This is a genomic window from Micromonospora sp. NBRC 110038 (assembly GCF_020884815.1).
Taxonomy (GTDB): Bacteria; Actinomycetota; Actinomycetes; order Mycobacteriales; family Micromonosporaceae; genus Micromonospora; species Micromonospora haikouensis.
In genome coordinates this window covers 224276-280324 of record NZ_BBOL01000005.1, presented here as the reverse complement: position 1 = coordinate 280324, position 56049 = coordinate 224276, and the positions used below count along the sequence as shown (strand labels likewise).

The window sequence follows — 56049 nt, the reverse complement described above, 5'->3', positions numbered from 1 at the left end:
AGCGAGCCCGAGGTCCCCGAGACCCCCGCCGCCGCAGTCGTGGCGCACGACCGGATCGAGCCGGTCGGGCTCGAGGTGGAGATGCAGCGCTCCTACCTCGACTACGCCATGAGCGTCATCGTCGGGCGGGCACTGCCGGACGTCCGGGACGGGCTCAAGCCGGTCCACCGCAAGATCCTCTACGCCATGTTCGACTCCGGCTACCGGCCGGACCGCGGCTACGTGAAGTGTTCCCGCGTCGTCGGCGACGTGATGGGTCAGTTCCACCCGCACGGCGACTCGGCGATCTACGACGCGCTGGTCCGGATGGCGCAGCCCTGGTCGCTGCGCTACCCGCTGGTCGACGGCAACGGCAACTTCGGCTCGCCCGGAAATGACCCGGCTGCCGCGATGAGATATTGCTTGACCGGCAATGTCCGCATTCGTACCGCCGATGGTGCGGTCCGGATCGGCGACGTCGTTCCCGACGCCGCGCCGAGCAGCGAGACCGACATCGAGCTGAAGGTCCGCGACCGCAACGGTGACCTGGTCCGCGCCAGCAAGTTCTTCCACTCCGGCGAGCACCCGACGCTGCGGCTGCGCACCCGCGAGGGGTACGAGCTGACCGGCACCCACAACCACCCGGTCCTCTGCCTGGTCGACGTGGCCGGCGTGCCGACCCTGCTGTGGAAGCTGCTCGCCGAGATCGGCCCCGGTGACCGGGTGGTCATCCAGCGGACGGTGCCGGAGGAGATCGGCTACCCGATGCTGGAGCACGTCGAGGCGGCCGTCCTCGCCGGCGCGTTCGTCAGCGAGGGCTGGGTGTCCGAGGGCCGGGCCGGCTTCAACAACACCGACCGCGAGTTCTTCGTCCGTGTCCTCGCGGCCTACGACCTCGCCGTCGGCGGCCCGCGCTACGTCAGCCAGCGCACCATCGCCTCCGGGAGCCTGCTGCACGAGATCGACGTCCAGGACCTCTCCGTGCTGCGGGAGAGCCTTCTCGGCGAGCTGGTCGGGGCGCGGAGTGCCGCGAAGTTCGTGCCGGAGTTCGTCTGGCGGGGGCCGGCGGCGATCAAGCGGGCCTTCCTCCAGGCCCTCTTCGAGGGCGACGGCTCGTCGTCGCTGCTGCCCCGCAACACCATCCAGATCTCGTACTCGACCCGCAGCGAGCGGCTGGCCCGTGAGGTGCAGCAGCTCCTGCTGGAGTTCGGCGTCATCAGCAAGCAGTGCCGGTACGACAGCGGCGAGATCAAGGTGGTGGTGACCAACCGCCGCGACGCCCGGATCTTCGCCCAGCAGGTCGGCTTCCTCGGCCGCAAGCAGGTCAAGCTGGAGTCGGAGCTGGCCCAGGTGCCGGCGAGCAGCACCGCCCTCTCCGGCGACCACGTGCCGCTGGTCGGCGACTTCATCCGCGAGCACGGCGCCACCCGGTGGACGGAGCGGGACTGGCTGCGCCGGCACAACGTGGACCGGATCGAGCGCTGGGAGCGGGACCGCGACGAGATCGCCGCCCGGATCACCGAGCGCGAGGTGCTCGACGTGGTCGAGCCGCTGGTCGACGGCCGGTTCTACTACGCCGAGGTGGCCAGCGTCACGGACGCCGGGGTGCAGCCGGTCTACAGCATCCGGGTGGACACGGACGACCATTCGTTCGTCTCCGACGGGTTCGTCAGCCACAACACCGAGTGCAAGCTCGACCCGCTGGCGATGGAGATGCTGCGGGACATCGACGAGGACACCGTCGACCTGCAGGACAACTACGACGGCCGGGCCAAGGAGCCCACCATCCTGCCGTCGCGCATCCCGAACCTGCTGATCAACGGCTCCGAGGGCATCGCGGTCGGCATGGCCACGAAGATCCCACCGCACAACCTGCGCGAGATCGGCGCGGCGGTGCAGTGGTGCCTGGAGAACCCGGACGTCGACGAGGCGACGACCCTCGACGCGCTCATCGAGATCGTCAAGGGTCCTGACTTCCCGACCCACGGTCTGATCGTGGGCACCCAGGCGATCCAGGACGCGTACCGCACGGGTCGTGGGTCGATCCGGATGCGGGCCGTGGTGGAGGTGGAGGAGGACAAGCGGGGCCGCCCGGCGCTGGTGGTCAGCGAGCTGCCGTACCAGGTGAACCCGGACAACCTGGCCGAGCGGATCGCGGAGCTGATCAAGGAGGGCAAGCTCGCCGGCATCGCCGACATCCGGGACGAGTCCTCGGGGCGTACGGGCATGCGGATCGTGCTCGTGCTCAAGCGCGACGCGGTCGCCAAGGTGGTGCTGAACAACCTCTACAAGCACACCCAGCTCCAGGAGACGTTCGGCGCGAACATGCTGGCGCTGGTCGACGGGGTGCCGCGCACGCTGAACCTGGCCCAGTTCATCCGCTACTACGTCGAGCACCAGATCGAGGTGATCCGGCGGCGGACGGCGTTCCGGCTGCGCAAGGCCGAGGAGCGGGCGCACATCCTGCGCGGTCTGAGCAAGGCGCTGGACGCCCTGGACGAGGTGATCGCCCTGATCCGGCGGTCGCCGACGGTGGAGGACGCCCGGCAGGGCCTGATCCGGCTGCTGGAGATCGACGAGATCCAGGCGACGGCGATCCTGGACATGCAGCTGCGCCGGCTGGCGGCCCTGGAGCGGCAGCGGATCCTCGACGATCTGGCGAAGCTGGAGCTGGAGATCGCCGACCTCAAGGACATCCTGGCCAAGCCGGAGCGGCAGCGGCGGATCGTCTCGGAGGAGCTGGGCGAGATCGTCGCGAAGTGGGGCGACGAGCGGCGTACGAAGATCGTGCCGTTCGACGGCGAGGTCTCCATGGAGGACCTGATCGCCCGCGAGGACGTGGTGGTCACGATCACCCGCACCGGGTACGCGAAGCGGACGAAGGTCGACCTGTACCGCTCGCAGCGGCGCGGCGGGAAGGGCGTCAGCGGGGCCACGCTGCGGCAGGACGACATCGTCAGCCACTTCTTCGTGTGCTCGACGCACGACTGGATCCTGTTCTTCACGAACAAGGGCCGGGTGTACCGGGCCAAGGCGTACGAGCTTCCGGAAGCCAGTAGGGTAGCCAAGGGCCAACACGTGGCCAATCTGCTCGCTTTCCAAGCGGACGAGCAGATCGCGCAGATCATCGAAATCCCGAACTACCAGGTGGCCCCCTACCTGGTACTGGCCACGAAGAACGGCCTGGTGAAGAAGACGCGGCTCGAGGAGTTCGACTCCAACCGTTCCGGCGGAGTCATCGCGATCAACCTGCGCGATGAGGACGAGCTGGTCGGTGCTGCCCTCGTCGCCCCGTCCGACGATCTGCTGCTGGTGTCGAAGAACGCGCAGGCGATCCGCTTCAACGCCACGGACGAGGCGCTGCGGCCGATGGGTCGGGCCACGTCGGGTGTGATCGGCATGCGGTTCAGCGACGAGGACGTCCTGCTGGCCATGGAGGTGGTCCGCGAGGGGCTGGACGTCCTGGTGGCCACGAACGGGGGATATGCGAAACGTACCCCGATCGAGGAATACCCGGTGCAGGGCCGGGGAGGTAAGGGCGTGCTGACTGCGAAGATCACCGAGCGCCGCGGTGGTCTGGTCGGCGCTGTGGTGATCCACCCGGACGACGAGCTGTTCGCGATCACCAGCAACGGTGGCGTCATCCGGACTCCGGTGAAGCCTGTACGCCGTACGCGTGACCGGAACACAATGGGGGTCAAGCTGATGGACCTCCCGGACGGCGTGACTATCGTGGCGATTGCTCGCAATGCCGACGAGCCTGACGAACAGGACTAGTTGATGACGGAGACACAGGCGAAGTCGGGGAACAAGGGGACCTCGGCCAACCCGGTCGACGAGGAGGCCGCCGCGAAGGGCGGCGCACCAGCGACCGGCCGCGCGGCCGTGGGCCGGGCAACCGTCCCCGCCGACGCGCCTGCCCCGAAGTTCACCCGGGCGCCCGGGATGGCCCCGCCGCCGGACTCCCCCGGCGACGATTCGGGGGCGAGCGACAAGACCGAGACATCCGGCATCGACGCGCCCACCTCCGCGGCGGCTCCGGCCGTGGCGGCGGGCAGTGCGGCCCGTCCGGCGACGACCCAGCCGATCAGGACCGGCGGCGGGCAGTCGGCGGCCGGCAGCAGCGCCGTCACAGGCACCCTGCCGCGCATCGGGGGTGGCACCGCCACGAAGCCGCAGCCGGACGGAGCCCGTCCGGCCGGTGCCGGCCGTCCCGCCAGTGGCGGCGGGCTGCCGCCGGGGGTGGCCGGTGCGTCGGCCGTGGGTGCCGCCCGCGTGGGTGACGCGGTACGCGCGGCGCGTACTTCGGTCAGTTCGGCCGCGTCGCGCGGGCCTCGCCGGGCCCGGCTGAACCTCAAGCGGATCGACCCCTGGTCCGTGATGAAGTTCGCGTTCGCTGTCTCCGTCGTGCTCTTCATCGTGGTGGTCGTGGCCACGTCGGTGCTCTACCTGGCGCTGGACGCGATGGGCGTGTTCCAGAGCGTCAACGACAGCCTGACCGACCTGGTGGCCGCCGGCGGGCAGAGCAGCAGCACCTTCCAGATCACCGCCAAGGGCGTGATCCTGAGTTCCGCCCTGATCGGCCTGGTCAACGTCGTCCTGTTCACCGCGCTGGCGACTCTCGGCGCGTTCGTCTACAACGTCTGCGCCGACCTGGTCGGCGGGATCGAGCTGACGCTCGCCGAGCGGGACTGACCGCGTCCGACGCCGGGGCGTGCCGCGTAAAGCGGTCGCCCCGGCGTCGTGCGTCCGGGTAGTTTCGGGGGGTACGGCGGGGCGTGCGGCGCTCGGCGGCCCCCGATTTGGGGCGCGGCGGGCGGATGCGTTAACCTTGGCCGTCGCCACGCGGGGCTATAGCTCAGTCGGTTAGAGCGCAGAGCTGATAACTCTGAGGTCGCTGGTTCGATTCCAGCTAGCCCCACCGCACATCGTTCCGACGGCTGTCGAGCGCAAGGGGTCGCCCCATGTTCAAGAAGCTTCTGATTCTGGCCGGCGTCGTCGGTGTGGCTGCCTTGGTCGCTCGTAAGGTCAAGGCCTCCAACGACGAGCGGGCCCTGTGGCACGAGGCGACCACCGCGCCCGACCTGCGCTGACCGTCTCTTCGACTGTCAGCTCCGGGCGGATCCGCCCGCCTTCGGGGCCCTAGCTCAAATGGCAGAGCACTGCCTTTGCAAGGCAGGGGTTAGGGGTTCGAGTCCCCTGGGCTCCACCAGCACTTTCCTTGGTTGATCTCGGTCCGAGCGCAGCCATCCGTACAGCCAAGCTCCTCACGCCGTTCCTTCCTCGCCGAGCACGCGATCGATGGCCGAGGCCACCGTGCACGTCGCAGCGAGCGGTCAACGCGTGGTTTCCCGCTTCTGAAGCGCGGCCTAGCAGGCCGTGTTCTGCTTCGGCAGGTGCCCGTGCACCAGGTACGCGGTGACCATGTCGGTCATGCAGGCGTTGGCCTGGCCGCTGAGCAGGGGCACGTGTGTCTGCTTGTCCACGGTGACCAGTCGGGAGCCGGTGATGGCGCGGGCGGTCGCGATCGAGTTGGCCGGCGGCACCGAGGCGTCGCGCAGCGCGGCGACGACGAGCGCCGCCGGTGCCCGGTTGCTGGCCAGCGGCGGGGTGTTGTCCCGGCTGACCGGCCAGAAGGCGCAGGGGTTGAGGTTGGCCATCGACGGGCCGAAGACGGGATAGCGGGTGCCGAGGCGGGTCAGGTCGCGGCGGTAGGTCGCGAGGTCGCGCGGCCACGCGTTGTCGCCGCAGCGGAATGCCATGTTGACCGCGGTGTGGTTGTCGGCCGGCACACCCGGCGTCCCGGGCAGGGGGGCCGGTCGCGGGTCGAGTGGGATCGGCGGTGGGGTCCGGGCGAGGATGGCGGCCAGGTTGGTCGCGACCACCGGCCACAGCTGCTCGAAGTACGTCGCGATGACCGTCAGGGAGCCGAGTTCACCGACGGTCCAGGCGTGGTCTCCGGCCACGATCGGCTCGATCGCCGCCTCGGCGAAAGCCTCGCTCAAGGTTCCCGCGGCCTCGGCCGGCGTGCTCCCGAGCCCGAACGCCGCGCTGTTGTCGGCGAGGTAGCCGGTGAACGCGGCGTAGTTCTCCTCGAAGGCGGGAATCCGGTTCAGCTCGTAGGGGCGCCAGGCGAGGTCGTAGTTGACCGGGCTGTCCAGCACGAACCGGTCCACCCGGTGCGGGAAGAGTGTGCCGTACGCGACGCCGAGCATCGCCGCGTACGAGCCCCCGAGGAAGGACAGCTTCCGCTCGCCGAGGCTTGCCCGGATGGCGTCCATGTCGCGGGCTGCCTGTGCGGTCGTGGCGAACGGCAGCGCCCAGCCGGCGTGCCGGGCGCAGTCGCGGGCGTACTCGCGGGCCTCGGCGGCGGTGTCCTTCAGGGACTGATAGGTCGCGGTGCGCACCCAGTAGCCGCCCGGCTCCTCTTCCGGCTGGCCGCAGGTGATCGGAGTACTGCGTTCGACGAAGCGCATGTCGAACCCGACGATGTCGTACCGGGCGAGCACTGCGGGGTCGACGACGGCGGCGAGGTTCAGCGGCTCGGGGACGCCGGCACCACCCGGCCCGCCGCCCGTGGTGACCAGCACGCCGCGGCGGAGCGCCGGGTCGGTCGCGGGGAGCCGGGAGATCATGATGTCGATCGTCGGGCCGGCTGGCCGCGCATGGTCGAGCGGCACCTGGACGGTGGCGCAGCGCAGGCGCGTGTCGTCGACACCTGGGCAGGCCCGCCACGCGAGGGTCGCTCCGCTGGCTGCTCCGGCTGAGGCGACGGTCATGGTGAGGAAAGCGACGACGACAGCGGCCAACGCGCGCATCCACACCCCCGAGCATCGACTCATGTATATCTACGTCGCACACGCTAGGGCGCATGTTCCCGCACCGCAACGTTGCTCTTCAGCCGACCGGGGCGGTGACTCCGGCGTCGCGGAGCAGCGCGAGCAGGCCGTGGCCGTCCTCGACTACGGCGTCCGGGGCGAGCGCGGGCAGGGGCTCCTCGCGGTCGGTGCGCGGCGAGTGCATCAGCACCGCCGCCCCGGCTCCGGCGCGGCGGGCGCAGGCGACGTCGCGGTGCCGGCTGTCGCCGACGAACCAGCAGTCGGCGACCGGCACGCCGAGCGCCCGGGTGGCGAGCCGGGCCAGCTCCGGGTTCGGCTTACGCACGCCCGCCTCGTCGCTGTAGAGCTGCGCGGTGAACAGTGTGCCGAGGCCGGCGGCGGCCAGGAAGTCGCGTGGGGCGGCACCGCAGGTGGTGTTGCTGACGACCGCGAGCGGGAGGCCGGCCCGGGTGGCGGCGGCGAGGGCGTCGGGGATGCCGGGGCGCACGGCCCACTGCGGGTGCCAGGTCCACGCGTACGCCAGCGGGGTCGCCTCCCGGTCGACGGCGGCCCGGGCCGGGGCCGGCCAGCCGCCGGTGACGAACCTGGCCCACACCTGCCGGTGGCCCAGCTCGACGGGGTGCTCCCCGGCGCTCTCCTCGTCCCGCCACAGCCCGTACGCCTGGGCGCCGGCCGTCAGGTCGCGGGCGATCTGCTCGGCGGGGACCGCGCCGCCGACGAGCCGGAACAGCCGCTGGACCAGCTCGGGCGGGTTCGGTGGCTGCGGTGGCGCGTCCGCGAGGACCCCGCCGAAGTCGAGCAGGAGCGCACGCGGTGTCCGGAGCATGCCCGCATCCTCTCGTACCGGCGGGGAGAGGAGAAGGGGCGAGCCGGTGCGCCCGGGACGGGCAGGTTAGCGTCGGGGGGTGAGCACCGGATCTCCGCGCGTCCTGCCCGTCGAGAGCGGCATCGCCGAGGCTGCCTCGGTCCTGCGGGCCGGGGGGCTGGTGGCGTTCCCGACCGAGACCGTCTACGGGCTGGGCGCGAACGCCCTCGACGCCCGTGCGGCGGCCCGGATCTTCGAGGCGAAGCAGCGGCCGAGCTTCGACCCGCTGATCACCCACCTCGCCGACGCGGCCGACCTGGCCGGGCTGGTGGGGCCCGTGCCCGAGGCGGTGGCGGCGCTGGCCGAGCGGTTCTGGCCGGGGCCGCTGACGCTGATCGTGGACCGTCCCGCCGCCATCCCGCCGATCGTCACCTCGGGGCTGGAGACGATGGCCGTGCGGGTGCCGGACGAGGCGTCCGCGCGGGCGCTGATCGCGGCGGCGGGGGTGCCGGTGGCCGCGCCGAGCGCCAACCGGTTCGGGCAGCTCAGCCCCACCCGGGCCGAGCACGTGGTGGCGGGGCTGGGCGGCGCGGTCGACGTGGTGCTCGACGGCGGACCGACCCGCTGCGGCATCGAGTCGACCATCGTGGACGCCCGGGGCGGGCGGCCGGTGGTGCTGCGGCTCGGCGCGCTGCCGGTGGAGACCCTGGTCGAGGCGGTGGGCCCGGTGACCGTACGCCCTGGCAGTTCCGGCCAGCCGGTGGCACCCGGGACGCTGGCCGCGCACTACGCCCCGCGTACCCCGTTGCGGGTGGCGGGTGGGGCGGAGCCGGCGGCCGGCGACGGCACCCGGCGGGGTCTCCTGGCCTTCCGGGAGCGACCGGCGGGCGGCGACTGGGCGGCGGTCGAGGTGCTGTCGCCCGGGGGTGACCTGACGGTGGCGGCGGCCCGGCTCTTCGACGCGCTGCACCGACTCGACGCGGCCGGGGTGACGGAGATCGTCGCGGAGCGGGTGCCGGACGTCGGGGTGGGGCGGGCGGTCAACGACCGGTTGGGCCGGGCGGCGGCGACCTGGCGGTCGGACGCCTGACGCGGGGCGGTCGGGCGGCGGTGCCGGGCGCCTGCGGTTCAGGGGTGAGAAGGGGACCCTTCTCTACCGGAGGCGTCAACAAGGGGCCCTTCCTTACCCAGCAGGCGGGTGAGGGTGCCGTTGGCCAGGGTCGCGCCGAGCGCCGAGCCCGCCGCGATGCTCCAGCCGACCGGCCCGAGCGGGGTGCAGCCGAAGAACTGGCTGACCCCCGGCGTCTGCACCACGAGCACCAGCGCCCCGACGGAGGCGGCGGTCGACACGAGCACCGTGGGGCTGGTGCCGCCGGCCAACACGGTCTGCCCGAGCTGGGTGCCGACGAGCGAGGCGAGCGCGACCGTGCCGGCCCGCCGTTGTCGCCCCGTGTAACGGGCGAGCGTCCAGCCCACCGTCGCGCCCAGCGTGGTGGACGCCGCCCGCAGCGCGATCTCCCGGGTCAGCGTCTCGCCGAGCGAGCTGTCCGGGCCCTCCCGTAGCAGGTGGTCGGCGTGGCCGTCGGCGGGTGGCCGGACGGCGATGGCCAGCGCCGGTGCCAGGTCGGTGAGCAGGTTGACCAGGAGCAGCTGCCGCCCGTTGAGCGCCGACCGGCCGGTGCTGGCGGCGCTGAGCACGCTGAACGCGATCTCGCCGAGGTTGCCGCCGACGAGGATGCTCAGCGCGTGCCGGACGGACGACCACATGGCCCGACCCTCGACGAGGGTGGCGATGATGGTCTCCAGCCGGTCGTCGGTGACCACCAGGTCGGCGGCGGCGCGGGCGGCGGGGGTGCCCCGCTGGCCGAGGGCGATGCCGACGTCGGCGAGTCGGATCGCCGGGGCGTCGTTGGCCCCGTCGCCGGTCATCGCCACGGTCCGCCCGTTGCGCTGCAACGCCTGGATGATGCGTACCTTGTGGGCCGGGGTGCAGCGGGCCACCACGTCGGTGCGGGTCAGCCGTTCGGCGAGCGCGTCGTCGTCGAGCCGGTCCAGCTCGGTGGCGGTGGCCACCCGCTGCTCGCCGTGGTCGGGGCTGATGGTGGCGGCGATCGCCTCGGCCGTCGCCGGATGGTCCCCGGTGATCATGATGGTGTGCACGCCGGCCTGCCGGATCCGGCGCACGGCGGGCGCGGCGGACTCGCGTACCCCGTCGGCGATCGCCAGCAGGCCGACGAAGACGAGGCCCGTCACGTCGTCGTCGGTCACGGTCTCGGCGGTGACGGGACGCTCGGCGACGGCCAGGACGCGGTGCCCTGCGCCGGCCCGCTCGGCGAGCATCCGGTGCAGCTCGGCCCGGCCGGCGTCGTCCAGCGGCCGGTCGTGCCCGTCGGCGGTGCGCCGGGCGGCGCAGCGGGGCACCACCGTCTCCGGGGCGCCCTTGACGCTGAGCAGCAGCCCGCCGCCGGCCCGGCCGACGGTGGCGTGGTAGCCCCGCGACGGCTCGAACGGCAGGCCGCCCGCCGCCTGCCAGCCGTCGGCGTCGGTCCGCTCGTCGACCCCGGCCGCCGCCGCGCCCCGGCGTACCGCCCGGTCGGTCTGCTGGGGCAGCTCGTCCGGGTCGCCGGCCGGGGTGGCGCGCAGCGCGGCGGCCAGGGTCCGTCGCAGCGCACCGTCCAGATCCTCCGGCGCGGCGTACCGGGTGCCGCTGCCGTCGCCGACGCCGGCGAGCAGCAGCTTGCCCTCGGTGAGGGTGCCGGTCTTGTCGAAGCACAGCACGTCGACGCGGCCCAGCGCCTCGATGGTGCGCGGGTTGCGGACCAGCGCGCCGTGCTCGGCCAGCCGCCGGGCGGCGGCGAGCTGGGCCGCGCTGACCAGGAACGGCAGGCCCTCCGGCACCGACGCCACCGCCAGGTTCGCGGCGGTCGCCGCCGTCTCCGCCAGGGGTACGCCGCGCAGCAGCCCCGCCCCGGCCACCGCCACCGCCGACCCGGCGGCCAACGGGACGGCCGACCTGGTGAGCTTGCCGAGCCGGGCCTCCACGCCGCTGGCCGGGGGCGACTGCCGGGCCAGCGCCAGGCTGCGTCCCGCCTCGGTGTCCGAGCCGGTGGCGACGACGACGGCGGTGCCGTGGCCGGTGGCGATGGTGGTGCCCTCGTACAGCATGGAGTGGCGGTCGGCGACGGCGGCGGCGACCACCGGGTCGGCGGACTTGCCCACCGGCAGCGACTCGCCGGTCAGCGACGACTCGTCGGCCTCCAACCCGTCGGTGGCGAGCACCCGGCAGTCCGCCGGTACGGCGTCGCCGGGCCCCAGGACGATCACGTCCCCGCTGACCAGTTCCTCGGCGGCGACGGTCCGTTCCGTGCCGCCGCGGCGGACCAGGGCGGTGACCGCCGAACGGGACAGCAGCTCGGCCAGCGACCGTTCGGTGTTGCGCTGGTGGACTGCACCGACCAGCGCGGACCCGCCGACCACCCCGCCGACGAGGGCGGCGTCGACCAGCGAGCCGAAGCTCGCGGAGAGCACCGCCCCGGCGGCGAGTACGGGGGTGAGCGGGTTGGCCAGCTCGTCGACGAACGCGCGGAGCAGTCCCGACGGGCCCGGCGTGTCCCCGGTGCGGCGGCCCAGGCGGCGGTGCGCCTCGGCGTCGTCGAGGCCGTCGGGGCCGGTGCCGAGCTGGCGCAGCACCGCGTCGGTCGGCATCAGGTGCCACGCCGTCGGGGCCGGCGGCGCGCTGTCCGCCCGGTCCGGCAGCCGGCCCGCCCGCCACACCCCGTGCAGGAAGGCCAGGGCGGCGGCCCCGTTCACGGCGGCCAGCGTCCGGCCCGGAAGCTGCCGGGGGTCGGCGGTGAACGCGCCGAGCGCCCCCAGCCCGGTGCCGGCCAGCGACAGCCGGATGTTCTGCGCGGTCATCCGGCGGGCCACCCCCGCCGCCTCGATGATCAGGGCGGCGACCCGTAGGTCGGCACCGACCAGCAGGTGGGCCCCCCACGGCGGCAGGTCGTCGGGCCCGGCCACCCCGAGCCCGCAGTCGGACGCCCCCAGTGCCGTCCGGTCGGCGGAGAGCAGCAGCACCACCGCGCCGTCGCGCTGCAACTGACGCACGGTGTCGACGGTCCGTGGGCCGCCGGGAAGGACGGCGTCGGCGAAGGCGTACCGGCCGTCGTCGTCGCCGGCGACCACCAGCCGCAGGCCGGCCTGCCGGGTGGCGGTGGGCAGCGCGTCCACGCCGGGGGCGGGCTCCGGTTCCACCCGGAGCAGCGCGACGAGGCGGTCCGCCTCGGCGAGGCCGAGCAGCGTGCCGCCGCCGGAGCGCAGCCGCCGGCTGTCGTCGGTGTCGCCCGGGTCGGTCGCGCCGACGGCGTCCAGCGGGCCGAGTCGCCACCCGTCGGCCTGCTGCACCTGGCCGGGGGCGGCCGGGTCGAACAGCGCGAAGGCGCGGGCGGCCACCTGCCCGGTGTCCGCCCCGGACAGCGGGGCGAGATCGGCGAGGACCGCCCGCTGCGAGCCGAGCACCGCGGCGTCCAGCACCACCGTGTCGATCCGGTCGAGTTCCCGCAGCACGCTGCGGTCCATGGCGATCACGCCGCGCCGGGCGAGCATGCGGCCGAGTTGGGCGGCGTACCCCTCACGGCCGCTGCCCGGTGCCTTGGACAGGCTGGAGAGCCCGAGCGCGGCGGCCCGCTTGCCCCCGACCACCGGGACCGCCGCCGCGCCGGCCGCCGCGCCCGCCGTCAGCATCCGGCTGACGAAGCGTTCGGCGGGTCCGTCCGGCTTCGGGTTCGGGCGTTCCGCCGTCGGGACCCGGGCGACGGCCCGGTCCGGGTCGCCGGTGAGCCGGGGCTCCGCCTTCGTCCAGGCGGTGAGTTGGGCGCGGGCCTCGCCCCACTGCACGACGCGCTGCGCGCCGTCCAGCACGATCCCGGCCCAGCCGCCGGTGAGGCCCTGCACGACCGCCTCGGCGAGCGGGAAGAGGATGTCGGCGCGCGGGTCGGCGCGTAACCCCCGGCCGGCGAGGGCGTGCAGCTTCGGGTGCAGGTCGACGGCGGCGAGCAGGCCGGACACCTCGCCCGGGACCGGGGTGAACGGCAGGATCCGGGTGGCCGCCGAGATGGTCAGGCCGAGCGCGTCCGAGGCGAGCGCACCGAGGGTGCGGGGGGTGCGCGGCCCGTCCTCGGGCGGGTGCGGGGGCGGGATCTCCGGGTCGGGCTCGTGGTCGCAGGTGCGTTCGCAGCGGGCGATCGTGGTGATGAGGTCGCGCAGTTTTGGTTCCGGTTCCCCGACGGCCACGACCACGCGGCCGGAGGCCGCGTTCACCCGGGCCCAGGTCACCCCGGGCAGCCGTTCCAGCGTGCGTTCCACCTGGCGGGCGAGCCGGTCGCCGCCGTCCTGGCCGACGCCGTGCACCTCGATGTGGTGCCGACCCGGCCGGGACCAGACCCGGCGACTGGTCAGGCCGGCCGACCGGGCCAGCCGGGTCGCGGCGACGCCGACGCTGCGGGAGGCGTCGCCCACCAGGTGCGGCACCGTCCGGGACACGTCGCCGACCAGGGGCATCGTCACCGACGGCAGGAGGCGGCCGGCGAGCCGGCCCAGCGAGGTCATCGAGCGGTACGGCCGGAGCGCCGCCGGCCGGCTCTCCCGGTGCCGCCGCTGCTCCCGCCGTACGCCATCTCGCCTCCCACGCTCGGTCCCGGCGGGCTGACTTCCCGCCCGCTCGGGCGTCATGCCCCCTTCGTCCGGGAATTTCTCGGCGGTTGCCCGAGAAGTTCCTCCGCCACTGGCATGGACGCGACCGACGGTGGAACGCGGCTCGGGTCATGGCCAGCGCGGACGACACAGGGGAGGCCGGGATGAGCACGATCACGCGACACCTCAGCGGGGCGCACGAGATGGTGCGGACGTACAGCCGCCGGGTGGAGGTGCCGATGCTGGGCGAGGTCGCCGTGCCGCCGCCCGACAAGGTGGCCTACTACGCGGGCCTCGGGGTGCTCGCCGCGCTCCAGGTCATCGAGTGGCCGCTCGCGCTGGTCATCACCGCCGGGCACCTGCTCGCCGACCAGCACCTGTCCGGGCTGGCGAGGGGGGTCGGCGAGGCGCTGGAGTCCGCCTGATCCTTTGCGGCGCGTCGAGCGGGGGTGGGTGAGGCCCGATCGCGCGGGGTGAGAGCCCGGTCACGTCCGGCTTGACCTGAATCCGGGTTGAGGTCGCAGGCTGGGCGCATGCTGATCGAACTGCTGAGGATCGAGGTGAGCCGGGAACGCCCGGCCGGCGGGCGGCGGCGGAAGCCCCCGGTTGCGCCACCGGCGTGGGTCTTCCGCACGGCCGGCCGGCGGTGACCGCCGTCGCGCCCCCGGCCGCCCCGGGGCACCTGTTCGCCCCCGCGCTGCGCGCCATGACGGTGGGCGTGGTGGCACTGGTGTCGCTGCTGGCCTTCGAGGCGCTGGCCGTCGGCACCGCCATGCCCACCGTCGCCCGCAGCCTCGACGGGCTGTCCCTCTACGGGCTCGCGTTCGGCGGGGCCTTCGCCTCCGGCGTGGTGGGGATGGTCGTCTCCGGGGTGTGGTGCGACGCGCGGGGCCCCCGGGCACCCGTGTGGCACGGGGTGGGCTGGTTCGTGGCCGGGCTGCTCGTCGCCGGCTCCGCGTCGACGATGGGCGTGCTCGTGGCGGGCCGGATGGTGCAGGGCTTCGGCTCGGGCCTGCTGTCGGTCGCGCTCTACGTGGTGGTGGGGCGGGCGTACCCGGAGGCGCTGCACCGGCGGATCTTCGCCGCGTTCGCGGCCGCGTGGGTCATCCCGTCGCTGGTCGGCCCGGCGATCGCCGGGCTGGTCGTCGAGTACCTCGGCTGGCGGTGGGTCTTCCTGGCGGTGCCCGCGGTGGCGGTGCCGGCGCTGCTGCTCGTCCAGCCGGGCCTGCGCAGCCTCGCACCGTCCGCCGTCGTCCGGCCGTCGACCGGCGCGGCGGCCCGGGTCGGCTGGGCCTTCGGGGCGGGGGCGAGCGCCGCACTGCTGCACTACGGGGGGCAGCAGCGCGGCGTGCTCGCGGTCGGCCTGGTCGGTGCCGCGCTCGCGGGCCTGTTCTGCTGCGCCCCGCGCCTGCTGCCGGCCGGCTTCCTGCGGGCCGGCCGGGGCCTGCCCACGGTGGTGGGGCTGCGGGGGCTGGCCTCGGCCGCGTTCGCCGGTGCCGAGGTGGTGATCCCGCTGATGCTGTCCCGGGAGCGCGGGCTCACGCCGACCGGCGCGGGTCTGGTCCTGACCGTCGGCGCGCTCTCCTGGTCGGCCGGGTCCTGGTTGCAGGGCCGGCTGCCCGCGCCCGGCTCCGCGGTGCCCGCCCCAGCGTCGGCGGCCCGGCGCGGTCTCCTGGCCGGGCTGCGGGACCGGCTCGCGCCCCGGTCCTCCGCCACGCTGGTCCGCGCCGGGCTCGCCTGCATCACCGGCGGGACCGCCACGGTGGCGCTCGCGGTGTGGCCGGCGGTGCCGCTGCCGGTGTGCGTGCTCGGCTGGGCTGCCGCCGGGCTCGGGATGGGGCTGCTCTACCCGTCGCTGTCGGTGCTCACCCTGGAGCTGTCCGCCCCCGGTGAGCAGGGCCGCAACAGCTCCTCCCTGCAACTGGGCGACTCGCTCTTCGCGGCGACCGTGCTGGCGCTGACCGGCGCGGTGCTCGCGGCGGGCACCACCCCCGGCCGGTCGAGCTACGCGGTGACCCTGGTCCTGGCGGCCGGCCTGGCCGGGTTGGGCGTCCTGCTCGCCGGCCGGGTGATCCCGGCAGGGCCGGCTCCGGGCTCCCGGCAGTGAGATCCCGGCCGGCAGGCGGTCCGCCGGCCTGGCGGCCCGGCCCCCGGTAGCCGGCCCACCTGTCCGGCCCGGTTTCGCGGCGCGGGTCCGGTCACGAGCCGGCGGGCCGGCTCGTCGGGTCGGTGGACGACCCTGCCCGGGGGCGTCGGGAGGGAGATGGACATGAAGGTGCTGGTCACCGGGGCCACCGGCGGTCTCGGGCGGGTCGTGCTGCCCCGGCTGCGTGCCGACGGGTTCGCCGTGCGGGCGACGAGCCGGCGGCCCCGCACCGGAGCGGAGGCCGAGTGGACGGTGGTGGACCTCGCCACGGGAGCGGGCCTCGCCGAGGCGGTGACCGGCGTGGACGCCGTCCTGCACCTGGCCTCGCTGCCCGGGGGCGGGCGGCGTACCCACCAGGTGGACGTGCTCGGCACCCGCCGGCTGGCCGTCGCCGCCGGGCGGGCCGGGGTCGGCCACCTGCTCCACGTCTCCATCGTCGGGGTGGACCGGGTGCCGTTCCCCTACTACCGGCACAAGCTGGCGGCCGAGCGGGTGATCGCCGAGGGGCCGGTGCCCTGGTCGGTGCTGCGGGCCACCCAGTTCCACCCGTTCCTCGACCGCCTGCTCACCATGTCCGGTCGACTCGGCCCCGTGATTGGGGACCGGGCGCTGCTCGTCCAGCCGGTAGACCCCGGCGAGGTGGCGGCCCGGCTCTCCGCGCGGCTTTCCGCCGGGCCGCTGGGCGACATCGAGGAGTACGGCGGCCCGCAGGTGCTCCGCTTCGACGAGGCGGCGTACGCCTGGCGTGCCGCCCGGGGCTCCCGCCGGCCGCTGCTGCCGGTGCGCCTGCCGGGGCGGCTCGGGCGGGCCCTGCGCGCGGGCGGTCTCACCACCGCCGCGACTGTGACGGGCAGCCGAACCTGGGCGGACCACCTCGCCGCCACGTACGGGGGAACCGACCGTAGATGAGAAGTCTCCCCGTTCGACGTCTGCCTACCGTGACGCCATGTTGGTCCTCGTCTCCACCGTGATCCTCTACGTCGCCGGCTTCGTCTTCCTCTACGGGGTGATCCGGCTCGCCGTACGGCACGCCCTCGAAGACCTGGAGGCCCGCCGACCCGGCGTGCTGCGCTCCCAGGAGGTCGCCGCCGCGCAGGACCGGACGTTCGTCCGGGAGAACCCGTTCGTCGCGAACGGCTGACCTGGCACCGGTCCCCACGGGGGACGGATGACTCCCCCGGCGGGGCGGGGGACGCACCTCGGGGCCGGCCCGGGCACGGGGCTGGGCCGGCCCCGAGGTGGTAACACCGGCATCGCCGGTCCGGCCTCGCTTGGGCGTGGGCCCGGCCACCTGCGGTGGGCGTCCCGCGAGCCGGCGGCGTCGGGGGATGCGAGGATCGCAGCCGTGATGGGAACGCTGAAGACCGAGCCCGCCCGGAGCCGATCGGACCTGCTGGCGCCCTCGGTGGCCGCCGCGCTCGGGCAGTGGCCCGCCGACGCGCCGGTGGACGTCGACCAGGTGCTCGTCGCGCCGATCGACGCGAGCCTCGCGGACACCGCCGAGTTCTGCTCCGCGTACGGGGTGGGGCTGGACGTGTCGGCGAACTGCGTGGTGATCGCCGGGAAGCGCGGGAGTGAGATCCGGTACGCCGCCTGCGTCGTCCTCGCCACCACCCGGGCTGACGTCAACGGGGTGGCCCGCAGGGCACTTGACGTACGCAAGGCGAGCTTCGCCCCGATGGCCGAGGCGGTGGAGCTGACGGGCATGGAGTACGGCGGGATCACCCCGATCGGGCTGCCCGGGGACTGGCCGATCCTGGTCGACGCGCGGGTGGTCGCCGCTCCGTACGTGATCGTCGGCTCCGGCGTGCGGCACAGCAAGATCGCCCTGCCGGGGCCGGCGCTCGGCGCGCTCCCCGGCGCCCGGGTGGTGGAGGGGCTGGCCAGGCCCGCCCAGCCCACGGCGTAGATCGATGTCGTTTCACGTGGAACGTGATCGACGCCGATCGTTGGCTGCCCGGATCGTGGCCCTGACGCGTCAGGCTTCGCGCTGCTCGACCTCGCGCAGGGCGGCGAGCAGGGTCTCCGGCTCCTGGGCGCCGGTGACGGCGTACTTCCCGGCCAGCACGAAGGTCGGCACGCTGGAGACACCGAGCTCGCGCGCGGCGGCCAGGTCGGCAGCCACCTCGCGGCGGCCGAGGTTCGACTCCAGGTAGTCCCGGGCCTCGACCTCGTCCAGGCCGACCCCGGTGGCCAGCTTGACCAGGGCGTCCCGCGCGCCGATGTCGACCCCGTCGGCGAAGTGCGCCCGGTAGAGCGCCTCGACCAGCTCGGCGGAGCGGCCCCGCTCGGCGGCGAACCGGATCAGCCGGTGCGCCTCGAAGGTGTTGGCGTGCACCGCGCGGTCGAAGCGCATGTCGAGCCCCACGCCAGCGGCGACCCGGGTCACCTGGGCGAACATGCCCTCCGCCCGCTCCCGGCCGCCGAACTTCGCGGCCAGCGCCTCCACCAGCGGCTTCGGCTCGGAAACCGGCGACGGGTCGAGCTGGAACGGCCGGTACCGGACGGTGACCTCACCGCCGTACGACTCCAGCGCCTGTTCGAGCCGGCGCTTGCCGATCCAGCACCAGGGGCAGACGACGTCGGCGTAGATCTCGATCTCCATGACCAGCGACAACCCGTCGATCAGGAGATCTGTTCCCGGACCTGGCGCTTGAGCCGGGCCAGGATGGCCGTGCCGCCCCGGACCCGCAGCGGGCTGATCGCCTGCGCCAACCCCATCCGCTGGTAGAGGTCGTCCGGCACGGCGAGCACCTCGTCGGTGCTCGCCCCGGACAACCCCTCGGCGAGGATGCCGGCGAAGGCGCGCGTGGTCGGCGCCTCCGGCGGGCAGTCGAACCAGGTGGTCACCGTCCGGTCCGGGTTCACCTCGGCGCGGAGGAAGAACGCGGTCTGGCACTCGGGGACCTGCTCCATACCCTCCCGGCCGGCGAGTTCCCCGGGCAGCGGCGGGATGACGTCGGCGTATTCCAGCAGCATCTCCAGCACCACGTCGCGGGGGGCTGCGGCGAACTCGTCGACGATCTCGGCCAGCTTGGTCGGCATCTCGGGCATCCGTTCAGGCTACCGACGGTCGATCGGTGGCAGCCCGACGGTGGTCAAGAAGGGGCCCCTGCCCTACCGGAGGCGTCGACAGGGGCCCCTCCTTTCAGACGGTCGGGGCCTGCTCGCTGATGTCGCTCAGCGCCGAGTTGGGGTCGAGCTGCATGGCCAGGTCGCCGAGGGAGACGATGCCGACGAGCTTGCGTTCGCCGTCGCACACGAGGATGCGCCGGATGCCGCGTTCCCGCATCAGCGACGCCGCCTCCCCGGCGGTCGCGTGCTGCTCGATCATCACCACCTCGCGGGTGATCACCGAACCGATCGTGGTGGTCGCCGGATCGCTGCGCTCGGCCACCGCCCGGACCACGATGTCGCGGTCGGTCAGCATGCCGGCGAGGCTCGCGCCGTCGGTGACCACCACGTCGCCGATGTCCGCCTCCTTCATCACCCTGGCCGCCTCGTCCAGGGTGGTCTCCGCAGGCAGGTAGACCACCTGCCTCGTCATCACGTCGCTGACCCGGTAACCGGTCATGGGAGCCTCCGAATACACACCTGTGCCGATCGGTAACCGGTACCCAGTGCGCCGCCCGCTACACCAGATCGCCCCGGGCACGCAGCGCCTCGTCGCGTAGCCGGTCCACCAGCCCTGCCAGCGGCAGCTCGGTCCGCTCGCCGGTGGCCCGGTCGCGCAGCTCGACGTACCCGTCGGCGAGACGGCGGCCGACCACGACGGCGCGCGGGACACCGATCAGCTCGGCGTCGGTGAACTTCACCCCGGCGGAGACGTGCGTGCGGTCGTCGACCAGCACCCGCAGGCCGGCGGCGGCGAGACGTCCGCCCAGCTCCAGCGCCGCGTCGAGCTGCGGCCCCTTCCCGGCCGCCACCAGGTGTACGTCGCACGGCGCGACCGCCGCCGGCCACACCAGGCCCCGGTCGTCGTGGTGCTGCTCGGCGATCGCGGCGACCGCCCGGGACACCCCGATGCCGTAGCAGCCCATGGTGGGGCGGACGGGCTTGCCGGCGGGGCCGAGCACGTCGACGGCGAACGCGTCGGTGTAGCGCCGGCCGAGCTGGAAGATGTGCCCGACCTCGATCCCGCGCCGCATCGTCAGCGCGCCGGAGGCGCACGCCGGGCACGGGTCGCCCGGCCGCACCTCGGCCGCCTCGATGGTCCCGTCCGGGGTGAAGTCCCGGCCGCAGACCACGTCGGTGGCGTGCCGGCCCGGCTCGTCGGCCCCGGTCAGCCAGGCCGTCCCGGGGACCACCCGGGGGTCGACGAGGTAGCGGACGCCCAGCCCGGCCAGCCGCTGCGGCCCGATGTACCCGCGTACCAGCTCCGGGTGGGCGGCCCAGTCGTCGAAGACCGCCACGGTGGCCGGGGCGAGCGCCGCCCCGAGCCGCTTCAGGTCCACCTCGCGATCCCCGGGCAGCCCCACCACCAGCAGCTCGGCCTCGGCCACGCCCGGCCGGCGTACGGTCAGCACGACGTTCTTCAGGGTGTCGGCGGCCGTCCAGTCGGCGCGGCCGGCGAGCCGGCGGGTGTTCGCCAGGTCCACCAGCGCGGCGATGGTCGGTGTCTCCGGGGTGTCGTGCACGGCCGACGCCGGCTGCGCGTCGGGGTCGCCGGCCGCCGGGGGCCGGGTGACGACCGCCTCGGTGTTGGCGGCGTAGTCGCAGGCGGTGCAGCCGACGAAGGTGTCCTCGCCGACGTCCGTGGCGGCCAGGAACTCCTCCGACGCCGACCCGCCCATCGCCCCGGACGTCGCGCGGACCACGGTGAAGTCCAGCCCGAGCCGGGTGAAGATGCGTTGGTACGCCTCGCGGTGCCGGTCGTAGGCGGCCTGGAGCCCGGCGTCGTCCAGGTCGAACGAGTACGCGTCCTTCATCAGGAACTCGCGCCCGCGCAGCAGCCCGGCGCGGGGGCGGGCCTCGTCGCGGAACTTCGTCTGCACCTGGAACAGCGTCACCGGGAAGTCCCGGTAGGACGTGAACAGGTCCTTCACCAGCAGCGCGGCCAGCTCCTCGTGGGTCGGGGCGAGCAGGTGCTCGGCGCCCCGGCGGTCGGCGAGGGTGAAGATGTCGTCGCCGTACTCGGCCCACCGGCCGCTGGTGCGGTAGGGCTCGGCCGGCAGCAGCGCCGGGAAGTGCACCTCCTGGTCGCCGATGGCGGTCATCTCGCCCCGGACGATCTCGGTCACCCGGTCCAGCACCAGCTTGCCCAGCGGCAGCCAGGTGTAGCCGCCCGGGGCGGCGCGACGGACGTAGCCGGCGCGCAGCAGGAGCCGGTGGCTCGGCACCTCCGCGTCCGCCGGGTCCTCACGCAGGGTCCGCAGCAGCAGGGTCGACATGCGCAACAACATCAGCGCAGCGTACGGCCGCGGTGACCGGCCGGGCGACGCGGTTTACCGGCGCGGCCGACCGGAGGCGTCTCGCTGTCGATGAACTCCCTCACGTTCCCGGTGCCGGGACGATGCGCGCGGGTGGCCGGTGCCAGACTGTCTGACGTTGAGCAGGGGCCCTTCATAACAGGGCCCTTCCTTGCCGGCAAGGCGGAGGGTTCGGTGGGCTGGCGCAGTTTCGTGGCGGTGGGGGACAGCTTCACCGAGGGCATGGACGACGCGTATCCGGACGGCACCTACCGGGGCTGGGCGGATCTGGTGGCCACCCGGCTCGCCGCCGAGACCGGCCCCGACTTCCAGTACGCGAACCTGGCGATCCGGGGTCGGCTCTTCCCCAACGTGGTGGCCGAGCAGGTGCCGGCCGCGCTGTCGATGAAGCCCGACCTGATCAGCTTCGCGGCCGGCGGCAACGACGTGCTGCGCCGCACCTTCGACCCGGACGCGCTGGTGGCCCGCTTCGACGACGTGGTCCGGCAGCTCCGCTCCGGTGGCGCGGACGTGCTGCTGTTCCGGTTCGCCGACGTGATGGCCCGGCTGCCCGGGCAGCGGCTCGTCGCGCCCCGGGTGCACCTGCTCAACCGGGCCGTCGGGGAGACCGCCGAGCGGCACGGCGCGATCCTGGTCGACCTCTACGCCGACGACACCTTCCTCAACCCGATGCTGTGGAGCACCGACCGGCTGCACCTGTCGGCGGCGGGGCACCGGCGGGTCGCCGGCCAGGTGCTGACCGCCCTCGGCGTCGGCTGCGACGAGGACTGGCTGCTGGTCCCGCCGCACCCCGCGCCGACGCCGTGGCTGGCCGCCCGCGCCGCCGACCTGCGCTGGGCGGGCCGGCACCTCGCCCCGTGGATCAAGCGCCGCCTCACCGGCCGCTCGTCCGGCGACACCGTCACCGCGAAGCGGCCGATGCTCGGCCCGGTCGCCGACTGACGTGCGGACCAATCACGCCGCGACACTGCTGCGGCGCACCCTCGACGACCGGCCGGTCGCCGACACGGCGGTGCTGGTGACGGGGGACCGGATCGAGGCGGTGGCGCCGGCCGGCGAGCTGACGGCCGCGTACCCGGGGGTGCGGGTGCGGCGGTGGGCCGGCATGCTCGGGCCGGCGCTGGTGCACGACGGGCCGCTGCCGCCCGCCCCCACCCCGCGCGAACGGGTGCACGCCCTGTTCGGGCTCGGGGCAGCCGCGGTGCTCGCCGACCGGGTGACCGACCCGGGGCTGCGGGCCGCCGCCGCCCGCAACGGGGTCGCGCTGCTCGCGTCCGCGCGCCCGCCCGAGCTGGTCACCGGCGGCCGGGCCGACCTGGCCGTCTTCGCCGACGACGGGAGCTGCGTCGCCACCGTGGTCGCCGGCCGGCTCGTGCACCGCCGCGCCTGACCGCTCGACCGCCCCGACCGTCGCCCCGGGTTCGGGGAAGCGGCGTAGGTTGGGCTCATGCCTGTGCCGAGTGATCCGAACCCCCGCCTCCAGTCGTACGCCGACCCGCAGCGGCTCGTCACCACCGACTGGCTCGCCGAGCACCTCGGCGACGAGGGCCTCGTCGTGGTCGAGTCCGACGAGGACGTGCTGCTCTACGACACCGGGCACATCCCGGGTGCCGTGAAGGTCGACTGGCACACCGAGCTGAACGACCAGGTGACCCGGGACTACCTGGACGCGGCCAGCTTCGCCGAGCTGTGCGCCGCCAAGGGCATCGGCCGCGACGACACGGTCGTCTTCTACGGCGACAACTTCAACTGGTGGGCGGCGTACGCGCTCTGGGTCTTCTCGCTCTTCGGCCACGCGGACGTGCGGCTGCTCGACGGCGGCCGGCAGAAGTGGGCCGCCGAGGGGCGGGAGCTGACCCGGGAGAAGGTCACCCGGCCGCGCGCCGCGTACCCGGTGCCGGAGCGCAACGACGCGCCGATCCGGGCGTACCGGGAGCAGGTGATGGCGCACGTCGCCGCCGGCCGGCCGCTGGTGGACGTGCGCTCGCCGGGCGAGTACACGGGCGAGATGCTGCATATGCCGGACTACCCGCAGGAGGGCGCGCTGCGCGGCGGGCACATCCCGGGCGCGGTGAGCAAGCCGTGGAAGTCGGCGGCGAACGACGACGGCACGTTCAAGTCGGCCGACGAGCTGCGGGCGATCTACGCCGACCAGCTCGGGCTGAGCCCGTCGGACGACGTGGTGGCGTACTGCCGGATCGGGGAGCGGTCCAGCCACACCTGGTTCGTGCTGCACCACCTGCTCGGCTACCCGCAGGTGCGCAACTACGACGGCTCGTGGACCGAGTGGGGCAACCTGGTGCGGGCCCCCGTCGTGAAGGGCGACCAGCCGGGCGGCCTGGCCGGCTGACCCGCGCCCGGCCACGGGCGGCCAGCCCCGGGGACACGACAACGGCCCGCACCCGTCCTTCTGTGGGCAATGTGCCGGATGCGCCGACACGGAGCCCGCCACCGGTGGAGCCTGCGAGAGGGGCAGGACCCACGACGGTGGCGAGGAGGCCGTGTTGACCCTGGACCGCAGGCTCGTCGCGCTGCTCGTGCTGACCGCCGTGTTCCCGGCGGCCGAGGCCACCGTCCTGGTCGCCATGGACTTCGTGGCGGCCGAGGGGATCGCGCCCCAGGTGAGCGCGGTCTGGCCGTACGACACGTACCACGACCTGCGGTGGCTGTTCGTCTACCACCGGTCGTGGCCGGAGTTCGTCCTCTGGCTGGCCTACGTGGCGCTCACCCGGGGCGCGTTGACCACCGGCCTCGTCGCGCTGGCCTGGCCGGTCGAGGCGCCCCGGCCGCCCGTACGCCAGCTGTTGAAGCGCAACGTCGGTGTCTCCGTGGTGGTCACGGTCCTCGTCGTGCCGTGGGCGGTGATCTCGGTGGCCGCGTCGGTGGTGGCGCTGTCCTGGGTGCTGCTCGCGTCGCTGCTGCCGATGTTCCTGCTCGCGCCGTTCCTGCAACGGGCCGCCGCCGTCGGGCCGTGGTGGCGGGGGTTGCCCTCGCTGCCCCTGGTGGGGTGGACGCTGCTGAACTTCGTGGTGCTCACGGTGGCCGGGGCGGTGGCGTGGAGCGTGCCCGGCTGGTGGACGGTGCCGGTGGCAGCGGCGGCGGGCGTGGTCAACGGCGTGCTGTGGAACCGGACGGTACGGGCGGCCGTGCTCGCGCCCCGGCTGCGGTGGGCCCGGGTGCCGGTGGCCCCGATCGTGGCCCTGCTGGCACTCGTCGTGCCGCTGCTGATTCCGTCGCTGGCCAGCACGGTGCCCGGCAACCAGTTGCGCACCGAGGACGTGCTGCTCACCCGGCCGCTGCCGCCGGAGGTCACCGAGGCGGTGGTGGTGCTGGCCGGCTACGGCTCCGCGTACGGGGGCGAGCAGCCGCACGACCCGAGGGTGGAACGGTTCTCCTACCGGGGGCTGGGCTCCGACGGCCGGCCTCTGCCCTACCGGCCACAGGACACCACCATCTCGGTGGCGGACAGCGTCGGGCTGCTCGCCGACCAGGTGGACCGGCTGCACCGGCGTACCGGCCGGAAGGTGGCCCTGGTCGGGGAGAGCGAGGGGGCGCTCGTGGCCCGCACCTACCTCGCCCGGCGGCCCCATCCGGCGGTCGACGCGCTGGTCATGTTCAGCCCGCTGATCAACGCCGGCCGGGCCTACTACCCGCCGCGCGGGCAGGGCCACGGGTGGGGCGTGGCCACCGGCTGGATGCTCCGTGCCATGTTCGGGCTGGGTCGTCTCGCCGGCGCGCCGGGCAACGGGCCGGACGAGCCGTTCATCCGCTCGCTGCTCGACGACGCACCGTTCTACCGCAACCAGCTCATGTGCCCGGTGCCCGGCGTGCGGATGGTCGCCTTCCTGCCGTACACGACGGCCGCCGAGGCGCCGCCCGGCGACTACAGCGGCATCCCGGTCTTCCAGACCCCGGGCGTGCACGGCGGCCTGCTCAACCGGTCCCTCGTCCAGGACCGGCTGGTGAACTTCCTCGGCGGCGAGCCGGTCCAGCGGACCCCGCGCGAGTACCCCCTGCTCCAGCGGCTCGGGGCCGCCTGGCAGGCGCCCCCGCTGCCGATCTCGGCCAACCCGGCGTGGGAGGAGAGCGAGCAGCCGGACCCTGCGCTGACTGGCAAGGTCTGCCAGCCGCCCCGGGAATCCCGGTAGCGCCGACCGCCGTCGGGGCTCGGGCCCGACCGGCCGATGAGCCGGGGAGGTGGTCAGGCGGTGGGCGAGCGCCGCTGCCGCAGCACCAACCGGGCGGCGGCCAGGGCCAGCCCGAGGACGATCACCACCCGGAGCGGGTGGTAGGTCAGGATCAGCAGGTGCGTCGCGGCGGCGGCGGCGACGGCGAACAGCGCGAGCAGGGCGGACCAGCGCCGACCCAGCGGCACGAGTGCCCCCGCCACCACCAGCAGCACCCCGGCGGTGAGGTTCACCCAGGCCCAGCCGGTGACGTCGTAGTGGTACAACGCGCCGCCCTCGATGGAGACGTACGGGTCGCCGGACAGGTCGCCGACGCCGACCAGCACGTCGAAGACGCCCGCCCCGCCGAGCAGGATCCCCGCCAGCACCAGCGGACGCTCCTTCGTGCCGCCGTCGACCACCGTGCCCCCCGTCCGGCCCGTTCCCGCTTCGGCGCGTCCCGGCCCTCACGCTAGGGGCCGCACGACCGGGTGTCCGGCGATCGGGCCGAACGGGGGCAGCCACGCGTCGGTGATCACCGGTACGGTGAGCGCCGGCATCGGACCGGGGAGCAGCAGCGTTGGACCGCACCTTCCAGGTCGACCTCCGGGGCGTGGTCGACCTGCTCAGTCATCACCTGTACGGCAGCCCACGGGTCTACGTCCGTGAGCTGATGCAGAACGCCGTCGACGCGATCACCGCGCGGCGGGCGGGCGAGCCCGACGCGCCGGCCCTGGTGCGGATCTTCCCGCCCGAGCTGACCGGCGACGGGACGCTGCGGGTGCACGACACCGGCATCGGCCTCACCGAGGCGCAGGTGCACGAGCTGCTGGCCACCATCGGCCGCAGCTCCAAGCGCGACGAGCTGGGCTTCTCCCGGCACGAGTTCCTCGGCCAGTTCGGCATCGGGCTGCTCTCCTGCTTCCTGGTGGCCGACGAGATCCGGGTGGTCACCCGGCACGCCGACGAGCCGACGGTGCTCTGGACGGGCTACGCCGACGGCCGGTACGCCGTCGAGGTCGCCCCGGCCGGTCAGCAGCGCCCGGAGCCCGGGACGACGGTGACGCTGGTGCCGCGCCGCGACGCCGACCAGTGGTTCGCCACGGCGACCGTCACCGAGCTGGCCCGGCTCTACGGGGCGCTGCTGCCGGTCACCGTCCGGGTCGGCGACACGGTCACCACCACCGGCGGGCCGCCCTGGCCGACCGCGCCCGGCGCGGGCGTCGACCGGCCGGCCCTGACCCGCTACGCCCGGCAGCTGCTCGGCGTCGACCCGTTCGACGTGGTGCCGCTGTCGGTGCCCGAGGCCGGCCTGACCGGCGTCGCGTTCATCCTGCCGACCCCGGTGAACCCGGCGGCCCGCGCCGGCCACCGGGTCTACCTCAAGCGGATGCTGCTCACCGAGCACGCCGACGGGCTGCTGCCCGACTGGGCGTTCTTCGCCCACTGCGTGGTCGACGCCGGGGAGCTGCGGCCCACCGCCAGCCGCGAGGCGCTCTACGAGGACGCCCTGCTCACCGCCACCCGGGAGGCCCTGGGCGACCAGGTGCGCGGCTGGCTGGTGCGGCTGGCCCGGCACGACCCGCGGCGGCTCGGCGAGTTCCTCCAGGTGCACCACCTCGGCGTGAAGGCCCTCGCCGTGCACGACGACGAGATGCTGCGGCTGGTCGACCAGTGGTGGCCGATGGAGACCAACGTCGGCACCCTCACCCTGGCCGAGTTCCGGCAGCGCCACGGCCTGGTCCGGTACGCGGCCAGCCTGGACGAGTTCCGCCAGCTCGCCGCCGTCGCCGCCGCGCAGGACCTGGCGGTGGTCAACGCCGGGTTCACGTACGACGCGGAGCTGATCGAGCGGCTGCCGGCCATCGACCGGTCGGTGCTCATCGAGCGGCTGGAGCCGAGCGACCTGACCACCCGCTTCGACGCCCTCGACCCGGCCGTCGAGCTGGCCCTGCGGCCGTTCCTCGCCGGGGCGCAGCGGGCCCTGGAACGGCTCGGCTGCGAGGTGGTGGTGCGGGCGTACGACCCGGTGTCGCTGCCTGCGCTCTACCTGGTCAGCCGGTCGGCGGCGTTCAACGACCAGCTCGCCGCGACCCGGGACGCCGCCGACGAGCTGTGGGGCGGGGTGCTCGACGCGCTCGCCGCGTCCGCCCCGCCGGACCGCCCGCAGCTCGTGCTCAACCACCGCAACCCGCTGGTCCGCCGGGTCACCACCCTCGACGACCCGGAGCTGGTCGGGCTCGCCGTCGAGGCGCTGTACGGGCAGGCCCTGCTGCTCGGGCACCATCCGATCCGCGCGGCCGACGCCGCGCTGCTGAACAGTTCCTTCCTCGGCCTGCTCGGCCGGGCCGTACCGGGACGGGAGTGAGTGGCACCGATGAGTGACGACGAGCTGTGGCGGATGCTGCACGAGAGCAGCGGCATGCCGTACGGCGCGGGGCGCACGGCCGCCCTGGAGCAGCTGCTGCGCCGCGCCGACAGCGGCGACGACCGGCACCTGGCGTTCGCCGTGCGGATGCAGGCCACCACCGCGTACGTCTACGGCGGCGAGCCGGCGAAGTCCTTCGTCACCTTCTCGTGGTGCCTGGCCGAGTTCGACCGGGACCCGCAGCCCTACCACGAGCGCTACGCCCACCAGCTCCTCTGGCACTTCAAGTACATGGTCAACGCCATGCTGAAGTTCCCCGAGCTGCCGCTGGACCGCACGTACGCGGTGCTCGACGACATGCAGCGCCGGTACGCCAACGCGGGGCACAGCCTCCAGGCCGTGCACAAGCACCGCTACCTGGTCGCCGACCACGTGGGCGACGCCGAGGCCGCCGAGCGGTGGTACCAGGAGTGGCTGACCGCCCCGCGCGACGAGCTGTCGGACTGCGCCGGCTGCGATCCCACCACCCAGGTCGCCCACCTCGCCCACGTGGGCCGGCACGACGAGGCGGTGGCGCTGGCCGAGCCGGTCCTCGCCGGCCGGCTGACCTGCACGGAGCAGCCGCAGGCGATCCTGACCGCGCTGCTGGTGCCCTACCTCCGCTCGGGGCGGGGCGACGCGGCGCGGGACGCGCACCGGGAGGCGTACCGGCGGCTGCGCGGCAACCTGTCGGACCTGTGGGACATCGGCGACCACGTCGAGTTCTGCACGCTGACCGGCAACGAGGCGCGGGCCGTGGAGATCGTCGAGCGGCACCTCGACTGGCTGGACCGCGCGCCCACCCCGGCCGCCGCGATGCACTTCGCGGCCACGGCCGCCGCCGCGCTGCGCCGCGCCGCCGGGGCCGGCGACGTCACCCTGCACCGGCGGGCGGCCGGCGACCGGCCGGCGGGCGAGGTGTCCGCCGCCGCGCTCGCCGCCGAGCTGACCGACACGGCGACCGCGCTGGCCGCGCGGTTCGACGCCCGCAACGGCACGACCCACCAGTCGGAGTGGATCGCCCGGAGGCTGGCCGCCGTCCCCGACGGCGAGCACCTGCCGCTGTCGGCCAGCCTCCGCCGTCGCCCGGCCCGCCGGCCCGAACCGCCGGCGGCACCGGCCCCGGCGGCCACCGTGCCGGCCGGGGCCACCGCCGACGAGCTGCTCGACCTGGCCGACGAGCGCTGGCGTACGCACGACCGGGCGGGCTTCGCCGCCGCGCTGGCCGCCTACGACGAGCGGTTCGGGGCGAGCGGGCAGCCGCCCCGGACGGCGGCGCGGCGGCTGGAGCTGCGGGCCGGCGAGCTGACCGACGCCGACGGCCCGCAGGCGGCGCAGGAGGCGAACCGGGCGGCGCTGGCCGCGTACCGGGAACTGCCGGACCCGGTGCGCGAGCAGGTGGTCGCCGGCCGGCTCGGTGCGCTGCTCTGCCTCACCGGCGACGGCGAGGAGGGACTGGCGCTGGCGCGGGACGCCGCCGACTTCCTCGCCGGGCAGGGTGACGCCCGGGAGCGGGCCGCCGCGTACGACCGGCTCGCCCTCGCGTTGGCGCACCTGCAGCGCTGGGAGGAGGCGCTGGCCGCCGCCGACCTGGCCGCCGCCGAGGCCGACGTCGACCCGTGGCTGGCCGCCCGGGTGGCGCTGCACCGCGCGCACGTGCTGGAGGAGCTGGAACGGCCGGAGGAGTTCCGGGCGGCGGCCGAGCTGGCCCGCCGGCTCACCCGCGAGGTGGGCGTGGGCGAGCTGGTCACCGCCGCCACCCTGGCGTACGCGCGGGCGACGGACGACCCGGCCGAGCGGGTGGCCGCCTGCGACGAGGCGCTGGAGACGGCCCCGGCGCAGGCCCGGTTGCCGGTGCGGGTGTTCCGGGCGCGGGCCCTGCTGAGCGCGGACCGGGTGGCCGAGGCGGTGGAGGACTTCGCCGAGGCGGTGACCCTCTGCGTCGAGCAGGGCGCCGACGGGGACGCCTTCCTGCGCTGGGAGCTGGCGAACGCGTACCGGGCGGCCGGGCGGCCGGCGGAGGCGGCCGAGGTGGCGGAGGAGGCGGTGCTCGGGCTGGACCGGCTCGGGGCGCAGGCCGAGGCGGACCGCTGCCGGCACCTGCTGGCCGGGATCTACGTCGACCTCGGTGAGCTGGAGCCGGCGCTGACCCTGCTGGACCAGCTCGCCCGCAACCTCGACGGGCCGGACAACCTGCCCCACCGGGCGCAGGTGCTGGAGGAGGCCGGCGGGCTGCTCTACGACGCCGACCGGGACGCGCTGGCCGCGCAGCGGTTCGCCGAGGCGGCCACCGCCTACCGGCTGGCCGGTGCGCCGGTCGACGAGCTGCGCGCCCGCCGCCGGGAGGCCGACGCCCTGAACTGGTCCGGGGACGTGCCGGCGGCGGTGCGCGCCGTCGAGGTGGTGGACGGGCTCGCCGCCGCGCTTGCCGGTCGGCCGGAGGTGCCGCCGGTGGTGACGTACGAGGCGGCGCTCGCGGCGGAGGTCGGTGCCCGGGTGCTGGCCGCCGACGACCGGCCGGACGAGGGGCTGGACCGGCTGGCCGGGGTGCCGGCCCGGCTGCGGTCGATCGAGGCGTTCGGCGAGGCGGCCCGGGTGGAGCTGCTCGGCGGCGAGCTGCTGGTGCGCGCCGGCCGGCCGGGCGAGGCGGAGCCGCTGCTGCGGAACGTGCTCGGCGGCCTGCCCCCGGGCTCCCGGCCGGCGTCTCAGGCGGCGTGGCTGCTCGCCCGGGTGCTCGACGAGCTGGGCCGCCCGGACGAGGCGGCGGCGGTCCGGGCGGAGCACGGCCTGGGCGACGACGACTGACGGGGGCCGACCGGCGGGTAACCTAGGCGTCCGGGCGGGTCTAGGCTTGCCGGGTGACGGTGGAACAGCGGGCACGGGGAGCGGCGGGCGGCGTGGCGGGCACTGGCAGGCGACGGTCCCGGCGGGACGAGATCCTGGAGATCGCGGTCGGGCTCTTCGCCGCGCGGGGCTACCACGGCGTGTCGATGGACGACATCGGCGCGGCGGCGGGCGTCACCGGCCCGGCCCTCTACCACCACTTCGCCGGCAAGGAAGCGATGCTGGCCGCCGCGCTGATCCCGGTCAGCGAGGGGTTGCTCGACGGCGGGCGGGAACGGGTCACCGGTCATTCCGACGACCCGCGCGCGGCGCTGGAGTCGCTGATCGACTTTCACGTCGAGTTCGCGCTGGCCAACCCGGCCGTGATCGCCCTGCACCTGCACGAGCTGGACCGGCTGCCGGACGAGCCGCGCCGCCGCATCCGCCGGCTCCAGCGGCTCTACGTGGAGCAGTGGGTGACGGTGCTGACCGCCCTGCACCCGGGCCTGCCCGACGGCGAGGCGCGGGTGCTGGCGCACGCCGCGTTCGGCCTGATGAACTCGACGCCGTTCCTCGGCGGCGAGGTGGACCGGCAGCGGCGGGCCGCGCTGCTGCGCGCCGCCACGCTGGCCGCCCTCCTCGCCGAGGCCGACGCCGACGCCTGAGCCCCTGCTCCACCCCGGGCTCGACCGGGAAGATCGCGCTCGGCGCCGGGCTCGACCGGGACAAGATCGCGCTCGATCAGGGAAACAGTGGTGTCGTTCCCCGGCGGATGCCACTCTTTCCAGGATCGAGCACGATCTTCTGCCTGCGTCGCCCGGTATGTCGAGTATGTCGACACCAGTCCTGGCCTCATCGCCCCGGACGGTCAGTGGCGCTCGGTCCGGTGAGGGCGGGTCGGGGAGAGCCAGCCGAGGAAGCGGGCGTGCATCGCCGCCCTGTCGGGCCGGCCGCCGAGCCGGTACATGTCGTCCATGGCGTCCCGCATCGCGGCGGCCAGGTAGAACGCGAGCGCGACGCTGTGGCCGTGGAACTCGACGGGCAGGTCGAGCCGCGCGGCCGGGCAGGGCCACTGGGCGGCGCAGACCCGGCAGAGCCAGGCGGGGCGCATCGGTAGGTGCCGGCGGGGCATCACGGCACGAGCGCGGGGCACCGGGGACCCGAGCGGGACATCAGCGCACCCGGGCTGGGCTCGTGCCCCGGGCGGGCGCTGCCTGCCGCGGGGTCCCGGCGAGTCGGTGCAACCCCTCGCGCAGCACGAACAGCTCGCGCTTGGCGACGGCGTCGCTCTGGGCGTCCAACTCGTACGCCTCGATCCACGTCCAGCCGTGGTAGGTGTGCCGGTCCGGCACCTCGCGGATGACCCGCACGGTGATCGGCTCGACGAACTGCGGGCTCGCGGCGCGAGTCAGGTGCAGCACGTCGCCTGGGACGATCGGCCGGTCGGTCACCGCCGCCTCCCGGCCCCGGCGGTCGCCGGCGCGGTGGGTCCTGCTCGGTTCGGCATCCGCTTCCCCTGTCCGTGGCCGTTGGAGAGGGAGCCGCCCGCGCCTGGTGCGCAAGACCGGCCGGGCGACCCCCTCGACGAACGCGGGCGGGGGCTTCTCCGCCCTCCCGACCCACGCCGTCCCGATGACAGCCTGCCCAGGGTTGCGGCGCAATCACACAGCGTTAGATGATTTCCTTCGGACGTTCCGTAGGTTCCTGAAGGGACTCAGGCATGAATCATGCGTTCGTCACGGCCCTCGCCGAGGCGTCGGAGACCGCCGAGAGTTTGGCAGGTCGCATAGGGCTTCACCCGAAGACCGTCGCCCGCTGGGCGAACCCCGGGCGCATTCCGCAGACCCGGCATCGTGGCGAAGTCGCGAGGATCCTCGGCAAGGATGTGGCAGACCTCTGGCCGGATGCCCTGCGCCGCGAGCCGGTGTGGTTCCGGCCGTGGGTCGACATCGAGCGCGAGGCGGTCGCCATGCGCGCCTTCGAGTTGGCCTGGGTGCCGGGCCTGTTGCAGACCGAAGCGTACGCCCGCGCCACGTTCCACGGGCAGCCCCTGTCGCCGGCCGAGGTCGACGACCTGGTGGTGGCCCGCATCGCCCGGCAGGCGATCCTCACCTGCGATCGGGCACCCATGACCGTCGTCGTCATCGACGAGCAGGTGATCCGCCGGGTGCCGGCCGGCGGGCGGTCGATCATGGCCGCCCAGCTCGCCCGCCTGGTGACCTGCGCGGAGCTGCCGGCCGTCCAACTGCACATCGTCCCCCGTGACGCCCCGACCTATCCGGGGCTCGACGGCCCCTTCACGATCGCCGAGCTTCCCGGCGGGACGCGGGTGGCCCACGTGGACAGTCAGGCCCAGGCGCAGATCATCGATCAGGCCGCCCAACTTGCTACTCTCGAACGACGGTGGGAGCGGATCCGGGGCGAGGCCCTGTCACGGTCGCAGTCCCTGAATCTCCTGAGGGAGGCGGCAGCAGCATGGACATGACCGGCGCGCAGTGGCGCAAGAGCACCCGCAGCGGCGGCAACGGCGGCAACTGCGTCGAGGTCGCCGACAACCTGCCCGGCGTCGTCCTCGTCCGCGACACGAAGGACCGCGACGGCGGCACCCTCTCCTTCTCGCCGGCCTCCTGGCGCGGCTTCCTCACACTGGCGAAGCGCGTCGCCTGACCCGCTCACCCGGCGGCCCTTCGCCCCACAGCCCTCCCGCCTACAGCACCTCCACCCGCAGTCCTTCCACCCGCAACCCCGTCGACCCGCAGGCCCTCCGCATCCGCCGGGGGCCTGTTCTGTGTCCGCAGCAGCTCGACACGGGCTGCTGAACCCGCCCCGCCGCCACGCGCTTGACTCGTGGCCGGCCCGTCACCCATGGTTCCCTGGCATCGTCCCCACCCCTGGACGCTGGAGGAGAACATGATCGAATCGCTGCTGGTGGCCAACCGCGGCGAGATCGCCCGTCGGATCATCCGAACCGCGAACCGGCTCGGCATCCGCGCGATCGCTGTCCACTCGGAGGCCGACGCCGGCCTGCCGTTCGTGACCGAGGCCGACGAGGCCGTCTGTGTGGGTCCGGCGAACCCGGCCCAGAGCTACCGCAACGTCGAGGCCATCCTCGCCGCCGCCAAGTCGACCGGCGCGCAGGCGATCCACCCCGGTTACGGCTTCCTGTCGGAGAACGCCGACTTCGCCCGTACCGTCGAGAGCAGTGGGCTGATCTGGGTCGGGCCCGGCGCGGACGCGATCTCCGCGATGGGCGACAAGATCAACGCCCGGAACCTGATGGCGGCGGCCGGGGTGCCGGTCGCCCCCGGCACCACCGACCCTGCCGCCGACCTGGACGCGGCGGTCGCCGCCGCCGCGGAGATCGGCTACCCGGTGATGGTCAAGGCCGCGGCGGGCGGCGGCGGCATGGGCATGGGCGTGGCCGCCGACGAGGCGGCGCTGCGCAGCGAGTACGACAAGGTGCGCGCGTTCGCCGAGCGGATGTTCGGCGACGGGTCGGTGCTGATCGAGCGGTACTTCCCCCGGGTGCGCCACGTCGAGGTGCAGATCCTCGGCCTGGCCGACGGCCGGGTGGTGGCGCTCGGCGAGCGGGAGTGCTCGGTGCAGCGGCGCAACCAGAAGCTCGTCGAGGAGTCCCCGTCCCCGGCGGTCTCGCCGGAGCTGCGGGCACGTTTCCTGGCCGCCGCCGTGCGGGCCGGCGAGGCGGTGGGCTACCGCAACGCGGGCACGGTGGAGTGCCTGTTCGACCCCGCCACGCAGGAGTTCTTCTTCCTGGAGATGAACACCCGCCTCCAGGTCGAGCACCCCGTCACCGAGCTGGTCTACGGCGTCGACCTGGTGGAGGAGCAGCTCCGGGTCGCCGCCGGCCTCGCGCCGACGTTCGACCCGGACGCGCTCGCCCCGCGCGGCCACGCCATCGAGCTGCGGATCAACGCCGAGGACCCGAAGCGGTTCCTGCCCGGCCCCGGCGTGATCACGACGTGGCGCGAGCCGGCCGGCGAGGGCGTGCGGGTCGACTCCGGCTACGTCGACGGCAACACGGTCACCCCGTTCTACGACAGCCTGCTGGCCAAGCTGATCGTCAACGGCCGGGACCGGGCGGAGGCGATCGAGCGGGCCCGCGCGGCGGTCGCCGCGTTCGAGGTGGCCGGCCCCAAGTGCAACCTGCCGTTCTTCGCCGAGCTGCTGGAGAACGAGGAGTTCCTCTCCGGCGACTACGACACGGGCATCGTCTCCCGCATGCGCTGACCCCCGCCCCGCCCCGCCCCCCGCCCTCGCCGATCGCCTCGGTGATCAAGAGGTTTGCGTCAGGATCCGGCCTGCCGGTGACGCAAACCTCTTGGTCAACTTCGAGGGCGGGCGGGGCGGGCGGGGCGGCCGGGCGGGGCGGGGCGGTCGGGGGCCAGCCAGGGGGCGGGTCGGCCTGGCGGCGGGGCGCGGGGGTCTGGTTGTCTGGAGGGACCACTGGCCGTCCGGCGTCGCCCCGTCGGCCGCCCTCACGAGGGGCGGCGGCGCGTGCGGCATCCCGGCGGCCCGACGTCACAGCGAGGTGACCATGAGCCAGATGCCAGCGGCGGTCTCGATCCGGGAGGTCGGGCCGCGCGACGGGCTCCAGAACGAGGAGCCCATCCCGACCGACGCCAAGGTGCGGTTGATCGACGCGCTCTCCGGCACCGGCGTGCGCCGCATCGAGGCGGTGTCGTTCGTGCACCCCAAGGCGATCCCGCAGATGGCCGACGCGGACGAGGTGTGGCGGCGGGCGGCGAAGGTCGACGGGGTGCGCTACTCGGCGCTGGTCCCGAACACCCGGGGCGCGCAGCGGGCCCTGGCGGCCGGGTTCACCGAGATCGAGGTGGTGGTCTCGGCCAGCGACACGCACAACCGGCGCAACGTCAACCGGTCGACCGCCGAGTCGCTCGACGACATCGCCGAGCTGATCGACCTGTTGCACCGCGCCGGGGCCACCGCCGAGGTGATCGTGGCGACCAGCTTCGGCTGCCCGTACGAGGGGGACGTCGACCCGGCGCGGGTCGCCGGCATCGTCGACCGGGTGGTCCGCGACGGCGCGGACCGGGTCGCGTTCGGCGACACCACGGGCATGGGCACGCCGCGCCGGGTCCGCGAGCTGATCAGCGCGGTACGCGACCGCAACGCGCACGTCCCCGTGCTGCTGCACTTCCACAACACCCGGGGCACGGCGCTGGCCAACCTGTTGACGGCTCTGGAGCTGGGGGTGACCGAGTTCGACGCCAGCGTCGGTGGCCTCGGCGGCTGCCCGTACGCGCCGGGGGCCAGCGGCAACCTGGCCACCGAGGAGGCGGTGCACATGCTGCACGACATGGGCATCGACACGGGCATCGACCTGGCGGCCCTCGTCGAGGTGGCGGAGCTGGCCGAGGAGTTGCTCGGCAAGAAGCTCCCCTCCGGCGTCCTGCGGGCGGGCCCGCGCACCCGGCTGACGCCCCTGCCGGCCTGACAGGGCGAAAGTCGACAGGGCGGGGAGACGCGGCGGAGGGGCCGGCGGTGTGCCGGCCCCTCCGGTGTTCCCGCTCGGTCAGCCCACCGGGGCGAGCGCGGCGGGCCAGCTGTCGCGGAAGACGGTCGCCCCGCTGCTGTCCGAGCCCCGCTCGGTGGCGCTGAGGGTGCCGGCGAACAGGCTGGTCACCCGGTTCGCCTCGGCGGTGCTCGGGTACGGGTTGGTGCAGCCCGTGCCGGCGCTGCCGCCGGACATCAGGAGCGCGCAGTCGCCGTTGTAGTTGTCGGGCAGGCCGAGGATGTGCCCGATCTCGTGGGTCATGATCCGCAGCGGGCTGTACTGCGCGGCCTGCTGGGTGTCGATGTAGACCCGCCCGTTGCCGAGGCTGGTCCGCACCGCGTACGAGCCGCCGCCGGTGATCTGGTAGATCCGGAGGTTGGTGCCGCAGTTCGCCGTGAGCGTCAGGTTCGACGTGGCGTTGTTCCAGATCGTGGCGGCCTGGTTGGCGATGCTGGCGTAGCTCGGCGCCTGGCTGGTGTTGTAGCAGATGGTCATGGCAGCGGACGCGGGCGACGGGTTGGCGAGGGTGACGCCGAGGGTCGCACCGGCCGTCGCGACCATCGCGACCAGGGTCCGGCTGATTCGTGAGGCCATCGCTGACTCCAATCCGGGAGGGGGTGTCGGGAGCCTAACGAGAACCATCTACACATTTCAATATTTGGATCACGATCACTCGATTCGTGGCGCGTCGGGCGTTCGGCCGCCCCGGGGTCGCCGATCGGGCGGCGGGTGGGATACCCTAACGATCGTTCAGGGTGGTCGGCGTGCCCGTGCGGCGGCCGGCACGGTGGCGGCAATGGGGAGTCGGCGTGACGCTCGACGGTGAGGCACTGGAGCAACTGCGCAAGCGCGCCCGGGCCGGCGGTGCGGACAAATACCACGCGGCCAACGCCGCCAAGGGCAAGCTCTTCGCCCGCGAACGGGTGGCGCTCCTGGTCGACGAGGGCTCGTTCGTCGAGGACGGCCTCTACGCCAACGCCCTGGCCGAGGGCCTGCCCGCCGACGGCGTCGTCACCGGCACCGCCGCCATCGACGGCCGGCCGGTCTGCCTGATGGCCAACGACTCCACGGTCAAGGCGGGCAGCTGGGGCGCGCGTACCGTCGAAAAGATCATCCGGATCATCGAGCGCGCCTACTCGACCGGCGTGCCGATGGTCTACCTGGTCGACTCGGCCGGCGCGCGGATCACCGACCAGGTCGACCTGTTCCCCGGCCGGCGCGGCGCCGGGAAGATCTTCTGGAACCAGGTCCGCGCCTCCGGCTCGATCCCGCAGGTGTGCGCCCTGTTTGGGCCGAGCGCGGCCGGCGGGGCCTACATCCCGGCGTTCTGCGACGTGGTGGCGATGGTCGACGGCAACGCCAGCATGTATCTCGGCTCCGACCGGATGGTCGAGATGGTGACCGGCGAGAAGACCACCCTGGAGGCGATGGGCGGGGCGCGCGTGCACTGCGCCGAGTCCGGCGTCGGGCACTTCCTCTGCAAGACCGAGGCCGAGGCGCTCGACGTGGTCCGCCGCTACCTGTCCTACCTGCCGGCCAACTGGACCCAGCCGCCGCCGGCCGCCGAGGCGACGCCCGCGCCGGCCAAGGCCGACCTGGCCGCGCTGGTGCCGGCCAGCGAGCGGCAGGCGTTCGACATGCGCCGGTACGTCAAGGGCCTGCTCGACGACGGCAGCTTCTTCGAGATCCAGGCGCTCTGGGCCAGGGAGCTGACCATCGGCTTCGGCCGGCTCGACGGCGAGGTCGTCGGCGTCGTCGGCAACAACTCGATGTTCAAGGGCGGCGTGCTCTTCGTCGACTCGGCCGACAAGGCGACCCGGTTCGTGCAGCTCTGCGACGCCTTCAACGTGCCGCTGCTGTTCCTGTCCGACGTGCCCGGGTTCATGGTGGGCAGCGCGGTGGAGAAGCAGGGCATCATCCGGCACGGGGCCAAGATGATCACGGCGATCTCCGAGGCGACGGTGCCGAAGATCTGCGTGGTGGTCCGCAAGGCGTACGGCGCGGGCCTCTACGCGATGGCCGGCCCCGGCTTCGAGCCCGACGCGACGATCGCCCTGCCCACCGCGAAGATCGCGGTGATGGGTGCGGAGGCCGCCGTCAACGCCGTCTACGCCAACAAGATCGCGGCCATCGCCGACGAGGCGGAACGGGCCGCCTTCGTCGCCGCCAAGCGCGCCGAGTACGAGCGCGACATCGACGTCGTCCGCCTGGCCAGCGAGCTGGTGGTCGACGCGATCGTCGAGCCGCACGAGCTGCGCGCCGAGCTGGTCCGCCGGTACGCCGCCGCCCGCACCAAGGACCGGCACTTCTCCCGCCGCCGGCACGGCGTCACCCCGGTCTGACCCACCCCGTCGGCGTCACGAGCGCCCGACGGAGGACTGCGTACAGGAGGAACCGATGGACTTCCGGCTCACCGAGGAGCAAGAGGCGCTGCGGTCCAGCGTGCGGGACTTCGCCCGCGAGGTGGTCGCCCCGGTCATCGCCGAGCACTACGAGAAGCACACCTTCCCGTACGAGGTGATCCGGCAGATGGGCAAGATGGGCCTGTTCGGCCTGCCCTTCCCCGAGGAGCACGGCGGCATGGGCGGCGACTACTTCGCGCTCTGCCTGGCCCTGGAGGAGTTGGCGCGGGTCGACTCCAGCGTGGCGATCACCCTGGAGGCGGCCGTCTCCCTCGGCGCGATGCCGATCTTCCGCTTCGGCACGGCCGAGCAGCAGGAGCGGTGGCTGCCGAGGCTGCTCAGCGGCGAGGCCCTCGCCGGCTTCGGCCTCACCGAGCCCGGCACCGGGTCGGACGCCGGCGGCACCCAGACCCGGGCCGTCCTCGACGAGTCCACCGACGAGTGGGTGATCAACGGCTCGAAGGCGTTCATCACCAACTCGGGCACCGACATCACCGCCCTGGTCACGGTCACCGCCGTCACGGGCACCCGGCCGGACGGGTCGAAGGAGCTGTCCACGATCATCGTCCCGTCGGGCACCCCCGGCTTCACGGTCGCCCCGGGCTACTCGAAGGTCGGCTGGACCGCCTCGGACACCCACGAGCTGACCTTCGACGACTGCCGGGTGCCGGCGGCCAACCTGCTCGGCGAGCGGGGCCGGGGCTTCGCCCAGTTCCTGCGCATCCTCGACGAGGGCCGCATCGCCATCGCCGCCCTGGCCGTCGGCCTCGCCCAGGGCTGCGTCGACGAGTCGATCAAGTATGCGAGCCAGCGCCAGGCGTTCGGCCAGCCGATCGGCAACTACCAGGCCATCCAGTTCAAGATCGCCGACATGGAGCTGAAGGCGCACACCGCCCGCCTGGCCTACTACGACGCCGCCGCCCGGATGCTGGCCGGCGAGCCGTTCAAGCGGCAGGCGGCGATCGCCAAGCTGCACGCCAGCACGGTCGCCGTGGACAACGCCCGGGAGGCCACCCAGATCCACGGCGGCTACGGCTTCATGAACGAGTACCCGGTGGCCCGGTTCTGGCGCGACTCGAAGATCCTGGAGATCGGCGAGGGCACCAGCGAGGTCCAGCGCATGATCATCGCCCGCGACCTCGGCCTGTGAAAGGAAGGACCCCTATCAACGCCTGAGGGAGGGAACGATCCCCCTCTCACGCCGGTAAACTCCCGCGTGAAGCGCTGTCGGATATTTGTGCCGGTCAGCGTCGGCAGGGCGACGGTTGGCTGACGGCCGTCACACCCGATCCGTACCCTTCCTGCCCATGGCTCCCGATCATGGCCGTCCGCCGGGCGCGGACGGTCGTACCGGATTGTCCGCCCTGCTGCGCGCGCACCGGCACGCCGCCGGCCTCACCCAGGCCGAGCTGGCCGCCCGCGCCGGGGTCGGGGTGCGGACGGTCCGCGACCTGGAACGGGGCCGGTCCGCGCGGCCGCAGCGGACCACCGTCGACCTGCTGGCCGGTGCCCTCGGCCTCGCCGGGCCCGTCCGCGCGGCGTTCGTCGCCGCCGCCCGGGGGATGGCCCCGGCCGACCCTGCCCGCGCGGCCGACGAACCACCCGCCGCCCCGCCGCCGGCGGTTCCCCACCCGGTCGGTGCCGGGCCGTCGTCGGCCGCCCACCCCGGGGGTACGCCGATCGCGCTCCCGCCGCCCGTCGAGCTGATCGGCCGGGAGCGGGACGTCGCCGAACTCGTCGAGCTGCTCACCGCGGACCACGGCCCGCCCGTGGTCAGCCTGGTCGGGCTGGCGGGGGTGGGCAAGACGGCGCTGGCCCTGGCGGTCGCCCACGCCGTGGCCGGGCGGTCGCCGGGCGAGGTCGCCGGGGTGCTCGTCGGGGAGGGCTCGGACCCCGCCGACGTGCTCTCCGCTGCGGCGGCGGCCTTCGGTGCGGCCCGCGCGTCCGACCTCGCGGTGCGACTGGCCGCCCGTCCGGCGCTGCTGCTGATCGACGCGGTGGAGCGGGCGCCCGACCCGGTGGCCGGGGCGCTGCACCGGCTCGCGGGGGCGGTGCCCACGCTGCGGGTGCTGGTCACCGGGCGGCACCCGGTCGGCGTGCCCGGCGAGCGCGTCTGGCCCGTACCGCCGCTGGACGTGCCGCCGCCCGAGCTGGACCCGGCGGGGCCGGACGTCCTGGCCGGCTACCCGGCGGTGGCGCTGTTCACGGCGCGGCTGGCCCGGGTGCGGCGGGAGCCGCCGGACCCGGCCGAGTTGCCGGCCCTCGCCGCGCTGGCCCGCCGGCTGGGTGGGCTGCCCCTCGCCATCGAGCTGATGGCCGCCCGGGGGCGCATCCTCGACCTCAACGAGCTGCTCGACCGGTACGGCGACCGGGTCCTCGACCTCGCCACCTCGCCGGCCCAGCGGCCCGGGCCCGGGTGGACGCCGGGGGGTGGGGCGACGGTCACCCTGCGGGACGCGGTGGCCGCCAGCTACCGCCTCCTCGCCCCGGACGAGCGGGCCGCCCTGCGTCGGCTCTCCGTGTTCCGCAACCGGTGGTCCGTGGAACTGGCCGAGGAGATGCTGGCCGACGACGCCGACCCGGAGGGCACGGTCTCGATCGACCCGGTGCCACTGCTGGACCGGTTGCTCCAGCTCGGCCTGCTCAGCGTCCGGGGGACCGGTCCGTTCCGGTTCCGGCTGCTCGACGCGGTGCGGGAGTTCGCCGCCGAGCAGGCCATCGGCGCCGGGGAGCGGTCCGACATCCGGCGGCGGCACGCCGAGGTCTTCGCGCGGCTGGTGGCCCGGACGGCCCCCGACCTGGCCGGCCCGCAGCTGACCTCGGCGGTGCGCCGGCTGGACGAGGCGACCGGCGACATCACCGCCGCGCTGGCCCACGCCGCCGTCGACGACCCGTCGACCGCCCTCCGGCTGGCCGTCGGGCTGGCCCGCTGGTGGCGGTTCCGGGGCCGGGACGTCGTCGGGCGGCAGTGGCTGCGGCGGCTGCTGGCCGACCCGCGCACCGCCGCCGCCGATCCGGGGCTGCGCGCCCGGGCGGTGCTGGGCGCGGCCCGGCTCGCCGTCGAGCACGGCGCGGCGGAGCAGGAGCTGCCGGCGGCCCGGGACGCCTGGGCCATCCTGCACCGGGCCGGTGACGTGGCCGGGGAGCTGGAGGCGCGGGCGGTGCTCTGCGCGCTGCTGGGCGCGACCGGGGGGCACGACGAGGCGCGCGACCAGGCCGCCGCCGTCCTCGCCCTGGCCACCCGGCACGGGCGGCTGCGCGACATGGCCGTGGCGCAGCACAGCCTCGCCTGGCACGACGTCCGGGTGGGTGACCTGGCCGGGGCGCGGCGTCGCCTGGCCGCGATGGACCGGCTGGCCGCCCAGTCCGGCGAGCGGCGGCTGCGCGTGTTGGCCCGGGCCAACCTGGCCGAGGTCACCCGGCTGGAGGGCCGGTACGCCGACGCCGTGGAGCAGGGCCGCCGGGTGGCCGCCGGGCTGGTGGAGGTCGGCGACCCGGGGCACCGGCGGCGGGCCCTCGGCACGATCGGCCTGGCGCTGGCCCAGGACGGGCGTCCCGACGAGGCGGCCGAGGTGCTGGCGGGTCTGCGCACCTGCGCGGCCGGTGACGCGGCGCTCGGTGCCGAGCCGCTGCGCGGCCGGCCGGGGGAGGCCCGGTTCGAGGACGGGATCTGCGCGCTCATCGAGGCGAACATCGCCCTGCACCGGGCCGACGGTGAGCTGGCGGCCGAGTGGTTCGCCGCCGCAGCGGAGGGAAACGTCGCCGGCCAGGACCGGCGGGAACTGGTGGAGGCGCTCGTCGGGCTCGCGGCGAGCACCCGGGACGCGGCCGTGCTCGACCGCCTCGACGCCGCCTGTCGGCAGAGCGGGATCAGCCTGCTGCCCCGGGAAGATGCGCTGCTGGCACCGCTGCGGCGGCCCGGCCGACCCGAGCCGACCGGGCGTGCCCGGAAATGTTGACGCGGGGGCGGCGCGAGCGAAGAAGCCCCCTGGTTTTACCCCTCGCTCATCGCTCGCGCCGGCACCCCCCGGTGCGCCCCCGCTGAGAGAACAGTAGCCACCCCCGGCGGTGTGACTTGTCTGCTTAATCCGGTTTGTTGCCGGCGGGTGGGCGGTTCTGCCGGTCTTTCTGCCGGTGCCTCCGGCCCGTCCGCCGGGTGGTCAGGAGGAGGTGGCTTCCGTCGGGACCGGGTCGGTGCTGCCGGCGGTCGCGCCCGGGTGCACCGCATCGCGTACGCGGCGCAGGCCGTGGAGGAGGGAGCGCAGCTCCTCCGGCTGCAACTGGCCGATGAACCACTCCTCGATGATCCGCAGGTGCCCGGGAAGGGTCTGGTCCAGCCGCTGCAACCCGGCGGCGGTGACCACCGCGTACGAGCTGCGCCGGTCGGACGGGCAGGCCCGGCGGCAGAGCAGGCCGTCGCGTTCCATCCGGTCCACCACCCGGGTCACCCCGCTGGTGGAGAGCGAGGTCTGCGCTGCCAGGTCGGTCATGCGCAGCTGGTTGCCGGGCGAGCGGGCGAGGCGGGTGAGCACCTCGAACTCGACCGGAGAGAGCCCGTGCTCCTCGAACTGGGCGGCGAACCGGGCCGACAGCCCGGCGTGCGCCTCGACGAGGAGACCGACGGCGGTGATCCGGGGGTCGTCGAACACGTTCTGGTCCACGAGTTCATCATAGCAATACTTGACACACGGAATATTGCTCTGTCTATAGTTGCTCGGTCAGTCGTTGGGTCACTGAACAATCTCTCCTGGAGGACAGCACCATGACCAGCAGCAACGGATCGGTTACCCGCGAGTGGGAGGGCCTCACGATCCCGGCGGCCGGCACCTACCTGCTGGACGTCGCCCACAAGCGGGTCGGGTTCGTCGCCCGGCACATGATGGTCAGCAAGGTGCGCGGCGAGTTCGCCGACGCGACCGCCACCATCACCATCGCCGAGGACCCGATGCAGTCCTCGGTCTCCGCGACCATCCAGGCCGCCAGCATCAGCACCGCCCAGGCCGACCGGGACGCCCACCTGCGCAGCCCCGAGTTCCTGGACGCCGAGGCCTTCCCGACCCTGGAGTACCGCAGCACGGGCGTGAAGTCCCGGGACGGCAACGAGTTCGTCCTCACCGGTGAGCTGACCATCAAGGGCGTGACGCGTCCGGTGGAGCTGGAGGTCGAGTTCGAGGGCGTGGGCCGCAGCCCGTTCGGCCAGGACATCTTCGGCTTCTCCGCCAGCACCGAGATCGACCGCGAGGACTTCGGCCTCACCTGGAACGTCGCCCTGGAGACCGGCGGCGTGCTGGTCGGCAAGAAGATCAAGATCGAGATCGAGGGCGAGGGCGTCCGCCAGGCCTGACCGCCCCGCTCCACGAGACCCGGGCCCGCGTCGCACCAGTCGACGCGGGCCCGCGGCCGTTCCGCCGTCCGGCCGGTGGTCCGGTCCCCGGCCGATCCCCGGGCAGCAGGCCACTCGTCCCGGCGTGCCGGTGGCCGTCCGGTCGTGCCCCGGCGGGTCGCCTCGCGCTTTCAACGTCGGATGCCGCTCCCCGGTGCGGGTCACGGCCGGTCCCGCCGGAGTCCCTTCGGCGGGAGCGTGCGAATTGTCACGGTCGGCCCCTTCGCGGGGGCGGTGGCGCGCGCCGCCACCTGGGTAGAGAGGCGGTCGGGAGCGCGTTCCAGGCCGGTCGCGGTCGCCGCAGAGGTGACCGTCCGGCGTCGGCCTCTGGCCCGGCGCGGGGGGTGCTTTTACCGTAGAAGGTTCACAATGTGCGCTGCGGGCGGCAGGCCCCGCCGCGCCTCGCGCCGGGAGGACACATGGGCAGGGACGTCGAGCAGGGCGCCTTCTCCCGAGAGGACAGGCTCCACTACCGGCAGAAGGTCCGGAGGTGCCTGGACGTCTTCGCGTTGATGCTGGACGACTTCGGCTTCGACGCCGACCGGCCGATGACCGGGCTGGAGATCGAGCTCAACCTGATGGACCCTGCCGCCGAGCCGGCGATGCGCAACGACGAGATCCTCGCGGACATCGCCGACCCGCTCTTCCAGACCGAGTTGGGGCGGTTCAACCTGGAGCTGAACGCCGAGCCCCGGCTCATCGAGGGCGCCGGCTTCGCCGACTACGAGCGTGACCTGCGCAGCAGCCTGGACCGGGCCGACGCGCGGGCGGCGTCGTCCGACGCGCGGATCGTCCTGGTCGGCATCCTGCCCACACTGACCGAGCGGCACCTGGTGGCCGACAACCTCTCCACCGCCGCCCGGTACCGGGTGCTCAACGACCAGATCGTCGGTGCCCGGGGCGAGGACATCGAGCTGGACATCCGCGGCGTCGAACGGCTCCGGACGCACACCGACTCCATCGCGCCGGAGGCCGCCTGCACGAGCCTCCAGTTCCACCTCCAGGTCGCCCCGGACAGCTTCGCCGACTACTGGAACGCCTCCCAGGCCATCGCGGGCGTCCAGGTGGCCGTCGGGGCGAACTCCCCCTACCTGTACGGCCGGCAGCTCTGGGCCGAGACCCGGATCGCCCTGTTCCAGCAGGCCACCGACACCCGCCCCGACGAGCTGAAGGCCCAGGGCGTACGCCCCCGGGTCTGGTTCGGCGAGCGCTGGATCACGTCGATCTTCGACCTGTTCGAGGAGAACGTCCGCTACTTCCCGCCGCTGCTGCCGATCTGCGAGGACGAGGACCCGGTCGAGGTCCTGCACGCCGGGGGCGTGCCCGAGCTGGCGGAACTCCGGCTGCACAACGGCACGGTCTACCGCTGGAACCGGCCCGTCTACGACATCATGAACGGCCGGCCCCACCTGCGCGTGGAGAACCGGGTGCTGCCCGCCGGCCCGACCGTGGTCGACATGCTCGCGAACGCCGCCTTCTACTTCGGCCTGGCGCGGGGCCTGGCCGAGGCGGACCGGCCGATCTGGAGCCAGCTCACCTTCAGCTCCGCCGAGGAGAACTTCCACGCCGCCGCCCGGCGCGGGATGGACGCCGTCCTGCACTGGCCGCGCCTCGGGGACGTGCCGGTGACCAAGCTGGTGCTCGACACCCTGCTGCCGACGGCGGCCACCGGGCTGGACCGCTTCGGCGTCGCGCCCGCCGAGCGGGACCGCCTGCTCGGCATCATCGAGCAGCGCTGCCGCACCGGCCGTAACGGCGCGGTCTGGCAGACCGAGACGGTCTGGGCGGCCGAGCACCACCGGGGCATGGAACGCGACGCGGCCCTGCGTCACATGGTGCAGCGCTACGCGGAGTTGCAGCGGAAGAACGAACCGGTGCACACCTGGCCGGTCGACTGACCGACCCGCCACCTCGCCGGCGGCCGGACCACCACCACGCCGCCGGCACAAGGTTGATCACGCCGGCTGGTCGGCCTCCGTGTCGACCAGCCGGGCCGGCCCGGGGCCGGTCGTCGCGGTCGCCTCCCCGGCCTTCCCGGCCTCCCCGGCCGCACCGGAGCGCTGCCGGGGCAGCACGGCCGGCGCGGCGGAGCCGCGTCCGCCCGTCGTCGGCTTCGAGGACCCGGCCGCCTGCCCCGCGAGGTCGCGCCCGGCACTCCGGCGGGTCGCGGAGCGCTGGGCGAGCGCCGCCGTCAGCACCGAGCCGGCGAAACCCACCACCACGGCGTACGGGGCGACCAGGTGCGCCGACACCTGCTCCCGGCCGAGCGTGCTCAGGCCGGGCACGACCAGCAGGTACGCCAGCGCGACGAGGACCGGGCCGGCCCCGCCGGAGGCCGCCGCCCCGAGCCGGTGCTCCGCCGACCGGGCGGCACGCCGCGCGCCCAGTGCCCCGATCAGCAGCGCCGAGCCGAGCGCCAGCGACGCGCCGGGCCAGTAGAACCAGTCCCGGATCCAGAAGTCGGGCCGGTCGGCGCTGAGCTGCCAGATCCCGAGCTGGGCGGTGGTCAGCCCGCGTCCGGCGAGCACCCCGTCCACCACGGCGACCACGGCGAGAAGCCAGAGCCAGCCGGCGGTAGCGATCACGTTGGCCGCCGCAGCGGGCGAGCGCAGCGCCCAGACCGCCACGAGCAGCCCGAGGAACAGGCCCGTTCCGGCGTACCCGGCGGCCATGGCCTGCGGTGCGGCGACGCCGGGCACGTCCGCCATCCGTGCCGGCACGGCCACCAGCAGCACGGTGACCAGCGCGCCGACCGCAGCGGCCAGCGCCAGCACGAGCGCTCCCGCCGGCCGGGGTGGGCCGGTCGGCCCCGGCCCGGCGACCGGGTCGACGGCGTCGACCACCTCCGGCCCGCGGGCGGCGGCCGGTGCCGGGGCGACCGAATCCGCAGCGGCGGCCGGTGCCGGGGTGCCCGGCGCCGGAGCCGGCTCCGGGGCGGCCGGCTCGGCAGTGGCGGTGGGCTCGGCGGTGGCAGTGGGCTCGGCGGTGGCGGCGGGCTCGGCGGTGGCGGTGGGCTCCGCAGTATCGGTCGGCTGGGCGGTGGCGGTCGGCTCCGCGTCGGTCGTGACCCCGTCCGGGGCGGTCGCGGCCCGGTCTGCTCCCCGGGCGACGGGACGCCGTAGCCGCTGGGCGCAGACCGCGCCCGCGATCGTCGAGGTGGCCGAGATCCAGGTCGCCCACGCGAGGCTCGCCACCCACGCCGCCTCGCCCGCGTCGACGCCCGACGCCGACCAGTTGATGATGCCCAGCCCGTAGCCGAAGCCCAGTTGGGCGGCGCCCGCGCCGGCAGCGACACCGATCGCGGTGGCGATCGATCCTCCCCAGCCCCGTCTGGCCATGCCGGGCAGCGTAACGCCCCTGGGGCTGCCCGGCGAGTCGTGGCGGGGAACCCGCGCCGGGGTACCTGGCGTGCCCCCGGTACGGTCGCCGTGATGAGGTGGTGGGCGCTGTGACGGACGGGAACACCGTGGGGGAGGCGTACCCCGACGAGGCCGACGCGGCCGGCTCGGGCCGGTCGGCCAAGCTGCTGGGCGGCGGCCTGGCCGTCGCGCTCCTCGCGCTGGTCGGCGCGGCCGGTGGCTGGCTGCTGGCCGGGGAGGACGACCCGTCGTCCGGCCTCCCGGCCGCGCAGCCCGACGTCTCGGCCACGGCACCCCCCTCCGAGGCCCCGTCGTCGCCGGCCCGGACGACCGCGCCGGCGACCCGGACCACCGCGCCCACCCGCTCCACCGGGCTGACCGTCCCGCCCGTGGTGGGCACGGACTTCGAGGACGCGCGGGACGAGCTGCGGGACCTGCGGCTGGGCTGGCGGCTGGTCTTCGGCGCGGAGTCGGGGCGGGACGTGCGGCGCACCGACCCGCCCGTCGGCTCCCCCGTGTCGCGGGGCACGACCGTCGCGCTGTACGTCGCCGGGCCCGCACCCGAGGTCAGCGTCCCCGACCTGGTCGGCGACGACTGCGACGACGCGGCCGAGGACCTGGTCGAGGAGGGCCTCTACCCCGGCTATCCGACGGGCCGGACCGGCGTCGTCACGGCCCAGGCACCGGCGGCCGACAGCACGGCGCACTGGAACGACAAGGTGGCCCTGACCTGCGGCGAGGAGCCCGGCGAGCCGAGCGCGGAGCCGCCGCCCACCCCGTGACGGCGGCTCGCCGCGCCGGTCCCGGCCGCGCTGGCCCACAGCGGTTAGCGTGGATGGGAGGGCCAGCCACCCGCCCGGTGTGGGAGAGGACGTGCCATGAGCGACGACCGCCAGGACCCGCCCCCCGACGACGCCGGTGACCAGACCCGGCCGCTGCCGAAGCCCGGTGACGACGCCCGGCCGAAGCCGGCCGGCGGGCAGGTGTGGTCCGGTCGGGCCGGGGTGCCGCCGCCCCGACCGGCGGAGTACGGGCCCCCGACCGACGAGTGGTACGCCGAGGAGCAGCCCGGCCGGCGCTGGTGGACGCCGATCCTGCTCGGTGTCGTGGCGCTGCTGCTGCTCGGCCTGCTGGGCGTCGGCTTCTGGCTGGCCCTGTCGTCCGGCGGCGGCACCGGCCCCGAGGAGACGCCGTCGGCGGGCCCGACCTCGGCACCGGCGACGACCGGGGCACCGACGACCGAGGCGACGACCGGTGGGCCGTCCCCCACCCCGACGACGCCGCCGGCCACGACCCCGGCCGGGGTGCCGATGCCGCCGCTGGTGGGGCTGCCCCGGGCGACGGCTGAGCGGATCCTGGACCGGATCGGGGTCGACCACCGCGTCGAGACCCGCGAGTCCGACCGTCCGGCCGGCACGGTGCTGGAGACCGACCCGGAGGCGGGGGCGCTGGTGCCGGCCGGCGATCAGGTCATCCTGGTGGTCGCGGCGGCACCGGCACCGACGAGCAGCGCGGCGGCCCCGACGACCCCGGCGACCCCGACCCCCTGACGGCGGATCCGGTCGTCACGCCCGGCACCGGGTTCGGCCACCGCGCTCCGGGCCCGGCGCCGGTCACCACATGCGGCGTCTGGTGCCGACCAAGCCCAGCCCGGCCAGGGAGATGGCGAGCCCGAGGAGGCCGGACCAGAACAGGGAGCGGCTCGTCTCGTCCCGCTGGGAGGTGGGCCCCGCCGCGGCCCGCCCGGCCTCGACCACCGGGTCCGTTCCGGCGCCGGCCCCCGCGCCGGCCGGTGGACCGGTCGGCACGCCCGCCGCGTCCACTCCCGCACCGACGGGGCCCGGGACGGCCGGTGGATCCGCCGGGGCGGCCCAGTCGGGCTCCGGGTCCTCGTCGATGACGGTGATCTCCGGCGCGGGGACCGGCGCGGCCAGCTCGGTGGCCGACAGGGTCGGGTAGCGGACCACCACCCCGAGGGTGGTGGCGGCGCCGAGGATCGCCAGCAGCCCGAAGGCGTAGATCGTACGGGACCTGTGGTGCCGCCGCGCGGCGGGCAGTATGACCATGACCATCCCAGGTTCAGGGTCCGGGACGCGCGGGGTGGAGACGTTCGCCGGGGTGGGCGTACCGATTCTATGGCGGTGGCACGCCCACCGGGACGGGTTTCGGCTGGTCAGCCGACCCGGGCGGGGGTACGCACCACGGGGCGGCGCTGCCGGACGGGGACGGTGCGCTGCCGGGGTTGGGCGGCGGCCCGGAGCTGGCGCAGCCCCGCGGCCTGCACGTAGATCGAACGCCGGCTGACCGCGTCCCCCGCCGCGTTCAGCTCGTAGCCTTCGAGCCACATCCAACCGTCGTAGGTGGGCCAGTCGAGCACCCGGATCACGCGGAACATGATCGGTTTGAGGAACTGGACACTCGCCGCGCGCGTCACGTGCAGCACGTCACCTGAGCGGGGAAGCACAGAGTTCTCCTGGGAGATCGGCCGGCGGGCACGCCGGTGGCTGGTGTTTCGGGGGATGTCTCGCCTGGTGACGGGGTTGTGCCTCGTGAACCGGCGGCGCTGGTGATGCTGGTCGGGCCGGGCGCGTTGGTGGCGTGCCAGCACCCGACCAGCACCCCGCCGCTCCAGGTCGTCGCGCCCGCCGCCACAGTCACCCTGACGTGCGGCAGCGGGGTCCTCGCCCGGAGCGGATCTTGTCGTGCGGTGCCGGGCTGGTATCCCTCGACCGGACGCCCACCCGTCGGCGGATCGTCCCGTTCCGGCGGCCGACCGGAACGGTGAGTGATTCGAGCCCTACGGACAGATTGCATGAGTGTCGTGCTTCATGCAAGTTGCATGTCGACTTTTGCCGATACGTGAGCGGCTCGCGGAAATAGACGCTTGATGCCGCTGTCCCCGGACCGGCACACTGGACGCCGGTTTCGCCCGTCGCGGCCGGTCGACGACCGGCACCATCACCCCTGCCGCGAACGCTCGCCCGCCGTTCCGACGGTCGCGCCCCCGGCGGGCGTCGACCCCAGGCGCGACCGACCGGAGGTAACCGGGTGAGGGCGAGCAGCGAGCGATTCGGCCCAGTGGGCCGCCGGGGGGCGTCGTGAGCGAGCGGCGCAGCCCGACCATCCGCCGTCGCCGGCTCGGCGCCGAACTGCGCCGGCACCGCGACGCCGCGCGCATCACCATCGAGGCGGTGGCCGAACGGCTGGAGTGCTCGGCGTCGAAGATCTCCAGGATCGAGACCGGCCACACCACCGCCACCCCGCGCGACGTCCGCGACATGCTGCTGATCTACGGAGTGTCCGGCGCGGAGAGCGACGAGCTGGTGCAGATCGCCCGGGAGGCCCGGCAGAAGGGCTGGTGGCACCCCTACAGCACCGTGCTGGTCGGGGCGTACGTCGGCCTGGAGTCGGCCGCCAGCTCCATCCGGCAGTACGAGCAGCAGGTCGTCCCGGGCCTGCTGGAGACCGAGGAGTACGCCTCGGCGATGATCCGCGCCGCCCGGCCGGACTTCACCGCCGAACAGGTCCAGCAACGGGTGCGTGTCCGACTGGGCCGTCAGTCGTTGTTGACCCAGGACGATCCGGTCGATCTGTGGGTGGTGCTCGATGAGGCGGTGCTGAGCCGGCCGGTGGGCGGCGACGCGGTGATGCGTGGTCAGCTCAAGCGGCTGGTGGAGGTGGCGGAGCTGCCGAACGTGACGCTTCAGATCCTGCCGTTCTCGGTCGGGGCGCACGCCGGCATGGACGGCACCTTCACCATCCTCAGCTTCCCAGAAGCCAATGATCCGGATGTCGTGTACGCGGAGAACGCCACGGGTGGGCTCTTCCTGGAGAAGAGCGACGAGCTACAGAAGTACAGCTTCATCTTCGATCATGTTCGAGCAGCGGCCATGCGTCCGGAGGAATCCATCGCACAAATCGCAAAACTGGCAGAGGAGCCGTTGTGGAAATGGCGACCAAGGGGTTCCGTGGGGACCTGACGCGGGCGACGTGGTTCAAGAGCTCGAAGAGCGGGCCGAACTGTGACAACTGCGTGGAGGTGGCGTACGTGACCGGGGCGGTCGGGGTGCGGGACTCGAAGGACAAGAGCGGTCCCAACCTGGTCTTCGCTCCGGCAGGCTGGCACGCCTTCGTCGCCGGGGCCAGGGACGGCGCGTTCCTCCGGGACTGATCGCTGACCCCTAGACACGACGGGCGTGACCCCTTCCGGCAGCGTGGCCGGAGCAGGGGTCGCGCCCGTCGCGTTTCCACCGCCGTCCCGGGTCGTTGAACCGTCGGGACGGCGCTGGTCGACGACCCGGACCAGCTACCGGATCGGCAACGGCCACCCGGATCGGCACCCGAGCGAGGCAGGCGAGACGATGACGACGATCGGTTCAGAGAACCTCACCAACGGTCCGGGCAAGCCGGAGCGGTTCGGCGGGAAATACCGCGGGGCCCGCCGGGACACCGTCCTGACGGAGGTCGTCTCCACCGATTCCGAGATCGGCACCCGGGACGACGGCCCGACCGCCCTCGACCAGGCCGGCGCGCCGCTGTCGCTGCCGTCGCTGGACCCGAACCCGCTGACCGAGCCGTCGTTCCCGCCGTCGGGCTGGTCGACCGGCCCGTCGGCCACCGAGTCCCTGGTCGACCACCCGCTGCTGCGCGGGCTGCTGCTGGAGCTGCCCCCCAAGGGCAGCGTGCCGCCGCCCGGCTGGCTGGACCGCTGGTTCGAGGCGACCCGGGCGATCCTGGAGCTGCTATACGTGCAGGGCGGCGCTGGCCGCTCGCGCTGACCCGGGCTGCCGGGTCACCGCCCGCTCGGCGAGGCGGCTGTGGCGCAGCGCCTGGCGTACCCCGATCGCGGCGACGCCCAGCGCGGCCACGGTGACGGCGGCACCGGTGGTGCCGGGCCCGGCGAAGAGGTCGAGGCCGCTGGCCGACAGCACCCCCGGCACGGTGGCCAGGCCGGTGGCCTGCAGCGGCAGGCCGATCAGCGGATGCGCCGCGGCGGCCCGCAGCCCGTGCGGGGCCGGCGTCTCCGGTGCGGCGGCGAACGCCCCGGCACCGGCCCACAGCCGGCGCACCCGGCGGGCCGTGACGACCGCCACCAGCAGCGCGGGGGCGGCGGCCAGCGCCAGGCCGGCGGCGGCCCGGTCGATCGCGCCGGTGCCGGCGCTGGTCAGCCCGGCGGCGAGCACGGCCGCCGTCAGGCCGAGGCCGGTCACCGTCAGGGCGAGCAACCATCCGGTACGCCGCCGCAGCGCGCGGGCACGATGCGGCCGGGGCAGCCGCTCGGCGAGGAGACCCGCGGCCAGCCACACGCCGGCGATCGGCAACAGCACGATGAGATGCCCGTCCATGCCGTCAGCCTTGCCCAGTTCGACGCCCGCCGAATCCGGGTCGGCCCCCTGTTCGTCCCGCAGGCCCGTCCCGTAGGGGTCGCGCGGGCGGCCTAGACGGCGAAGGTGGCGGGGCGCTCGGTGGCCGGGGTCGGCGGCTTCGCCTTCCACAGGCCGGTCTTCTGCGCCGCCAGGCGGGCCAGGTAAGCCGGGTTGAGGATGACGTACCGCCGCCAGAGGCGCTTCGGCTCCAGGCCGAGCCGCCAGAACCACTCCAGGCCGGCCCGCTGCATCCACGGCGGCGGGTTGCGCAGCAGCCCCGCGTGGTAGTCGAAGGCCGCCCCGACGGCCATCATCGGCATGTCCAACAGCGGACGCATCGCGTACGTGAAGACCTCCTGCCGGGGGCAGCCGAGCCCCACCAGGACGAGCCGGGCCCCGCTGGACCGGATCCGGTCGGCGATCTCGGCGTCTTCGCCGGGCTGGACGGCGCGGAACTTCGACGGCTCCACCCCGGCGATCTTCAGCGCCGGGAACATCCGCTCCAGGGCGGGGATCAGCCGTGACAGCGTCTCCTCCGTCGAGCCGTACAGGTAGACCGGCAGGCCCTCCTCGGCGAAGCGGCGCAGCACGTGCAGGGTCAGCAGCGGGCCGTAGACCCGGTCGGCCAGGTTGGCGTGGTGCAGCAGGTTGAGCGCCCAGCGCACCGGCTGCCCGTCCGGGGTGACCACGTCGAACGAGTTGAGCCGGGCGTTGTGGGCCGGGTCGAGCACCCCGGTCATCACCCCGTGCACGGCGAGCGCGGTGAGCGCCAGCGGACGCCGCTCGTGCGCCGCCGCCACCACCCGCTCGGTCGCGGTGGCGTAGTCGGTGGCGTCGACGAGGACGCCGAGAACGTTGCGCTTGCTGCCGTCGGTCATGCCCCGGGCACCCACTTGTCCACGTTGGCCTCGTAGATCTCGCGCATGATCATCGGCACGTCGTAGACCTGCTTCCAGTCCGGGTAGTCGGCCTGGAACGCCTCGTTGGAGCCGATCCACCACTTGTGGTCGCCGATCCGGTTCGCCTCGACGTACTCGGTGATCATCTCCTGGCCGGTGATCTGCTCGGCCAGGGCGAACGCCTCCCGGTTGGAGGTGTTGGAGTGCCGGCCGCCGCCGAGGTTGTAGACGGCCGCCGAGCGCGGGTTGCGGAAGAACGCCTCGAACGCCGACACCACGTCCGAGCTGTGGATCGCGTCCCGGACCTGCTTGCCCTGGTAGCCGAAGATCTTGTACGTCCGGCGCTCCATGTTGGCGCGCATCACGTACCCGAGGAAGCCGTGCAGCTCGGTCGCGGAGTGCGCCGGGCCGGTCAGCGTGCCGCCCCGGAAGCAGGCGGTGCGCATCCCGAAGTAGCGACCGTATTCCTGCACCATCACGTCGGCGGCGACCTTCGACGCGCCGAAGACCGAGTGCAGGCAGGCGTCGATCGACATGTCCTCGCGGATGCCCTGCTCGTACGGGTGCCCCGGCTCGATCTCCCAGCGGGACTCCAGCTCGACCAGCGGGAGGCTGTTGGGGCGGTCGCCGTACACCTTGTTGGTCGAGCAGTGGATCACCGGCGCCTCGATGCAGTGCTCGCGCACGTTCTGCAGCACGTTGAGGGTGCCGCCGGCGTTGACGTCGAAGTCGGTGAACGGGTCGCGCACCGCCCAGTCGTGCGACGGCTGCGCGGCGGTGTGGATCACCACCGCGATGTCGCGGCCGTACCGGGCGAAGAGCTTCGCCAGCGAGTCGCGGTCGCGGATGTCGATGCTGTGGTGCGCGTACGCCCCGCCGAGCTCCTCGGCCAGCCGCCGGACGTTCCACGCGGTCGACGCCTCGGCGCCGAAGAACTCCTGCCGCATGTCGTTGTCGATGCCGACGACGTCGAGACCGAGGCCGGCGAAGTGCCGGACCGCCTCGGAACCGATCAGGCCGCCCGACCCGGTCACCAACGCGACACTCACACGCCACTCCTGGTCCATCGGAGGCAGGGAAACGATCGGAGCATAGCGTGACGTCCGGCACCCACCGGATGGGACGCCGGGCCCCACGGAACGGCGAAAGGGCCCCGCGTGCTGCGGAGCCCTCGCTCTGGTGGGGAAGGGGGGAGTTGAACCCCCACGCCCTTTCGGGCACACGGACCTGAACCGTGCGCGTCTGCCATTCCGCCACTTCCCCGTGGCTTGACCCGGAACACTTTAGCCTGCCCCGGATCCGCTGTCTCCAGCGGCCCGGCACATCCTACGGTGTCCCTGGCCTGCGCCGCGACCGGTTACCGTTCGTGGCGGACGAAACTGTAGCACGGGGGCAAGGGCCCGTTCGAACGGGCCGGCGACGGCCGGCCGAGCGGCGTGTGAGCTGCGCGCGCGCCGGCCGGATACCATCATGTCCTCGGGACCCGAGGAGGAGCCGGTGAGCGTGCTGCAACGCTTCGAGAAGCGTCTGGAAGGCCTGGTGGAGGGAGCCTTCGCCAAGGTCTTCAAAGGGGTGGTCCACCCCGTGGAGATCCTCAACGCCATGCAGCGGGAGGCCGAGGCGCACAAGGCGATCCTGGCCGGCGGGCGCACGTTGGTGCCCAACCGCTACGTGATCGATCTCTCGCCCTACGACCACAACCGCCTGGCGCCGTACGCCGCCGCCCTGGCCCAGGAGCTGGCCCAGTCGCAGGCGGAGTTCATCGGCGAGCAGGCCTGGACGGTCTACGGCGACGTGATCGTCGAGATCGAGCGCGGCGAGGGCCTCGACACCGGCATGTTCCGGGTCACCGCCGAGGTCTACACCGGTGGCGACGTGGCACCGGTCTCCGCGCCGGGCTACGACCAGGGCGGCTACGACGCCGGCCCCGCCTATCCGGCGTACGACCAGGGCGGCGGCTACGGCCCCCCGCCGGGGCACGGCGGCGGGCGCAACGTCCGGCTGGTCTCCGGCGACGGCCGCACCTACCCGCTCCAGATGGGCTCGACCGTGATCGGCCGGGGCGACCAGGCCAACCTGCGCCTGCCCGACGTCGGGATCTCCCGCCGACACGCCCGGCTGGACTTCGACGGTGGTCAGGTCGTGCTGACCGACCTCGGCTCGACCAACGGCACGATGGTCAACGGCCAGCGGGTCTCCGCCGTCGCGCTCAACCCCGGCGACATGATCCAGCTCGGCACCACCACCCTGACCTTCCGCGTGGACGGCTGATCCGCCTTGCCGGAACTCGTCATCACCGTCGCCCGGTTCGGGTTCCTGATCCTGCTGTGGATCTTCGTCTTCACGGTGGTCGGCGTCATCCGCCGGGACCTGTTCGCCGGTGCCCGGTCGGGCCGGCTGGTGGCCGCGCCCCGGGCCGTGGGCGCCTCGACCGGCCAGCCGCAGGCCAAGCCGGCCAAGGTGAAGCGGGGCAGGGCCGCGCACCAGCTGGTGGTGACCGCCGGTCAGCTCGCCGGCACCCGGATCACCCTGGGCGAGGCGCAGATCACCATCGGTCGGGCCGAGGATTCGACCCTCGTCATCACCGACGACTACGCGTCGGCGCGACACGCCCGGCTCGTGCCCCGCGACGGGCAGTGGTTCGTCGAGGACCTCGGATCGACTAACGGCACCTACCTCGATCGCGCTAAGGTCACCGGACCAACCCCCGTCCCCCTCGGCGTGCCGATCCGCATCGGGCGCACCTCTCTCGAATTACGGCCATGACTCTGACCCTGCGCTATGCGGCCCACAGCGACCGCGGTCTGATCCGAGACGGT

Annotated in this window: 51 protein-coding genes and 3 tRNA genes (1 of these 54 running past the window's edge); 35 read left to right on the top strand and 19 right to left on the bottom strand. The window is 74.2% G+C overall.

The genetic code is table 11. The annotated features are described in order from the left end of the window. Positions 1-81: 81 nt before the first annotated feature. The 5 genes from gyrA (at position 82) to LPU61_RS19605 (ending at position 5191) form a co-directional block, all read left to right on the top strand. Positions 82-3756, top strand: a complete 3675-nt coding sequence (gene gyrA / locus LPU61_RS19625) for an intein-containing DNA gyrase subunit A (RefSeq protein ID WP_374199700.1) — start codon at positions 82-84, stop codon at positions 3754-3756. A 3-nt stretch (positions 3757-3759) separates the two neighbouring features. Next, positions 3760-4674: a DUF3566 domain-containing protein gene (locus LPU61_RS19620; protein ID WP_043961015.1), complete on the top strand. Its 915-nt coding sequence runs from the start codon at positions 3760-3762 to the stop codon at positions 4672-4674. A 152-nt stretch (positions 4675-4826) separates the two neighbouring features. Then, a tRNA-Ile gene (locus LPU61_RS19615) sits at positions 4827-4900 on the top strand. 43 nt (positions 4901-4943) lie between these two features. Then, positions 4944-5072, top strand: coding sequence for a DLW-39 family protein (locus LPU61_RS19610; RefSeq protein ID WP_218107428.1), 129 nt, complete (start codon positions 4944-4946; stop codon positions 5070-5072). Positions 5073-5115: 43 nt separating this feature from the next. Continuing rightward, positions 5116-5191, top strand: a tRNA-Ala gene (locus LPU61_RS19605). 157 nt (positions 5192-5348) lie between these two features. Here LPU61_RS19605 and LPU61_RS19600 read toward each other — a convergent pair. Then, on the bottom strand, positions 5349-6758 hold the full coding sequence (locus tag LPU61_RS19600; protein ID WP_229405702.1) for an alpha/beta fold hydrolase: 1410 nt from the start codon (positions 6756-6758) through the stop codon (positions 5349-5351). A gap of 118 nt (positions 6759-6876) precedes the next feature. Then, positions 6877-7644 (bottom strand): HAD family hydrolase, encoded by a 768-nt coding sequence (locus tag LPU61_RS19595; RefSeq protein WP_229405701.1) that lies wholly within the window; start codon positions 7642-7644, stop codon positions 6877-6879. Between the two features lie 103 nt (positions 7645-7747). On the opposite strand from LPU61_RS19595, the gene LPU61_RS19590 reads away from it, so the two are divergent. After that, complete coding sequence (locus LPU61_RS19590; protein WP_229405847.1) at positions 7748-8713, top strand: L-threonylcarbamoyladenylate synthase; 966 nt, start codon at positions 7748-7750, stop codon at positions 8711-8713. Between the two features lie 38 nt (positions 8714-8751). Here the strand turns inward: LPU61_RS19590 and LPU61_RS19585 are convergent, their stop codons facing one another. Continuing rightward, a complete protein-coding gene (locus LPU61_RS19585) occupies positions 8752-13230 on the bottom strand; it encodes an HAD-IC family P-type ATPase (protein ID WP_229405846.1) in 4479 nt (1492 codons plus the stop codon). 248 nt (positions 13231-13478) lie between these two features. On the opposite strand from LPU61_RS19585, the gene LPU61_RS19580 reads away from it, so the two are divergent. From LPU61_RS19580 to LPU61_RS19560, 5 genes are all read left to right on the top strand, one after another. Beyond that, positions 13479-13739, top strand: a complete 261-nt coding sequence (locus LPU61_RS19580; protein ID WP_176734101.1) for a hypothetical protein — start codon at positions 13479-13481, stop codon at positions 13737-13739. Positions 13740-14020: 281 nt separating this feature from the next. Then, positions 14021-15421: an MFS transporter gene (locus LPU61_RS19575; RefSeq protein ID WP_374199699.1), complete on the top strand. Its 1401-nt coding sequence runs from the start codon at positions 14021-14023 to the stop codon at positions 15419-15421. A gap of 162 nt (positions 15422-15583) precedes the next feature. Beyond that, a complete protein-coding gene (locus tag LPU61_RS19570) occupies positions 15584-16369 on the top strand; it encodes an SDR family oxidoreductase (protein ID WP_229405699.1) in 786 nt (261 codons plus the stop codon). A gap of 37 nt (positions 16370-16406) precedes the next feature. After that, entirely contained in the window at positions 16407-16601 is a 195-nt protein-coding gene (locus LPU61_RS19565; RefSeq protein WP_043961023.1) for a hypothetical protein, read from the top strand. 207 nt (positions 16602-16808) lie between these two features. Further along, entirely contained in the window at positions 16809-17369 is a 561-nt protein-coding gene (locus tag LPU61_RS19560) for a YbaK/EbsC family protein (protein ID WP_229405845.1), read from the top strand. A gap of 69 nt (positions 17370-17438) precedes the next feature. Here LPU61_RS19560 and LPU61_RS19555 read toward each other — a convergent pair whose 3' ends face one another. The 4 genes from LPU61_RS19555 to LPU61_RS19540 all read right to left on the bottom strand — a co-directional run bounded on the left by LPU61_RS19555 (position 17439) and on the right by LPU61_RS19540 (position 20862). Further along, positions 17439-18065: a DsbA family protein gene (locus tag LPU61_RS19555; protein ID WP_043961027.1), complete on the bottom strand. Its 627-nt coding sequence runs from the start codon at positions 18063-18065 to the stop codon at positions 17439-17441. Positions 18066-18085: 20 nt separating this feature from the next. Continuing rightward, on the bottom strand, positions 18086-18514 hold the full coding sequence (locus LPU61_RS19550) for a SufE family protein (protein ID WP_043961029.1): 429 nt from the start codon (positions 18512-18514) through the stop codon (positions 18086-18088). 94 nt (positions 18515-18608) lie between these two features. Then, on the bottom strand, positions 18609-19034 hold the full coding sequence (locus tag LPU61_RS19545; protein WP_043961031.1) for a CBS domain-containing protein: 426 nt from the start codon (positions 19032-19034) through the stop codon (positions 18609-18611). A 58-nt stretch (positions 19035-19092) separates the two neighbouring features. After that, entirely contained in the window at positions 19093-20862 is a 1770-nt protein-coding gene (locus tag LPU61_RS19540) for a proline--tRNA ligase (protein ID WP_229405698.1), read from the bottom strand. A 201-nt stretch (positions 20863-21063) separates the two neighbouring features. Between LPU61_RS19540 and LPU61_RS19535 the strand changes: the two genes are divergently transcribed. The 4 genes from LPU61_RS19535 (at position 21064) to LPU61_RS19520 (ending at position 25037) form a co-directional block, all read left to right on the top strand. Then, on the top strand, positions 21064-21831 hold the full coding sequence (locus tag LPU61_RS19535; RefSeq protein ID WP_229405697.1) for an SGNH/GDSL hydrolase family protein: 768 nt from the start codon (positions 21064-21066) through the stop codon (positions 21829-21831). Position 21832: 1 nt separating this feature from the next. Beyond that, complete coding sequence (locus tag LPU61_RS19530) at positions 21833-22279, top strand: hypothetical protein (RefSeq protein WP_229405696.1); 447 nt, start codon at positions 21833-21835, stop codon at positions 22277-22279. Between the two features lie 57 nt (positions 22280-22336). After that, on the top strand, positions 22337-23239 hold the full coding sequence (locus tag LPU61_RS19525; protein WP_043961039.1) for a sulfurtransferase: 903 nt from the start codon (positions 22337-22339) through the stop codon (positions 23237-23239). A gap of 151 nt (positions 23240-23390) precedes the next feature. Beyond that, positions 23391-25037 carry a triacylglycerol lipase gene (locus LPU61_RS19520; RefSeq protein ID WP_144420123.1) on the top strand — a complete coding sequence of 549 codons (1647 nt, stop codon included), beginning with the start codon at positions 23391-23393 and terminating at the stop codon, positions 25035-25037. Between the two features lie 53 nt (positions 25038-25090). Here the strand turns inward: LPU61_RS19520 and LPU61_RS19515 are convergent, their stop codons facing one another. Next, positions 25091-25444: a hypothetical protein gene (locus LPU61_RS19515; protein ID WP_229405695.1), complete on the bottom strand. Its 354-nt coding sequence runs from the start codon at positions 25442-25444 to the stop codon at positions 25091-25093. A 191-nt stretch (positions 25445-25635) separates the two neighbouring features. On the opposite strand from LPU61_RS19515, the gene LPU61_RS19510 reads away from it, so the two are divergent. From LPU61_RS19510 to LPU61_RS19500, 3 genes are read left to right on the top strand one after another with little or no spacing between them, the layout of a single operon-like run. Next, complete coding sequence (locus tag LPU61_RS19510) at positions 25636-27423, top strand: HSP90 family protein (RefSeq protein ID WP_043961043.1); 1788 nt, start codon at positions 25636-25638, stop codon at positions 27421-27423. A 9-nt stretch (positions 27424-27432) separates the two neighbouring features. Next, positions 27433-30267 (top strand): hypothetical protein, encoded by a 2835-nt coding sequence (locus tag LPU61_RS19505; RefSeq protein ID WP_229405694.1) that lies wholly within the window; start codon positions 27433-27435, stop codon positions 30265-30267. Positions 30268-30320: 53 nt separating this feature from the next. Further along, the gene (locus LPU61_RS19500; RefSeq protein ID WP_043961049.1) at positions 30321-30950 is read left to right on the top strand and encodes a TetR/AcrR family transcriptional regulator; all 630 of its coding nucleotides are present in this window, start codon (positions 30321-30323) and stop codon (positions 30948-30950) included. 203 nt (positions 30951-31153) lie between these two features. On the opposite strand, the gene LPU61_RS19495 is transcribed toward LPU61_RS19500, so the two are convergent. Next, positions 31154-31396, bottom strand: coding sequence for a hypothetical protein (locus LPU61_RS19495; RefSeq protein WP_229405693.1), 243 nt, complete (start codon positions 31394-31396; stop codon positions 31154-31156). Positions 31397-31457: 61 nt separating this feature from the next. Beyond that, positions 31458-31736 (bottom strand): hypothetical protein, encoded by a 279-nt coding sequence (locus tag LPU61_RS19490; RefSeq protein WP_229405692.1) that lies wholly within the window; start codon positions 31734-31736, stop codon positions 31458-31460. Between the two features lie 269 nt (positions 31737-32005). On the opposite strand from LPU61_RS19490, the gene LPU61_RS19485 reads away from it, so the two are divergent. From LPU61_RS19485 to LPU61_RS19470, 4 genes are all read left to right on the top strand, one after another. Next, positions 32006-32770, top strand: a complete 765-nt coding sequence (locus LPU61_RS19485; protein ID WP_229405691.1) for a DUF5753 domain-containing protein — start codon at positions 32006-32008, stop codon at positions 32768-32770. Further along, complete coding sequence (locus LPU61_RS19480) at positions 32767-32952, top strand: DUF397 domain-containing protein (RefSeq protein WP_178062745.1); 186 nt, start codon at positions 32767-32769, stop codon at positions 32950-32952. Before LPU61_RS19485 ends, LPU61_RS19480 begins: the two co-directional genes overlap by 4 nt. A gap of 243 nt (positions 32953-33195) precedes the next feature. Further along, complete coding sequence (locus tag LPU61_RS19475) at positions 33196-34533, top strand: acetyl/propionyl/methylcrotonyl-CoA carboxylase subunit alpha (RefSeq protein WP_229405690.1); 1338 nt, start codon at positions 33196-33198, stop codon at positions 34531-34533. A gap of 307 nt (positions 34534-34840) precedes the next feature. Next, complete coding sequence (locus LPU61_RS19470; RefSeq protein ID WP_229405689.1) at positions 34841-35761, top strand: hydroxymethylglutaryl-CoA lyase; 921 nt, start codon at positions 34841-34843, stop codon at positions 35759-35761. A 78-nt stretch (positions 35762-35839) separates the two neighbouring features. Here the strand turns inward: LPU61_RS19470 and LPU61_RS19465 are convergent, their stop codons facing one another. Beyond that, positions 35840-36415 (bottom strand): snapalysin family zinc-dependent metalloprotease, encoded by a 576-nt coding sequence (locus LPU61_RS19465; RefSeq protein WP_043961057.1) that lies wholly within the window; start codon positions 36413-36415, stop codon positions 35840-35842. A gap of 215 nt (positions 36416-36630) precedes the next feature. On the opposite strand from LPU61_RS19465, the gene LPU61_RS19460 reads away from it, so the two are divergent. From LPU61_RS19460 to LPU61_RS19450, 3 genes are all read left to right on the top strand, one after another. Continuing rightward, positions 36631-38163, top strand: a complete 1533-nt coding sequence (locus LPU61_RS19460) for an acyl-CoA carboxylase subunit beta (RefSeq protein ID WP_043963659.1) — start codon at positions 36631-36633, stop codon at positions 38161-38163. Between the two features lie 55 nt (positions 38164-38218). Next, positions 38219-39373 carry an acyl-CoA dehydrogenase family protein gene (locus LPU61_RS19455; protein WP_043961058.1) on the top strand — a complete coding sequence of 385 codons (1155 nt, stop codon included), beginning with the start codon at positions 38219-38221 and terminating at the stop codon, positions 39371-39373. Between the two features lie 157 nt (positions 39374-39530). Beyond that, entirely contained in the window at positions 39531-42182 is a 2652-nt protein-coding gene (locus tag LPU61_RS19450) for a helix-turn-helix domain-containing protein (protein WP_043961059.1), read from the top strand. Positions 42183-42383: 201 nt separating this feature from the next. Here LPU61_RS19450 and LPU61_RS19445 read toward each other — a convergent pair whose 3' ends face one another. After that, positions 42384-42884, bottom strand: coding sequence for a MarR family winged helix-turn-helix transcriptional regulator (locus LPU61_RS19445; RefSeq protein ID WP_043961060.1), 501 nt, complete (start codon positions 42882-42884; stop codon positions 42384-42386). 101 nt (positions 42885-42985) lie between these two features. Here LPU61_RS19445 and LPU61_RS19440 point away from each other — a divergent pair, with 101 nt between their 5' ends. Together LPU61_RS19440 and LPU61_RS19435 are read left to right on the top strand one after the other, a co-directional pair. Beyond that, positions 42986-43567, top strand: a complete 582-nt coding sequence (locus LPU61_RS19440) for a YceI family protein (RefSeq protein ID WP_043961061.1) — start codon at positions 42986-42988, stop codon at positions 43565-43567. Positions 43568-44025: 458 nt separating this feature from the next. Then, the gene (locus tag LPU61_RS19435; protein WP_229405688.1) at positions 44026-45504 is read left to right on the top strand and encodes a glutamate--cysteine ligase; all 1479 of its coding nucleotides are present in this window, start codon (positions 44026-44028) and stop codon (positions 45502-45504) included. Between the two features lie 57 nt (positions 45505-45561). Here the strand turns inward: LPU61_RS19435 and LPU61_RS19430 are convergent, their stop codons facing one another. Continuing rightward, a complete protein-coding gene (locus LPU61_RS19430; RefSeq protein ID WP_229405687.1) occupies positions 45562-46944 on the bottom strand; it encodes a hypothetical protein in 1383 nt (460 codons plus the stop codon). A gap of 110 nt (positions 46945-47054) precedes the next feature. Between LPU61_RS19430 and LPU61_RS19425 the strand changes: the two genes are divergently transcribed. Beyond that, the gene (locus LPU61_RS19425) at positions 47055-47747 is read left to right on the top strand and encodes a PASTA domain-containing protein (RefSeq protein WP_144420127.1); all 693 of its coding nucleotides are present in this window, start codon (positions 47055-47057) and stop codon (positions 47745-47747) included. Between the two features lie 96 nt (positions 47748-47843). Further along, positions 47844-48515 carry a PASTA domain-containing protein gene (locus tag LPU61_RS19420; RefSeq protein ID WP_229405686.1) on the top strand — a complete coding sequence of 224 codons (672 nt, stop codon included), beginning with the start codon at positions 47844-47846 and terminating at the stop codon, positions 48513-48515. A gap of 63 nt (positions 48516-48578) precedes the next feature. Here the strand turns inward: LPU61_RS19420 and LPU61_RS19415 are convergent, their stop codons facing one another. Then, entirely contained in the window at positions 48579-49037 is a 459-nt protein-coding gene (locus tag LPU61_RS19415) for a hypothetical protein (RefSeq protein ID WP_229405685.1), read from the bottom strand. Positions 49038-49138: 101 nt separating this feature from the next. Next, a complete protein-coding gene (locus LPU61_RS19410; RefSeq protein WP_043961066.1) occupies positions 49139-49429 on the bottom strand; it encodes a hypothetical protein in 291 nt (96 codons plus the stop codon). Between the two features lie 634 nt (positions 49430-50063). On the opposite strand from LPU61_RS19410, the gene LPU61_RS19405 reads away from it, so the two are divergent. From LPU61_RS19405 to LPU61_RS19395, 3 genes are all read left to right on the top strand, one after another. Continuing rightward, positions 50064-50945 (top strand): helix-turn-helix transcriptional regulator, encoded by an 882-nt coding sequence (locus LPU61_RS19405; protein ID WP_043961067.1) that lies wholly within the window; start codon positions 50064-50066, stop codon positions 50943-50945. Continuing rightward, positions 50915-51136, top strand: coding sequence for a DUF397 domain-containing protein (locus LPU61_RS19400; RefSeq protein WP_043961068.1), 222 nt, complete (start codon positions 50915-50917; stop codon positions 51134-51136). Before LPU61_RS19405 ends, LPU61_RS19400 begins: the two co-directional genes overlap by 31 nt. Before the next feature lie 190 nt (positions 51137-51326). Then, a complete protein-coding gene (locus LPU61_RS19395) occupies positions 51327-51743 on the top strand; it encodes a hypothetical protein (protein WP_043961070.1) in 417 nt (138 codons plus the stop codon). Here LPU61_RS19395 and LPU61_RS19390 read toward each other — a convergent pair. The 4 genes from LPU61_RS19390 to LPU61_RS19375 form a co-directional block, all read right to left on the bottom strand. Then, complete coding sequence (locus LPU61_RS19390; protein WP_229405684.1) at positions 51708-52310, bottom strand: hypothetical protein; 603 nt, start codon at positions 52308-52310, stop codon at positions 51708-51710. The two genes, LPU61_RS19395 and LPU61_RS19390, sit on opposite strands and share 36 nt — an antisense overlap. Before the next feature lie 92 nt (positions 52311-52402). Further along, positions 52403-53209 (bottom strand): WecB/TagA/CpsF family glycosyltransferase, encoded by an 807-nt coding sequence (locus LPU61_RS19385; RefSeq protein WP_229405683.1) that lies wholly within the window; start codon positions 53207-53209, stop codon positions 52403-52405. Further along, positions 53206-54279 carry an NAD-dependent epimerase/dehydratase family protein gene (locus tag LPU61_RS19380; protein WP_043963666.1) on the bottom strand — a complete coding sequence of 358 codons (1074 nt, stop codon included), beginning with the start codon at positions 54277-54279 and terminating at the stop codon, positions 53206-53208. Before LPU61_RS19380 ends, LPU61_RS19385 begins: the two co-directional genes overlap by 4 nt. A gap of 128 nt (positions 54280-54407) precedes the next feature. Beyond that, positions 54408-54493: transfer RNA gene (locus tag LPU61_RS19375), tRNA-Leu, on the bottom strand. Positions 54494-54700: 207 nt separating this feature from the next. Here LPU61_RS19375 and LPU61_RS19370 point away from each other — a divergent pair. The 3 genes in view from LPU61_RS19370 to LPU61_RS19360 are tightly spaced (at most 6 nt apart) and all read left to right on the top strand, a layout consistent with a single transcriptional unit that may run on beyond the window. Then, complete coding sequence (locus LPU61_RS19370; RefSeq protein WP_043961072.1) at positions 54701-55501, top strand: DUF3662 and FHA domain-containing protein; 801 nt, start codon at positions 54701-54703, stop codon at positions 55499-55501. 6 nt (positions 55502-55507) lie between these two features. After that, positions 55508-55996 carry an FHA domain-containing protein gene (locus LPU61_RS19365; RefSeq protein WP_007073875.1) on the top strand — a complete coding sequence of 163 codons (489 nt, stop codon included), beginning with the start codon at positions 55508-55510 and terminating at the stop codon, positions 55994-55996. Further along, on the top strand, positions 55993-56049 hold the beginning of the coding sequence (locus LPU61_RS19360) for a PP2C family serine/threonine-protein phosphatase (RefSeq protein ID WP_043961073.1). The gene runs 1368 nt beyond the window's last position; only the first 57 of its 1425 coding nucleotides appear in the window; its start codon is at positions 55993-55995; its stop codon lies beyond the right edge, outside the window. The genes LPU61_RS19365 and LPU61_RS19360 overlap by 4 nt, the downstream gene beginning before the upstream one ends.

Bases quoted from the DNA above. Each gene is read 5' to 3' on its own strand.
- gyrA (WP_374199700.1), top strand. From the start codon at position 82: ATGCAGCGCTCCTACCTCGACTACGCCATGAGCGTCATCGTCGGGCGG.
- LPU61_RS19620 (WP_043961015.1), top strand. From the start codon at position 3,760: ATGACGGAGACACAGGCGAAGTCGGGGAACAAGGGGACCTCGGCCAAC.
- LPU61_RS19610 (WP_218107428.1), top strand. From the start codon at position 4,944: ATGTTCAAGAAGCTTCTGATTCTGGCCGGCGTCGTCGGTGTGGCTGCC.
- LPU61_RS19600 (WP_229405702.1), bottom strand. From the start codon at position 6,758: ATGACCGTCGCCTCAGCCGGAGCAGCCAGCGGAGCGACCCTCGCGTGG.
- LPU61_RS19595 (WP_229405701.1), bottom strand. From the start codon at position 7,644: ATGCTCCGGACACCGCGTGCGCTCCTGCTCGACTTCGGCGGGGTCCTC.
- LPU61_RS19585 (WP_229405846.1), bottom strand. From the start codon at position 13,230: ATGACCTCGCTGGGCCGGCTCGCCGGCCGCCTCCTGCCGTCGGTGACG.
- LPU61_RS19580 (WP_176734101.1), top strand. From the start codon at position 13,479: ATGAGCACGATCACGCGACACCTCAGCGGGGCGCACGAGATGGTGCGG.
- LPU61_RS19575 (WP_374199699.1), top strand. From the start codon at position 14,021: ATGACGGTGGGCGTGGTGGCACTGGTGTCGCTGCTGGCCTTCGAGGCG.
- LPU61_RS19570 (WP_229405699.1), top strand. From the start codon at position 15,584: ATGAAGGTGCTGGTCACCGGGGCCACCGGCGGTCTCGGGCGGGTCGTG.
- LPU61_RS19565 (WP_043961023.1), top strand. From the start codon at position 16,407: ATGTTGGTCCTCGTCTCCACCGTGATCCTCTACGTCGCCGGCTTCGTC.
- LPU61_RS19560 (WP_229405845.1), top strand. From the start codon at position 16,809: ATGGGAACGCTGAAGACCGAGCCCGCCCGGAGCCGATCGGACCTGCTG.
- LPU61_RS19555 (WP_043961027.1), bottom strand. From the start codon at position 18,065: ATGGAGATCGAGATCTACGCCGACGTCGTCTGCCCCTGGTGCTGGATC.
- LPU61_RS19550 (WP_043961029.1), bottom strand. From the start codon at position 18,514: ATGCCCGAGATGCCGACCAAGCTGGCCGAGATCGTCGACGAGTTCGCC.
- LPU61_RS19545 (WP_043961031.1), bottom strand. From the start codon at position 19,034: ATGACCGGTTACCGGGTCAGCGACGTGATGACGAGGCAGGTGGTCTAC.
- LPU61_RS19540 (WP_229405698.1), bottom strand. From the start codon at position 20,862: ATGTTGTTGCGCATGTCGACCCTGCTGCTGCGGACCCTGCGTGAGGAC.
- LPU61_RS19525 (WP_043961039.1), top strand. From the start codon at position 22,337: ATGCCTGTGCCGAGTGATCCGAACCCCCGCCTCCAGTCGTACGCCGAC.
- LPU61_RS19505 (WP_229405694.1), top strand. From the start codon at position 27,433: ATGAGTGACGACGAGCTGTGGCGGATGCTGCACGAGAGCAGCGGCATG.
- LPU61_RS19495 (WP_229405693.1), bottom strand. From the start codon at position 31,396: ATGCGCCCCGCCTGGCTCTGCCGGGTCTGCGCCGCCCAGTGGCCCTGC.
- LPU61_RS19485 (WP_229405691.1), top strand. From the start codon at position 32,006: ATGAATCATGCGTTCGTCACGGCCCTCGCCGAGGCGTCGGAGACCGCC.
- LPU61_RS19480 (WP_178062745.1), top strand. From the start codon at position 32,767: ATGACCGGCGCGCAGTGGCGCAAGAGCACCCGCAGCGGCGGCAACGGC.
- LPU61_RS19475 (WP_229405690.1), top strand. From the start codon at position 33,196: ATGATCGAATCGCTGCTGGTGGCCAACCGCGGCGAGATCGCCCGTCGG.
- LPU61_RS19470 (WP_229405689.1), top strand. From the start codon at position 34,841: ATGAGCCAGATGCCAGCGGCGGTCTCGATCCGGGAGGTCGGGCCGCGC.
- LPU61_RS19465 (WP_043961057.1), bottom strand. From the start codon at position 36,415: ATGGCCTCACGAATCAGCCGGACCCTGGTCGCGATGGTCGCGACGGCC.
- LPU61_RS19455 (WP_043961058.1), top strand. From the start codon at position 38,219: ATGGACTTCCGGCTCACCGAGGAGCAAGAGGCGCTGCGGTCCAGCGTG.
- LPU61_RS19450 (WP_043961059.1), top strand. From the start codon at position 39,531: ATGGCTCCCGATCATGGCCGTCCGCCGGGCGCGGACGGTCGTACCGGA.
- LPU61_RS19440 (WP_043961061.1), top strand. From the start codon at position 42,986: ATGACCAGCAGCAACGGATCGGTTACCCGCGAGTGGGAGGGCCTCACG.
- LPU61_RS19435 (WP_229405688.1), top strand. From the start codon at position 44,026: ATGGGCAGGGACGTCGAGCAGGGCGCCTTCTCCCGAGAGGACAGGCTC.
- LPU61_RS19430 (WP_229405687.1), bottom strand. From the start codon at position 46,944: ATGGCCAGACGGGGCTGGGGAGGATCGATCGCCACCGCGATCGGTGTC.
- LPU61_RS19420 (WP_229405686.1), top strand. From the start codon at position 47,844: ATGAGCGACGACCGCCAGGACCCGCCCCCCGACGACGCCGGTGACCAG.
- LPU61_RS19415 (WP_229405685.1), bottom strand. From the start codon at position 49,037: ATGGTCATGGTCATACTGCCCGCCGCGCGGCGGCACCACAGGTCCCGT.
- LPU61_RS19400 (WP_043961068.1), top strand. From the start codon at position 50,915: ATGGCGACCAAGGGGTTCCGTGGGGACCTGACGCGGGCGACGTGGTTC.
- LPU61_RS19395 (WP_043961070.1), top strand. From the start codon at position 51,327: ATGACGACGATCGGTTCAGAGAACCTCACCAACGGTCCGGGCAAGCCG.
- LPU61_RS19390 (WP_229405684.1), bottom strand. From the start codon at position 52,310: ATGGACGGGCATCTCATCGTGCTGTTGCCGATCGCCGGCGTGTGGCTG.
- LPU61_RS19385 (WP_229405683.1), bottom strand. From the start codon at position 53,209: ATGACCGACGGCAGCAAGCGCAACGTTCTCGGCGTCCTCGTCGACGCC.
- LPU61_RS19370 (WP_043961072.1), top strand. From the start codon at position 54,701: ATGTCCTCGGGACCCGAGGAGGAGCCGGTGAGCGTGCTGCAACGCTTC.